Annotated in this window: 49 protein-coding genes (2 of these 49 cut by a window edge); 21 read left to right on the top strand and 28 right to left on the bottom strand. The window is 62.1% G+C overall.

The genetic code is table 11. The features are described from left to right. Nucleotides 1-47: the 3' portion of an NYN domain-containing protein gene (locus ACI3L3_RS10625; RefSeq protein WP_404845083.1), read on the top strand. 949 nt of this gene lie to the left of the window's left edge; 47 of the gene's 996 nt are visible here — the last part of the coding sequence; its start codon lies beyond the left edge, outside the window; the stop codon is at nt 45-47. A gap of 538 nt (nt 48-585) precedes the next feature. On the opposite strand, the gene ACI3L3_RS10630 is transcribed toward ACI3L3_RS10625, so the two are convergent. The 3 genes from ACI3L3_RS10630 to ACI3L3_RS10640 are packed head-to-tail and all read right to left on the bottom strand — an operon-like array spanning nt 586 to nt 1,965. After that, nucleotides 586-924, bottom strand: coding sequence for a phage holin family protein (locus ACI3L3_RS10630; protein WP_404845084.1), 339 nt, complete (start codon nt 922-924; stop codon nt 586-588). Nucleotides 925-928: 4 nt separating this feature from the next. Continuing rightward, the gene (locus tag ACI3L3_RS10635; RefSeq protein ID WP_404845085.1) at nt 929-1,273 is read right to left on the bottom strand and encodes a hypothetical protein; all 345 of its coding nucleotides are present in this window, start codon (nt 1,271-1,273) and stop codon (nt 929-931) included. Further along, a complete protein-coding gene (locus ACI3L3_RS10640; protein ID WP_404845086.1) occupies nt 1,273-1,965 on the bottom strand; it encodes a hypothetical protein in 693 nt (230 codons plus the stop codon). The genes ACI3L3_RS10635 and ACI3L3_RS10640 overlap by 1 nt, the downstream gene beginning before the upstream one ends. 241 nt (nt 1,966-2,206) lie before the next feature. On the opposite strand from ACI3L3_RS10640, the gene ACI3L3_RS10645 reads away from it, so the two are divergent. The 4 genes from ACI3L3_RS10645 to ACI3L3_RS10660 all read left to right on the top strand — a co-directional run bounded on the left by ACI3L3_RS10645 (nt 2,207) and on the right by ACI3L3_RS10660 (nt 5,920). After that, nucleotides 2,207-3,160 (top strand): metal ABC transporter solute-binding protein, Zn/Mn family, encoded by a 954-nt coding sequence (locus ACI3L3_RS10645; protein ID WP_404845087.1) that lies wholly within the window; start codon nt 2,207-2,209, stop codon nt 3,158-3,160. 212 nt (nt 3,161-3,372) lie between these two features. Continuing rightward, a complete protein-coding gene (locus ACI3L3_RS10650) occupies nt 3,373-3,873 on the top strand; it encodes a hypothetical protein (protein ID WP_404845088.1) in 501 nt (166 codons plus the stop codon). After that, the gene (locus ACI3L3_RS10655; protein WP_404845089.1) at nt 3,870-4,640 is read left to right on the top strand and encodes a metal ABC transporter ATP-binding protein; all 771 of its coding nucleotides are present in this window, start codon (nt 3,870-3,872) and stop codon (nt 4,638-4,640) included. Before ACI3L3_RS10650 ends, ACI3L3_RS10655 begins: the two co-directional genes overlap by 4 nt. Beyond that, complete coding sequence (locus ACI3L3_RS10660) at nt 4,637-5,920, top strand: iron chelate uptake ABC transporter family permease subunit (protein WP_404845090.1); 1,284 nt, start codon at nt 4,637-4,639, stop codon at nt 5,918-5,920. Before ACI3L3_RS10655 ends, ACI3L3_RS10660 begins: the two co-directional genes overlap by 4 nt. A gap of 760 nt (nt 5,921-6,680) precedes the next feature. Here ACI3L3_RS10660 and ACI3L3_RS10665 read toward each other — a convergent pair. The 5 genes from ACI3L3_RS10665 to ACI3L3_RS10685 form a co-directional block, all read right to left on the bottom strand. After that, nucleotides 6,681-8,498, bottom strand: coding sequence for a methyl-accepting chemotaxis protein (locus tag ACI3L3_RS10665; protein ID WP_404845091.1), 1,818 nt, complete (start codon nt 8,496-8,498; stop codon nt 6,681-6,683). A gap of 431 nt (nt 8,499-8,929) precedes the next feature. Beyond that, nucleotides 8,930-10,315 (bottom strand): rhodanese-like domain-containing protein, encoded by a 1,386-nt coding sequence (locus ACI3L3_RS10670; RefSeq protein WP_404845092.1) that lies wholly within the window; start codon nt 10,313-10,315, stop codon nt 8,930-8,932. Nucleotides 10,316-10,585: 270 nt separating this feature from the next. Continuing rightward, a complete protein-coding gene (locus ACI3L3_RS10675; protein WP_404845093.1) occupies nt 10,586-10,861 on the bottom strand; it encodes a hypothetical protein in 276 nt (91 codons plus the stop codon). A 152-nt stretch (nt 10,862-11,013) separates the two neighbouring features. Beyond that, nucleotides 11,014-11,217, bottom strand: a complete 204-nt coding sequence (locus tag ACI3L3_RS10680; protein WP_404845094.1) for a hypothetical protein — start codon at nt 11,215-11,217, stop codon at nt 11,014-11,016. 78 nt (nt 11,218-11,295) lie between these two features. Beyond that, entirely contained in the window at nt 11,296-12,708 is a 1,413-nt protein-coding gene (locus ACI3L3_RS10685; protein ID WP_404845095.1) for a GDSL-type esterase/lipase family protein, read from the bottom strand. A 732-nt stretch (nt 12,709-13,440) separates the two neighbouring features. On the opposite strand from ACI3L3_RS10685, the gene ACI3L3_RS10690 reads away from it, so the two are divergent. Further along, entirely contained in the window at nt 13,441-13,965 is a 525-nt protein-coding gene (locus ACI3L3_RS10690; protein ID WP_404845096.1) for a hypothetical protein, read from the top strand. A 27-nt stretch (nt 13,966-13,992) separates the two neighbouring features. Beyond that, entirely contained in the window at nt 13,993-14,877 is an 885-nt protein-coding gene (locus tag ACI3L3_RS10695; RefSeq protein ID WP_404845097.1) for a hypothetical protein, read from the top strand. Between the two features lie 193 nt (nt 14,878-15,070). Here ACI3L3_RS10695 and ACI3L3_RS10700 read toward each other — a convergent pair whose 3' ends face one another. Together ACI3L3_RS10700 and ACI3L3_RS10705 are read right to left on the bottom strand one after the other, a co-directional pair. Continuing rightward, the gene (locus ACI3L3_RS10700; protein WP_404845098.1) at nt 15,071-15,841 is read right to left on the bottom strand and encodes an alpha/beta hydrolase; all 771 of its coding nucleotides are present in this window, start codon (nt 15,839-15,841) and stop codon (nt 15,071-15,073) included. A gap of 360 nt (nt 15,842-16,201) precedes the next feature. Continuing rightward, nucleotides 16,202-17,773, bottom strand: coding sequence for a sigma-54 interaction domain-containing protein (locus ACI3L3_RS10705; protein WP_404845099.1), 1,572 nt, complete (start codon nt 17,771-17,773; stop codon nt 16,202-16,204). Nucleotides 17,774-18,116: 343 nt separating this feature from the next. Between ACI3L3_RS10705 and hpdB the strand changes: the two genes are divergently transcribed. The 5 genes from hpdB to ACI3L3_RS10730 all read left to right on the top strand — a co-directional run bounded on the left by hpdB (nt 18,117) and on the right by ACI3L3_RS10730 (nt 24,289). Further along, complete coding sequence (gene hpdB, locus ACI3L3_RS10710; RefSeq protein WP_404845100.1) at nt 18,117-20,831, top strand: 4-hydroxyphenylacetate decarboxylase large subunit; 2,715 nt, start codon at nt 18,117-18,119, stop codon at nt 20,829-20,831. A 2-nt stretch (nt 20,832-20,833) separates the two neighbouring features. Continuing rightward, nucleotides 20,834-21,094 (top strand): 4-hydroxyphenylacetate decarboxylase small subunit, encoded by a 261-nt coding sequence (hpdC, locus tag ACI3L3_RS10715; RefSeq protein ID WP_404845101.1) that lies wholly within the window; start codon nt 20,834-20,836, stop codon nt 21,092-21,094. Nucleotides 21,095-21,178: 84 nt separating this feature from the next. Further along, nucleotides 21,179-22,474: a nitrate/nitrite transporter gene (locus tag ACI3L3_RS10720; RefSeq protein ID WP_404845102.1), complete on the top strand. Its 1,296-nt coding sequence runs from the start codon at nt 21,179-21,181 to the stop codon at nt 22,472-22,474. An 80-nt stretch (nt 22,475-22,554) separates the two neighbouring features. After that, nucleotides 22,555-23,535 carry a glycyl-radical enzyme activating protein gene (locus ACI3L3_RS10725; protein WP_404845103.1) on the top strand — a complete coding sequence of 327 codons (981 nt, stop codon included), beginning with the start codon at nt 22,555-22,557 and terminating at the stop codon, nt 23,533-23,535. Between the two features lie 145 nt (nt 23,536-23,680). Continuing rightward, nucleotides 23,681-24,289: a DUF4125 family protein gene (locus ACI3L3_RS10730; RefSeq protein WP_404845104.1), complete on the top strand. Its 609-nt coding sequence runs from the start codon at nt 23,681-23,683 to the stop codon at nt 24,287-24,289. Nucleotides 24,290-24,625: 336 nt separating this feature from the next. Here ACI3L3_RS10730 and ACI3L3_RS10735 read toward each other — a convergent pair whose 3' ends face one another. The 3 genes from ACI3L3_RS10735 to ACI3L3_RS10745 all read right to left on the bottom strand — a co-directional run bounded on the left by ACI3L3_RS10735 (nt 24,626) and on the right by ACI3L3_RS10745 (nt 27,455). Beyond that, entirely contained in the window at nt 24,626-25,609 is a 984-nt protein-coding gene (locus tag ACI3L3_RS10735) for an L-lactate dehydrogenase (RefSeq protein WP_404845105.1), read from the bottom strand. Then, nucleotides 25,606-26,640 carry a type I glyceraldehyde-3-phosphate dehydrogenase gene (gap, locus tag ACI3L3_RS10740; protein WP_404845106.1) on the bottom strand — a complete coding sequence of 345 codons (1,035 nt, stop codon included), beginning with the start codon at nt 26,638-26,640 and terminating at the stop codon, nt 25,606-25,608. Before gap ends, ACI3L3_RS10735 begins: the two co-directional genes overlap by 4 nt. Nucleotides 26,641-26,894: 254 nt before the next feature. After that, nucleotides 26,895-27,455 (bottom strand): GAF domain-containing protein, encoded by a 561-nt coding sequence (locus tag ACI3L3_RS10745; protein WP_404845107.1) that lies wholly within the window; start codon nt 27,453-27,455, stop codon nt 26,895-26,897. A 345-nt stretch (nt 27,456-27,800) separates the two neighbouring features. On the opposite strand from ACI3L3_RS10745, the gene ACI3L3_RS10750 reads away from it, so the two are divergent. After that, on the top strand, nt 27,801-28,232 hold the full coding sequence (locus ACI3L3_RS10750) for a MarR family winged helix-turn-helix transcriptional regulator (RefSeq protein WP_404845108.1): 432 nt from the start codon (nt 27,801-27,803) through the stop codon (nt 28,230-28,232). Between the two features lie 31 nt (nt 28,233-28,263). Next, nucleotides 28,264-29,274, top strand: coding sequence for a methyltransferase dimerization domain-containing protein (locus tag ACI3L3_RS10755; RefSeq protein WP_404845109.1), 1,011 nt, complete (start codon nt 28,264-28,266; stop codon nt 29,272-29,274). Between the two features lie 73 nt (nt 29,275-29,347). Here the strand turns inward: ACI3L3_RS10755 and ACI3L3_RS10760 are convergent, their stop codons facing one another. The 3 genes from ACI3L3_RS10760 to ACI3L3_RS10770 form a co-directional block, all read right to left on the bottom strand. Next, nucleotides 29,348-30,034, bottom strand: a complete 687-nt coding sequence (locus tag ACI3L3_RS10760) for a serine protease (protein ID WP_404845110.1) — start codon at nt 30,032-30,034, stop codon at nt 29,348-29,350. A 19-nt stretch (nt 30,035-30,053) separates the two neighbouring features. Next, nucleotides 30,054-30,974 carry a glycine betaine ABC transporter substrate-binding protein gene (locus tag ACI3L3_RS10765; RefSeq protein ID WP_404845111.1) on the bottom strand — a complete coding sequence of 307 codons (921 nt, stop codon included), beginning with the start codon at nt 30,972-30,974 and terminating at the stop codon, nt 30,054-30,056. Between the two features lie 97 nt (nt 30,975-31,071). Next, nucleotides 31,072-32,700: a BCCT family transporter gene (locus ACI3L3_RS10770; RefSeq protein ID WP_404845112.1), complete on the bottom strand. Its 1,629-nt coding sequence runs from the start codon at nt 32,698-32,700 to the stop codon at nt 31,072-31,074. A 520-nt stretch (nt 32,701-33,220) separates the two neighbouring features. On the opposite strand from ACI3L3_RS10770, the gene ACI3L3_RS10775 reads away from it, so the two are divergent. The 5 genes from ACI3L3_RS10775 (at nt 33,221) to mnmG (ending at nt 39,775) form a co-directional block, all read left to right on the top strand. After that, the gene (locus ACI3L3_RS10775; protein ID WP_404845113.1) at nt 33,221-34,555 is read left to right on the top strand and encodes an amidohydrolase; all 1,335 of its coding nucleotides are present in this window, start codon (nt 33,221-33,223) and stop codon (nt 34,553-34,555) included. Further along, on the top strand, nt 34,552-35,955 hold the full coding sequence (locus ACI3L3_RS10780) for an amidohydrolase family protein (protein WP_404845114.1): 1,404 nt from the start codon (nt 34,552-34,554) through the stop codon (nt 35,953-35,955). The genes ACI3L3_RS10775 and ACI3L3_RS10780 overlap by 4 nt, the downstream gene beginning before the upstream one ends. Before the next feature lie 98 nt (nt 35,956-36,053). Further along, nucleotides 36,054-36,341 (top strand): PxxKW family cysteine-rich protein, encoded by a 288-nt coding sequence (locus ACI3L3_RS10785; RefSeq protein WP_404845115.1) that lies wholly within the window; start codon nt 36,054-36,056, stop codon nt 36,339-36,341. A gap of 240 nt (nt 36,342-36,581) precedes the next feature. Continuing rightward, nucleotides 36,582-37,808, top strand: a complete 1,227-nt coding sequence (locus ACI3L3_RS10790) for a M20 family metallo-hydrolase (protein ID WP_404845116.1) — start codon at nt 36,582-36,584, stop codon at nt 37,806-37,808. A 92-nt stretch (nt 37,809-37,900) separates the two neighbouring features. Next, nucleotides 37,901-39,775 (top strand): tRNA uridine-5-carboxymethylaminomethyl(34) synthesis enzyme MnmG, encoded by a 1,875-nt coding sequence (gene mnmG, locus ACI3L3_RS10795; protein WP_404845117.1) that lies wholly within the window; start codon nt 37,901-37,903, stop codon nt 39,773-39,775. A 308-nt stretch (nt 39,776-40,083) separates the two neighbouring features. Here mnmG and ACI3L3_RS10800 read toward each other — a convergent pair whose 3' ends face one another. The 12 genes from ACI3L3_RS10800 to ACI3L3_RS10855 all read right to left on the bottom strand — a co-directional run bounded on the left by ACI3L3_RS10800 (nt 40,084) and on the right by ACI3L3_RS10855 (nt 53,652). Next, nucleotides 40,084-42,090, bottom strand: coding sequence for a cation:proton antiporter (locus tag ACI3L3_RS10800; protein WP_404845118.1), 2,007 nt, complete (start codon nt 42,088-42,090; stop codon nt 40,084-40,086). A gap of 260 nt (nt 42,091-42,350) precedes the next feature. After that, the gene (locus ACI3L3_RS10805; RefSeq protein WP_404845119.1) at nt 42,351-43,613 is read right to left on the bottom strand and encodes a tetratricopeptide repeat protein; all 1,263 of its coding nucleotides are present in this window, start codon (nt 43,611-43,613) and stop codon (nt 42,351-42,353) included. Between the two features lie 9 nt (nt 43,614-43,622). Continuing rightward, nucleotides 43,623-44,309, bottom strand: coding sequence for an energy transducer TonB (locus ACI3L3_RS10810; protein WP_404845120.1), 687 nt, complete (start codon nt 44,307-44,309; stop codon nt 43,623-43,625). Then, complete coding sequence (locus ACI3L3_RS10815) at nt 44,306-44,719, bottom strand: ExbD/TolR family protein (protein ID WP_404845121.1); 414 nt, start codon at nt 44,717-44,719, stop codon at nt 44,306-44,308. Before ACI3L3_RS10815 ends, ACI3L3_RS10810 begins: the two co-directional genes overlap by 4 nt. Continuing rightward, on the bottom strand, nt 44,716-45,300 hold the full coding sequence (locus ACI3L3_RS10820; RefSeq protein WP_404845122.1) for a MotA/TolQ/ExbB proton channel family protein: 585 nt from the start codon (nt 45,298-45,300) through the stop codon (nt 44,716-44,718). Before ACI3L3_RS10820 ends, ACI3L3_RS10815 begins: the two co-directional genes overlap by 4 nt. Further along, entirely contained in the window at nt 45,297-46,787 is a 1,491-nt protein-coding gene (locus ACI3L3_RS10825) for a MotA/TolQ/ExbB proton channel family protein (RefSeq protein WP_404845123.1), read from the bottom strand. Before ACI3L3_RS10825 ends, ACI3L3_RS10820 begins: the two co-directional genes overlap by 4 nt. Then, entirely contained in the window at nt 46,788-47,552 is a 765-nt protein-coding gene (locus tag ACI3L3_RS10830; RefSeq protein ID WP_404845124.1) for a DUF3450 domain-containing protein, read from the bottom strand. 118 nt (nt 47,553-47,670) lie between these two features. Next, nucleotides 47,671-49,290 (bottom strand): ABC transporter ATP-binding protein, encoded by a 1,620-nt coding sequence (locus ACI3L3_RS10835; protein WP_404845125.1) that lies wholly within the window; start codon nt 49,288-49,290, stop codon nt 47,671-47,673. 1 nt (nt 49,291) lies between these two features. After that, a complete protein-coding gene (locus ACI3L3_RS10840; protein ID WP_404845126.1) occupies nt 49,292-50,320 on the bottom strand; it encodes an ABC transporter permease in 1,029 nt (342 codons plus the stop codon). Further along, on the bottom strand, nt 50,313-51,365 hold the full coding sequence (locus tag ACI3L3_RS10845) for a microcin C ABC transporter permease YejB (RefSeq protein WP_404845227.1): 1,053 nt from the start codon (nt 51,363-51,365) through the stop codon (nt 50,313-50,315). The genes ACI3L3_RS10840 and ACI3L3_RS10845 overlap by 8 nt, the downstream gene beginning before the upstream one ends. Before the next feature lie 53 nt (nt 51,366-51,418). Beyond that, nucleotides 51,419-53,251: an extracellular solute-binding protein gene (locus ACI3L3_RS10850; RefSeq protein WP_404845127.1), complete on the bottom strand. Its 1,833-nt coding sequence runs from the start codon at nt 53,249-53,251 to the stop codon at nt 51,419-51,421. Nucleotides 53,252-53,430: 179 nt separating this feature from the next. Further along, a complete protein-coding gene (locus tag ACI3L3_RS10855) occupies nt 53,431-53,652 on the bottom strand; it encodes a hypothetical protein (protein ID WP_404845128.1) in 222 nt (73 codons plus the stop codon). Nucleotides 53,653-53,703: 51 nt separating this feature from the next. On the opposite strand from ACI3L3_RS10855, the gene ACI3L3_RS10860 reads away from it, so the two are divergent. Both ACI3L3_RS10860 and ACI3L3_RS10865 read left to right on the top strand, forming a co-directional pair. Next, a complete protein-coding gene (locus tag ACI3L3_RS10860) occupies nt 53,704-56,643 on the top strand; it encodes a M16 family metallopeptidase (protein WP_404845129.1) in 2,940 nt (979 codons plus the stop codon). Between the two features lie 149 nt (nt 56,644-56,792). Beyond that, nucleotides 56,793-57,671, top strand: partial view of a TonB-dependent receptor plug domain-containing protein gene (locus ACI3L3_RS10865; protein ID WP_404845130.1) — the beginning only. Its footprint extends 1,614 nt past the window's final position; the window shows 879 of its 2,493 coding nt (coding positions 1-879); the start codon lies at nt 56,793-56,795; the stop codon falls past the right edge of the window.

The raw sequence follows: 57,671 nt of genomic DNA on the forward strand, positions 1-57,671 counted from the left end.
AGACGGACGACACGTGCGAGGCAAACGAAACAAACGAGACGACATAAACAGAACACCGTATCGCCCAACCTCCCCCCCACGCGGGGGAAGGGGAAGACGCCCTTCGCGCAAGGATGTGGTGCGTTCTGTATGCTGGCAAGCTCACGCGTTGCGTGCTCGGCTTGCTGACTCGCGTGGGCGCAGGAAGTCACGCCCTGTTGCGGAATGCCGCGAGGTTCAGACGTTCAGCCGCGGGGCCACTGCTCCTCTGGTCAAATGCGCCGCAGCCCCCGCACCATCTTCCCATTGGGGGGACCTCTGTCCGCTGTTTTCGGCACGGGAAGGGGACCCACTCCTGAGGGGATTGATGCGGTCGGTGTGACCATGCCGCATGTTATCCACACAAGGGTGCCAGCCTGTGGAAAAGAGCAGGCTGAATTTTCCACAGTTCGGCATGGTATTCACACCGAATTTCCAAACGCACAAAAGGAGTGAGGGAGAGCCCTCACTCCTTTTTTCAATGCTTTCCTGCGGGCCACCGGACGCTCATGCGCCTTGCGCAGAATCGCGGGGGAAATATCCGAAGGCCTTCAATCACAGGCCCCACTAGCCGCGCGGGTCAGACTTGTCCAACGGCGAAAAGGTCTTTGCCGCCGCGCACATCCGTGCGGAGATGATGTCCAGCAACTGCCCGCCCGCATAGCCCGCCACACCAACACAGGCCTGCCGCATGCCCTCGGGGACAAAGGTGGCGGGTTCCAGCAGCAGATGCACCAAGTACCCCGTAAACGCCGCCGTCACCACTGTGGCCAGCACCTGTCGCACGGAGCATGGCTCCGGACCACGCAAAACACGTACGGTTCCCCCAGCCAAAGCCAGCAAAACGGGCGGCACGAAGCCGCCCATAAGCTGAAGAAGCGACACGATGGTCTCTTTTTCATGCATCGCGTTACCGCTCCGTTGTCTCCGCGTGACGCCGCAGACCAAACAGGCCAACGCCCTCGGGCGTCTGCTCGCCGTCACCGGAGCCGCCTTCCGCGGGGGCCACGCCCTCGGCGTTCTGACCGGCCTTGGCGCGCTGCGCGCTCGCCGTGGAGGGCGTCTGCGGCGCATCCGCTCCGCTTTCCGCGCCCGGCGTCAGATCGGGCAAGGCCCGGAGCGCATCGGTCCGCGCCATAAAGGTCTCAAGCTCCGGTACGGCGTAGCCTTCCTTATTCAAACGCATGGCCGCTTCCAGCGCTTGCAGGCCAAGGCGAAGTCCCGAGGACACCAGCATCAAGGTCGTTTCGGTCATTATTCCCCTCCCGAGTCACTGTTCTTCGCTGTTGCCAGCTTCATGGCGCACTCCGCCAATACCTGCCGCACATCCTCTGCCTGCGCCGCGTGTTCCGCGCGGGTGGCCGCGTTCTCCCCGCTTTGCAGAGCCACTGCGCCGCTTCGGTACGCCACCAGCAGGCGCTTGGCCGCGTCCATACGCGGGGCGACCTCGCGCTCCAGATACGCCACATCCTCGGGCGGCAGGGAGGCGTGCAGCGCGCCGTATTCCTCATACAGCGCCACATAGGCAACGCGCAGTTCCTCGCCCACGGCCAGCGCCTTCTGCGCTGGCGTCAAATCGCGCATGGCGCAGGCTTGCAAGCACAGCGGCAACGCCACAGCCAGCAACACCAGCGGCAAACCGCGACGTGCACCGGACGCCTTGCCCGGCTTGTCCTGCCCCTCGCCCGGCGCGGCCTCTGCCCCTTCACTCCCCGTACTGGACGCGCGGCGCATGCGCCGCACGCGAACGGGCTTGCTGGCGTGGATGCGGCCATACACCGCCAGCACGCCGCCAAGGGCGGAGCCAATCAGCATGCCGCACTCAAGCATATCGGCGCGCGTGCCTTCATCAACGTCCACACCCGCAATGGCGAGCACGGCGCAGACAAGGGCAACCATACCGCCCCAAAATGTCCGCGACTGATACAACGCTTTCTCGTCCTTCACATTCGACCTCCTTTGGTCCTTGCGGTGAATCACAACGCGCGAACCATAGAAAAGCCGCATGTTTCCAGCGAGGGGCATATGCGCACACCTGCACTTCCGCGCGTTCGCCGGCCGCCACCACGCGCAATCCACCCTGCCAAAACACCACCACCTCTGGACAAGGGGTCTGTTATTTGTTCCATTTACGGATGGTTATTGATGCGCCCATGTCGTTCCACGCCAACACAGCACAAGAGGCATCATGAATTCCAACGTTCTCAAAACGGCCCGCATCTGGCTGGCAAGCATCATGACATGCCTTGCCCTCGTCGCCCCGGCCGGTGCTTCGGACGGCCTGAAGATCGTCACCTCCACCACCCAGATTGCCGACTTTGCCCGCAACATCGTCGGCGACCGGGGAGAAGTGCACTGCATTCTCGCCCCGGGCGCGGACCCGCACACCTACCAGCCCACACCGGACGACGTGCATATCGTCCTCGACGCGAACCTGTGCCTGCAAAACGGCCTGCATCTGGAGGGCAAGGACTGGATGGGCACCCTCGCACGTGATGCGGGCAAGCCCATTGTCACCTGCACCGACGGCGTCCAGCCGCTGGACATCAGTCAGGACGGCCAAACCATACCGGATCCTCACGCTTGGTTTTCACCGCGAAACGCCGCCGTCTACGTCAACAACATCACCCGCGCCGTCAACCGGCTGGACCCAGACGGCAAGCGCCAGTACGAAGCGCGGGCCCAGCTTTTCCTGCAGCAACTGCGCGTACTGGACGCATGGGTGCGCCAGCAGGTGGCGCGTATTCCGCCCCACCGCCGCATCCTCGTCACCACGCACGACGCGTTCAATTACTTCTGCCGGGAGTTCAAGTTCAATGAGAGAAACAACTATCTGAGCATCGCCCCAGTGGGCTGGTCCACAGGCAGCGAGGTCGGCGCGGGCATGACGCCCGAGCGGCGGCGGGTGGTGGTGGAATCCATCGCCAATTCCGGCGCGCCCGCCATCTTTGTGGAAACCACCATCAGCCCCAAGCTCATCCGCGAAATTGCCCGCGACACGGGCGTTGCCATTGGCGGCGAGCTGTACTCGGACTCCATGGGAGAGGCCGACACAGCAGGCGAAACCTACATCGGCATGATGCGGGAAAACGTCCTGCTCATCGTCAATTCCCTGCTGACCAACGGGGACGAACAGGGCTGACGTGCGCAGCAATGCGCCCTCAACGCCCCGCAAATGAGCCATGCCGGCGGGGAAACGAGGCGGCGATGTAGGGCGGAAAACCATTCAACGCCCGCGCAAAGGACCGGCGCATCAGGTGAGAGCTTCTCGCACGCGCTTCAGGGCGGCGACGTTCACCAGCTTCACACCGGCCCAGCGCACCATGTCATCAACGGAAAAAGGATACAGGCACCATGCTTCGATTCCTGCTTACCATTTTCATTTGGATTACCTTTGTCGGCGGGGTTGGGGTGTACATGCACCTGCGCGACTCCGGGCAGGCGTCCCCTGCCCTTGCCGAAGCCGCGCCCGAAGCGGCCCGCGCCGTGTACGACATTGAGCTGACCCCAACGTTCTCCGCGCAGGCCGACCCCTTTGCCCTACGCACCACGGACGACGACACGCCAGCCATAACCGTCACCCTTAACGGCGCATCCATTGGGGCCATCCCAAGCGACATCAGCCCCGGCCAGCCGTGGTTGCGGCGCGCGGTCCCCGGCGTGGTGCAGGGGGCAAACGAAATCTACGTACAGGCCGCGCCGCCCGTCTCCGCCGGGGGCACCCGTCATGCCGTGCGCGTCCGCATCCTGCGAAACGGCCAGCCCACAGCGGAAACCACTTTCTGGAACGACGGCGGCGCAAGCGTCAGCGGAACCCTGCGCTTTACCGCAGCCAGCGACGGAGACCATTCATGACCACCACAGAGCGCAAAACCGTCATTGAGGTCAAACACCTCACCGTCAGCTACGGACCAAAGCCCGCCCTGCTGGACATGACGCTCTCCATTGAAAACGGCCTGCTGGTCGGCGTCATCGGCCCAAACGGTGCGGGCAAGTCAACGTTTATCAAGGCCATTTTGGGCTTTGTGCACCGCGATGTCGGCCATGTGCGCATCGACGGCATCGACGCAGAAAAGGCCAAGGGACGCGTGGCCTACGTGCCCCAGCGCGGCGCTGTGGACTGGGACTTTCCCATCACCGTGCGCGAGGTTGCCATGATGGGGCGCTATAACCTCATTCCGTGGTACCGCAATCCCGGTCCTGAAGACCGCGACGCCGTGGACGAAGCCCTGGACATGGTGCGTATGGCGGAGTTTGCGGACCGGCAAATCGGCCAATTGTCCGGCGGCCAACAGCAGCGGGTGTTCATGGCCCGCGCCCTTGCCCAAGGCTCGGACATTCTGCTGCTGGACGAACCCTTCGCCGGGGTGGACGCCGCAACGGAGCGCGCCATTCTTGATGTGCTGGAGCGCGCCAAGTCCGCAGGCAAAACCCTTGTCGTGGTGCACCACGACCTCGCCACCGCCGCCGAATACTTTGACCGCCTCGCTCTTATCAAACAGCGCCTGTTTGCCTACGGCACGCCGCAAATGGTCCTGCGCGAGGACCTGCTGAGCGAGGTGTACGAAGGCAAGCTCCGCGTCTTTTCGGATGTTTTCCGCAAGGAGGAAACCACGCCGTGATAGATTTCCTCAGCCACGCGTTTCTTGACCCGCTCTCGCAGGCGTATTTTCAAAAGTCGCTCATCGGGGCCAGCATCGTTGCGGTGGTGGCCAGCGTTGTGGGGTGCCTTGTGGTACTGCGCCGCATGGCCTTCTTGGGCGATGCGCTCTCCCACGCCATGATTGCCGGTGTGGCCGGGGGCTATCTTGTCATGAAGATGCTCTTTGGGCTGGAGGCCAACGCTCCGGGCATGCTGATTGGCTCACTCATTGCGGCCATTCTCACCGTGGGGCTTATCGGCTTCGTCTCCCGCGTGTCCCGCGTGAAGGAGGACACAGCCATCGGCATCATGTACACGGGCGTCTTTGCCCTTGGCGTGGTGGTGGTGTCCATCTTCCGCCACTATATCCACATCGACCTCATGCACTTCATCATGGGCGATGTGCTGGGCATTTCGGATACGGACCTGTGGGTCAGCGCCCTTGTGGCCGCCACGGTGCTGTCCTGCATTATCTTGTTCTTCCGCCATTTTCAGATATCCGCGTTTGACCCGGTTATGGCCGCATCCATTGGCCTGCCCATTGTCTTTTTGGACTACCTGCTGACCACCTGCGTTTCCCTTGTGGTGGTGAGCGCGGTAAGCATGGTGGGCGTCATTCTTGTGGTGGGGCTACTCATCACTCCGGCGGCTACGGCCTATCTGCTGTCCGACAGGCTCTCGCGGATGATGGCGCTGGCGGCGCTCTTTGGCGTGACCAGCGTGGTGGGCGGACTGTACCTGTGCGTGTGGCTCGACACCGCCGGCGGAGGCGCAATTATGGTGTTCTCCACCCTGCAATTCATCGTCGTGCTCACGCTGGCCCCACGCTACGGACTTATCGCGCGCTGGCTCAGGCAGCGCCACGCCGTGCCCCAGCATGTGCTGGAAGACATCCTTGGCGCGCTCATCCGCCGCGCAGGCGACCCGGCCACAGCGGGCGACATCCGCCCCTACGTGGCTGACGGCAAACGCCTGCGCGCCTCGCTGGGAAACATGGTACACGATGCACTCATCACCGAAACCAACGCCCAGTACACCCTCACCCCCAAGGGCGCGCAGGAGGCCAGCCGCATTCTGCGCGCGCACCGGCTGTGGGAAAGCTATCTGGAGCACATCGGCACCCCCGCCGGAGAAGTGCACGAACGCGCTCACATTCTCGAACACATTCAGGACCAACGCGCCATAGACTATCTGGACAGCCTGCTGGGGCATCCCACCACAGACCCCCACGGCAAAAGCATCCCCCCCAAACCCGCCTAAAGAACAAAGGGCTGACGGCACCGCCGTCAGCCCTTTGTTTGACATTATACTCCCACCACCCCCGCGACATATGTGGCGGCAAAAACGCTCCCACGCCCCGGCAACCAAAGAAATCACCCCCCAGCCACGCCGCTGCTTCCCTGGAGCACGCCCCCCGCCCGCATTCACACCGCAAGCGCCCGGATGCGGACAGGGCAACGCACGGCGTCTTTACAGAGCACCATACTGGTTGAACACTCAATCTGCACAACAACAAGTAAGCATACATCACTGACTGTTCAATCAATGAATACCCATCAACGTCGACTGCACTACACAAACTTGCGCAAATCACAACCACACACCACATCACCACAACACCAAGACTCACACCAGCAGCCTTGCCCAATGCGCAAAAGCACCATCCAGCCGCACTTTCCCCTTGCGATAAACAACACCTGTTTGGTAGAAAATTGTCAGTCACAACAGTCTGTTTAAGGAGGAAATGCCATGGAAGCCAGTCCGTGTCCCAATTGCGCGTATGTTGTCTCCAACTACGCCAAGCAATGCCCGAACTGTGGCAGAGACCTCACCGCAAAGTCCAAGGGGGCGAGCGCGCCCCGGGATGATCACGACAAGTAAACCCTGCCACTTGTGACCTGCGGGGGGCGTCTGCGCCGCACTCGATAGGCGCTCCCCGCCGCCAGATACACCACAACGCAAAGCGCCCCCGGACCACATTGGTCCGGGGGCGCTTTCTTTTTCGCGTAAGCGGGTGAGGCTAGTTCTGGTTGGCGTCGTTCTTGAGTTCCTCAATAAGGCGATTCAATCCATCAGCCTGATCCGCAAGGTCGCGCACGGCCTGTGTGGATTCGGCAATGCCACGGGCGTTGTCCGTGGTGATGCGGTTAACCTCATCAACGGAGGTGCTGATTTCCTCACTGGCGGCGGACTGCTCTTCTGCGGCCGTCGCAATGCTCTGAATCTGCTCTGCGCTGGACTGCGAGCTTTGAACAATATCGCTCAGCACTTCACCGGACTGGTTGGTGTAGTCCACAGCCTTCATCAGCTCGGAAACGGCGTCCTCCATGGACTGCATGTTATCCTCGGCCACCTTCTGAATGCCGGAGATAGCTCCGCCAACTTCCTTGGTGGCCACCATGGTCTTTTCCGCCAGCTTGCGCACTTCGTCCGCAACAACGGCGAATCCGCGTCCGGCCTCGCCCGCGCGGGCGGCCTCGATGGCGGCATTGAGGGCCAGCAGATTGGTCTGGTCCGCAATGTCGGTAATAACGCCCATGATGTTGCCGATGGACTGCGCCTGATCCTGCAACTGGGTCATACTGGTCTTCAGGGCTTCGGTCTGCGTTTGCGTGGCGTTCATGGCCGTCATGGAATGCTGGACGACGTCCTGACCGTTGAGCGCGCGGTTCAGGGCTTCGCGGCTGGCATCCGCTGCCATGGAGGCGTTTCGGGCCACTTCCAGCACTGTGGCGTTCATCTCTTCCATGGCCGTGGCCGTGGTGCTGATGCGCTCCTGCTGCGTCATGGTGCCGTTGTTGATTTCCTCGGACATGGCGGAAATCTGCGCGGTGGCGGAAGCAAGGCGGCCCACGATGTCCTCCAGCTTGGTGGCGGCCATGAGCATGCCCTCGCTGCGGGCGCGTTTGGCGGTTTCCAGCGCGGCGTTGGCTTCTTCCGTTGCGGCCTCGGCCTGACGGGCCTTGTCTTCGGCGTCGCGGGTTTTGGCCTCAATGTCCGCCATGTTCTGCTTCAGCGTGCGGGACATGATGAGCAGCGCCTCTTCCAGCTTGGCGGCCTCGTCAGTGCCCTGCGGCTTAAGGGAAACATCCAACTGGCCATCGGCTATGGACTCCGCGGCCTCGGTCGCGCCGTTGATGGGGCGGACAATGCTGCGGATGATGGCAATACAGCCCACAACCACGATGAGCAGCAACACGCCAAGGGTGATGAGCATGCGCGTAAACTGCGTAATGGCTTCATCGTGCAGGGCGTTTGCCACCTGCTTTCCTTCGGCCTGCACGTTATCAACGTACACGCCCGTGCCCAGCCACAGGTTGGTCCCCGGAACCATCTCGGAGTACGCCAGCTTGGGCTGCAGGCCCATGCCCGGCTTCACAAAGTCATATTCCACAAACCCGCCACCGGCCTGCGCCTTTTTGGCAAGCTCGCGGACGTAGTAGATGCCGTTTTCATCTTTGGCGCCGGACAAGTCCTTCCCCTCAACTGAAGTCTTTGCCGGAACGGAAAACGGCACCGTGCCCTTGTAGGCGAAATAGTATCCGGATTCGTCATCTTCAAAGCGAATGTCGTTGGTCATCTCGCGGATGGCGTCCATCTTCTGCTGCTCCGTATCAAGTCCCCGGACGGCGTCAGCAAGCGTCAGTGCCATAGAGTGTGTTGAGATGCGAATCTTGTCCTTGTGCCCTTTGAGCATCTTTTCCTGAACCGTGGTGACAGAGATACTCTCGAGCTGGGCGGAGATAGCGTAAAAACTGACTATCGCCCCCGCAAAGAGCAGCACCATGACCCCCAGAACGAAAAAAATGCGGAAGCCAATGGATAACCTGCGAAGCATAAAGGATCCTCCTCATGTTACGGCCTTTAACCCGCGCCGCATGATGTCAGACGGACGACACGGCAAAAGCACCGTACGATTGAACGAATGCTCACATAAGTTGCACTGCGAGCATGGCTGAAATATCGGCCAGTTACAGAATTCCTTTACTCTCCCCCTGCGGAATCCTGTCAATTTCTTTAGCAGACAACCGCAAGGGAAAGCACGAACAAAATGCCGAAGTTCCTCGAAAAAGCGCAGGCCGCAGCGCAAAAAACGGGAAGAAAATCTCCCGGCAAAACATATCGTTATGGAATTATAGCATGCGCAACTGTGCTGGCACAAAATTATTTTGCGCAGTGCATTCCGCCACGCTCTCGTGGCAAAAAAAGGACCGCGCCAGCTGACTGGTGCGGTCCTCAAACGCTTCATGACGAAGCGTGGTGTGCTGATTACGCTGCGGGAGCCTTTGCGCGGGCCTTGGCCCAAGCCGTCATGCCGCCGGCAAGGGATTTGACGTTGGTGTAGCCATGCGCGCTCATATACGAGCCAGCAATGTTGGAGCGGTAGCCCGTGCCGCAGTAGACCACCACCTCTTCGGAGGTCGGCAGTGTGCAGCAGGCGTCCAGAATCTCGGTAAAGGGCATATGCGTTGCGCCTTCAAGGTGCCCGCCATCCCATTCCGCCTGAGTGCGTACGTCCAGCAGAACCGGCGGCGTGCCGGTTTCCAGACGCTGGGACAGTTGGTGCGCCGAAACCTGCTCCAGGCTCTCCACCGGCTTGCCCGCGTAAATCCACGTCTGCATGCCGCCGGACAGGTAGCCGATGATGTTGTCGTAGCCGATGCGGTGCAGTTCGGTGCGCATTGCGTCGTAGGCCTGTCTGTCCTGCACCACAAGGAGCAATTCTGACTCCGGCGCAATGACCATGCCCACCCAGTTGGCAAGCTGCTTCTCAAAGCCGATGTTCACCGCGCCGGGGATGTGGCACCCGCCGAAGGCCGCGCCGTCGCGCGTATCGATAATGGTTGCCCCGCGCTCCATGGCGGCCTCAAAGTCGGCCACGGTCAGGGCGCGCTCCATGGGGCACCGGTCCAGCAGCGGCGCGCCGGACGCGTTGGTGGAGATGATGTACTTAAAGCTCTTGGGCCGTGTGGGGAAATCCGCCCCCATCACCTCGGCAAAGGCATCAAAGGAACTGTACTGCAAGCGCGGGTTGTGCCCACGCTCAAAGCCAAGGGTGGAGTGCGGCTTGGCACTCATCCCCTTGCCACACAGCGAGCCTTCGCCATGCGCGGGGTACACTTCAAGATAATCCGGCAACTTACCCAACTTTTCATACAGCGAGGTATAGAGGTTGTGCACCTGCTCCTGCAGTTCTTCCTTGCCTGCAAGGTCCGGGCGCCCCACGTCGCCCACAAACAGCAGGTCGCCGGTGAGAATCATCATCGGCTCTTCTGCGCGGGCACGGTCCGTGACCACGAGAGAAATGGAATGCGGCGTGTGGCCGGGAGTGTGGAGCACTTCCAGCTTGGCGTTGCCCGCCGTGAGGGTGTGCCCTTCCGGCAGGGGGGTGAAGGTGAAGGTGGCGGGCGTTTCGGGATGCATGCAAATGGGCGCGCCAGTGCGCGACGCCAGCTCATGCGCGCCGGAAACGTGGTCCGCGTGGACGTGGGTGTCGATGATATGCGTAACCCGCATGCCTTCGTCGCGGGCGATGTCCAGATAGTCCTGAATATCACGCTTGGGGTCGACGACAATCATCTCACCGGCCTGTGGGCAACCAAGAACATAGGACAGGCACCCAAGGCCATTGACTTGAATCTGCTTAAAATACATGGGCTTTCCTCCATTTTTCCAATGCTTTTGGAGCGGCGCAAAGCGCGCCGCATGGTTGACCGCGCCGCGCCCAATCTTCTGCCAGAACCTTCCCAAGTTCCCGCATACTCACGATATTCTGCGCAACGCGTCGCGAAAGCCTCATTCGCTCCTCGGCATTCTTTGTCCTAAAATTTCGTACGGTTGTCTAGCCCTTGCCGCACATTCTTTTGCGGAGCGTCCAGCAATGGCGGCGCGCTCCGCATCCCGTGGCTCCTCCCGCAGGCGGCTTCACATGGCGCATGGCGCGCTGCGCTGCCTGTCGCGATAGGCGCGGCCCACGGCGTCGATGTAGTCCTGCGTCATGGACGAGGCGCCGCGCTTTTGCTCGTCCTTCACCTTTTGGGCATGAACCTCCACAAAGGACTGCATATCCACATTAATAATCTCCGTGGTGGTAAAGGCATACCCGCACCGCTTGCACCGGCGCAGGCGTGACACTGTGCGCACATCATCAAAGGACCGCAATACCGACGACTCTCCGGCGCACTTGGGACAATACAGCATAGCTTTCTCCATTTTCCTTGCATGATAAAAGACTGGCGCGGCCTCCGGCAGCTCCGCCGTCCGGGCTTCACTCCGGGATTCATTCCGGCCGCGTTCTGTCTGTCTATACGGGCACGCCACGGGAAAATGGCACATGTGCCATATGCCATAAATTACATATCTTTTTTCTCCGCGGCCTTGCGCCTACGCCGGGGCGCATCAAAAACGGCAAGAACCACGGGCAGCACCACAAGGGTCAAAAACGCGGCTTCGTACACAAGCTCCTGCATGGGCATGCCGTACCACCAATGCACCACATACGCGCACCCCGCATAGACAAGAGGCGCAAGCACCACCGTCTGCACAACCTTTCGCATAGCGCCCTCCTCTGCTCATTATGAAATATACGGCAAGCTCCGCGCCACCGTTACGCCTCCCACACCAGCCAACGCCACTTAGCGGGCCACACCCGCCGCGCCCTCTCTGGGCGCTCTTACGCTTTCTGCGCCGTCGCCACGCAGGGCGGACACAACCGTCCGCGCAATGGCGCGGGCCTTGGCCTGCTGCCCTGCGGCTGTCATATGAGCGAGGTCCGTATACAAATCATTTTGCCCGGTGAGGGTTTCGGCAAGGTCAAGAAGCGTCACCTCCGGCATGCTCGCCGCCACACGGCGAGCCACGGCATTGGCCGCGTCAATGGCCGGTGCCTCCTCGGCGTACCGGGCCTGCGCCGATGTGGAACGGGGCTGCGTCACCACCACCAGCCGCGCCCCGTTTGCCCGCACCAACGCGGCCAACGTGCGCACTGCCCGCTCATAGGGCCGCCAACGCTCCGGGCGGTCAATCAGGGTCAGGTCCCGCTCGCGCGGCTGATAGATGGCATGCCACAAGTTCATCCAATCCGGCGCGCCAACACGCCACACGCCAAGACGCGCCAGCACGCTTATCCGCAGCAGAGGCCGCAGGCTCGCCGGAGGACGCGCCGGGGCATAGGCCTTGTACGCATGGCTATAATCCGGGCGCATGGTGCGGGTATTGACCACGGCCTCAATCTCGTTCCAGCCATGGTGGAACACCACAACATCCGGCGCGAAGGCCTGCCCGTTCAGCATATAGTTCACGACGGAGTGCAGGCTGGTCCAATAGCCTGTGCCAAAGTTCAGCACCTCGTACCGCGTCTCTCCGGGCGCGGCGTTCAGGATGTCCTCCAGCGCGCGGGGGTAGCCCGTAGCCGTGGTGGAACCGCCAAGACACGCCACGCGCACGATGCCCTGCGGCTTCGCCAGCGACCATTGCGGCCCGATAAAACCGTACGCGTTAAACGGCACCCCGCGGCTGAGCACCTGTGCGTCGGGATAATACACCCGCCCGCTTCGCCCGCGAAAGTGCGTCAGCGCCTGCCCTTGAAAAAGCGCCCCCGATGCGTCAAGAGAGCGGGCGATGCGTTCACACGGCGCGGCAAGCTCGGGCGCGGAGCGCACCACCGTCCGCGCGCCAAGCTCCGCCCACAGCACAACCATCAGCCCCAAAAGCACCGCCACAGTCCGTGGCATCCGCGCCCCGCGCCACCAGAGCGCCGCGCCCACAACGATGAGCGCCGGGCCAAGGCCACCCGCCACGCCAAGCACCGCAAGCTCGGATTCGCCGGGGACCATAAACATCGCCGCAAAGACCGGCGGCAGACACGCCGCGCCACTCACCACGCACAGCGCCGCCACAAGCCGCGCCGCCGCCCGCGCCCCGCGCTCGTCACGGCGAGGCGCGCCCAGACGCGCGTCATGACGTGCATCCTGACGCGCGGCGTTGCCGCCACCGCCCGGCGCGGGCGATATTTCCTGTGACGCGCCCTTGTCCGCTTTGTGCGTCATTCTCCCTCCCACACACGGTTGCCGTTCTCCCGCCGCCTTAACCACTGCTCCAGAACTGAAAAACTCGCCACCGCTCCCGCGCCCCTTGCGACAAGGGCGAAACACGTGCCCCCCATACCGCCATAATCTGTTCCCGGACACAGGTGTTCCCCATGTTCCGAGTTATACAGAGACTCCACCCTCAACGGCCCGCCCTGCTTGTGCACATCGCCCTTGGCAACATGTGCACACATTGTGCAATCTTGTGCAACACAGCCCCTCACAAGTTGTGCAACGTGGTGCACAACACGCGCGCCGCACTTGGCACATCTTTTTTGAGCTTTTCTCTAACACCGCGCATTTATTTGACTTTCATTTTTGGCACGGGGATTGATAGAGAGAAGACAACGGCAATGGTTGACGGACCATAAGCCACCTCCACAGCTCTCTAAAAACACTAACCCGTCACGGCGCAAAAGACGACTCCCCCCTCGTCGCGCTGTGAACCTCTCCTCTTCACCTAACGACTGCATCCTCAACAGGCGGCCGGGACCGGCGACATCCCGGCCGCCACCCCCTCTCCAAAAAGCCGCGTCATCCCCACCCTCTGGATGGCGCGGCTTCTCTTTTGCCCTGCATCTGCCCCCCACACTGCTCCGTGGCCTCAAGAGCCTGAGGTCCGGGCAATTTCACACTGCCCGTTGTGCGCCGTGCCCACGGTGGTGTATGCTGGAGCCAAGGGAGGGCAAAGCAGTGAACGATGTGTATCCAGACCGTTTTCGCCTGCTGGGCATCATTGCCTTTCGCGGCGGCATCGTGGGACTGTTGTTCGGGGTGCTGTGGGCGCGCCTGACGCGCCCGGACTTTTACGAGCCATCGCCGGATGTCTGCGTGCTGGCGCTCCTGCCACTTATCGCCGGAGCCGCCGCCGCGTTGGTTCCGGCCCTGCAACGCTTTTTCCGCAACACACCAAGCCTTGCCATCTCCAATATGGAGGTCTTCATAGACTGCTCCATCCTTGGCCCCACCATCGTCCGGTGGGACGACGTAGAAAACGTCCGGCGCCGCCGCACACTGTTGACGGATTCCATTGAAATCGTCCTCACGGAGCGGGGCGTGGAGCGGCTGGACTTCTGGCGGCGCCTTGCCCTGACCTTCGGCCTCGGCGGGTCCGCCAATTCCCTGCGCATCCCCGCCAGCATGCTCCCAGGCGGGGTAGACGCCATCGGCAGTGAGCTTGGTCATATCTTCCGTCAACGCGGCACGCTTCTCGGCTAAGGCCCGCCGCACCCCGCAGGAACGCCCATGGACAGCTTTCACGCAAAACACAGCCTCACCGCCCACTCTGGGCAGCCCTCCCGCGCCGCTTCCTCCGACGACCCGGCGCGGGACAGCGTGGTGCGCATCATCCTCAACCTTGGCGACGCCGGGCACGCCGTAGGCAGCGGATTCGTGGTGGCAGGACCAGGCGGCCCCAGCGTCATTACGGCCTTCCACAGTCTCAGCGGCGGCGTCTGCCTGCGCGAACGGCTCCGCGCCAAAACCATGCCCCCGCCCATGCGGGGCAGCATCCGCCACGGGGCGGAAGTCATCGCGGAATTCCCCCTGTACCAACGCGGCATCAGCATCTTTCTGCGCCACCCCGCGCCGGAGCGCGCCAACTGGTGCGACGTGGCCTGCATCCCCTTCGACACGCTCACGCTGTATGCTGTGGGCGCCTCGCGCGCGGCGCGCTTTTGGTCGCTCCCCGGCATAGACCTGCCGCGGGTGGATGACGGAGCCACGCTGGTGGACGACATGGCCGTGCCCGTGGGCAAACCCGTTCTGCTGTATGGCTATCCCGGCGGGCGCGACTTTTGGGGCGCTCCCATAGGCGTCAGCGCCACCATTGCCGCGCACGCACCGGAGCGCAGTTTTCTGCTCATTTCAGGGGATATGGATATGGGGTGTTCTGGTGCTCCCGCCATGGCGCGAGAGTTTGGAGGGTATATGCGCAGCGCGCAGGATGGGCCGCAGCACGTCGCCTCGCGCACGCCCATCGTGGACCAGTGGCTGGGCATGTACAGCGGACGCCTCTACGCCGTGGACGCCGCCCGCCAAGTAACGCAGCACGAAACGTCCGTTGGCGTGGTGTGGACGCCGGAAACCATCCGGGACGTCATAACAGACGGCGTGCCCGACGTTCTGTAGCCCAGCGTCGCCGCCCGCGCCAAAAAGGCGCGCCACAGGACTCATGAATGAAGCGCGCAACCAAAAAACGCCGCCCAAAAGCTGGACGGCGTAAGACGTAACAAGAAGCCGGGTGCGCCCGGCAAGCCCAAGCCCACCACGCTGTGGGGGCCTGTTCCACAATCGCCAGCCAACACGAGCCAAGGCGACTCATCTACCGCTCAATGCGCCGCAGCACAAAATCACGCGCCAAGCGCTCCACAACAGACCGCGTTTCCCGGTGGGTGGTGAGCACGTGGCGGCTGGTCACCGTTTCCGAGATGGGCAACAACCGCACCTCCCGCTCGCAGGAGCGGACCTTGGTGATGATTTCCCACGCATTCTCCTGCGGGACAGTCCGGTCCCCTTCACCCTGAATCACCAGCAGCGGAGCGCGTACGTCCATCAGCCGTCGCCGGGTGGATCGCATCCCCATAAGCAGGCTGTGGAGCGGCCCAAGGGCCATCACGCCCTCATACCCGCGCCACGGCGCAATGGCCACGGACTCGGGACGGCGGCGGCTTGTGGGCCACATGGGCCGGACCTTTTTGAGAAGGGGGATAAAAGGCAGTCGCCAATCTGTGCAGACAAAGGGATACAGGCGGTACAGAAACAGCGGCGCGGCCATGGTGACGATGCCCGCCGGGTCAAAGCGCTGGGCGATATGCAGCGCCAGCGTCCCGCCCATGGACAGCCCCATCACAAACACGGCCTTGTACTGGCGCGCAAGGTCGGCGTAGGCGTCATGGGCCGCAACGGCCCAGTCGTGAAAATTCGTTGTGCACCAGTCGTCCACGCTGGTGCCATGGCCGGGAAGCAGCGGAACGGAGACCGGAAGCCCCTCCGCCTGAAAGACGCCCTCCAGCCCCTGCATCTCGTACGGCTCGCCGCCAAAGCCATGCAGAAGCAACACGGCGGCATCACGGTGTTTTGTCTGTGTAGGCATACCCCTACAGATAGCCCGTGACCGCCCACCGCGCAAGGGGCCGAAAGCCCCCCATCGCGTCCCCGGCGCTGTCCCCTCGGGGGACGCCGCCCCGAACGCGCAGAGGCAAGCGCTGCCAGCTCACAGGCAGAGCGGCCACCTCTCAGCCGCACTCTCGCCCGGCACTGTCCCCTGTCCTGCGCGCTCCCGCACGCGCCTCGTGCTTTGCCCCGGTCCCCTCCATCGTCCAAAAGGGCAAAGAAGGACCGGGGCGTACGGAAAATGCTACGATTTGCCATACAACGCGCGCAAAGCATGTCACGGGGCCGAGGAAGCCCGACGGACCGCAGCGGCTCCGGCTCGGTGCGCTCACACGTCCAGTTATGACACGGCGGGATCAGGCTCCCGCTCCGTACACTGTGGGCGCCCTTCCATGTCGCTGATTTCGTACTTGGCTATCTTCTTGTACAGAAGCGGGCGCGATATGCCGAGGAGCTTCGCGGCCTTGGAACGATTCCCTTCGGCGGTGGCCAGCGCAGAGCGAATGGCGCGGCGCTCGGTCTTCTCCACCATGGAACACAGACTGAAGGAATCATCGTCCAGCAGGTCTTCATCCGGACGGGGGGTGACAGAGTTCTGAATAAGCACGCGCTGAACATCACTTTTGCCGATGCGGTCATGCTTTACCATAACCAGCAGGCATTCCAGCACGTTTTTCAACTCTCGGATATTGCCCTGCCAACTGTGGTGCTGCAGGGCGAGGATGGATTCCGGGGTCAGGCGCTTATGAAAGATGCCATGCTCACGCGATATCTCGCGCCACAGTTGCTTGGCGAGGCGGGGTATCTCCTCCAGCACCTCACGTAGTGGCGGGATGGTGACCGGGATGACATTCAGGCGATAGAACAAATCCTCGCGGAAGGTGCCCTGCGCAACCATATCCTTGAGGTTGCGGTTGGTGGCGGCAATGATGCGTACGTCCACCTTCTGGCGCTTTTCACTACCAAGGCGCTCCACTTCCTTTTCCTGAATAACGCGCAGCAGCTTCACCTGCGCGGCAAGCGGCATGTCGCCAATCTCGTCGAGGAAGATGGTCCCCTTGTCCGCCAACTCGAACTTGCCTTTGCGTCCGCCCTTACGCGCGCCCGTAAATGCGCCCTCCTCGTAGCCGAACAGTTCGCTCTCGATAATGGTTTCCTGAATGGCGCTGCAGTTGAGGCGGATAAAGGGACCACAGGCGCGCAGGCTGTGGTTGTGGATGCTCTGAGCAAAGACCTCCTTGCCCACTCCGGACTCGCCCTGCAGGAGCATGGTCACGTCCGTTTGCGCGGCCTGCATGGCAACGCTCTTGGCGTGGCGCAGCTTCGGGGCCACGCCCACGATGCGGTCGAAGGTGTAGCGCGTATCCGTGTGCGCGGACCGCAACTGGCGCAGGTCCTTAATCTTGTTTTGCAGGGACTTGATCTTGTTGGTGAGGAGCTGCACCTCCTCCATGTACCGGAAGCGGATCATCCCCACCACGCCCACGCACTCCCCCTTCTCCACAATGGGAATGCGCGAGACCACGTACGGCTTGCCGCATATATCCTGAAAGTGATCGTGCTCCGCCTCGCTGGTCTGCGCGGCGATATGCATGCGAGTGTTCTCTATGACTTCGGTCACGTGCCGCCCCAGCACTTCGCATGTGCGGACGTTGTGGACCTCGCAAAAGCTGTCGTTGATGTAGATGATGTACCCTTCCGTATCAACGACCATGAGCGCGTCCGCACAGTAGTCGATAATCTTGCGCTGAAATTCGATGAGGTGCTTGATGTCCGCGAACCGTTCCACTCCACTCAGAACGTCCACCCCCTTGGGGAACGACTCCACATCCAACGTGTTGCCATCCAGCGCGTGAGAGACCAGCAGACCTGCCCGCTTGAGATTCCGGGAATCGACCTTCAGCCCTTGCATGAGTGTCCTCCAGATTTAGTCACGGTTCACATCAAGCGTGTCGCAATGGGTGTAACGCGGCGTGACACCCGTGTCACACACAGACACATATGTGAAGAGTTTGTCAATCCTCGATTTCCGGCATTTTGAGCGCACGGCCCACCGCGATGGCGTGTCACGCTGGGTTACACATTTCGCCATTCCATAGCACAGGAGTCCACTTTCCATAGTATTTTAAAACACTGAAATACTTGATAAATTTTGAAAACCCTTCCCCCGCAGAGGCCTTGGCACACTCCCTGTAATGCTCCGGGTGTCATGAAGCGACACACAGTTTCATTCACCACTCAAACGGAGGCCTCACATGGCTAAAACATTCAAGGAAGTTATGGCAGATGCTGGCATCTCCATGGATTTCCAGGCGTGCGGCACCGCACCCCAAGAAATCGTGGACCGCGAGATCGTCCTTGAGCCCCACGAGCGGGTTCAGAAACTCAAGAACATCTTCATGCAGACGCTCTCGTCCGCAAACAACGAGTTCCCCTACTGGTACACCCGCGAGTACGTGAAGCTGGACAACGAAATTCCCGTCGTCCGCCGGGCCAAGGCCCTGAAACGCGCGTTCAGCAACCTCACCCCGGTCATCTTCCCCGGTGAAAAGCTGGTCATGCACAAGGCGCACTACTTCCGTGGCTCCTTCCCCATGCCGTGGCTGTCCGAGGGCTTCTACGTGGCGCAGGAAGACGAGCTGTATCAGGAAGCCATGAAGCGCGGCTCCGCCTCCGCTGACGAGCACTCCAAGTTCGGTTCCGGCGGCGGCAACGTGGTCGCCAGCTTTGGCAAAGTCATCTCCATCGCGGGCAAGTTCGGCATGCGGCAGGAAGAAATCCCCGCACTGGTCAAGCTGTCCAAGATGTGGGTGGGCAAGTCCGTGGACGACCTCGGCAACAAGTACGAGAAGATGGTCCCGAACTACGAGACCAAGGAACAGATCATGCGCAGCATCGTGTGCATGTTCGACTCCGGCTACACTCTTCCGCAGGGCCGCGAGGTCATCAACTATTACTATCCGCTGGAATACGGCTTTGACGGCATCATCAAGATGGCGCGCGAGCTGAAGGACAAGGTGGCCGGACGCGCCGACGGCGACGGTCTGGTCGGCATGAACCGCCTCTACAACTACGAGGCCGTCATCAATGTTGTGGAAGGCGTGCAGAACTGGGTGCTGAACTACGCCAAGGAAGCCCGCCGCCTCGAATCCGTCGAGCAGGACGAAACCCAGCGCGCAGAATATGCTGAAATCGCCGAATGCCTCGAATGGATCGCCCACAACCCGCCGCGCACCTTCCGCGAGGCCTTCCAGATGATTGAAACGGTCCACCTTGCCGTGCTGAACGAGGACGCCATCTCCGGCATGTCCCCGGGCCGCATTGGTCAGGTGCTGTACCCCTACTTCGAGCAGGACATGGCCGCCGGCCGCCTGACCGAAGACGAAGCCCTTGAGCTGCTGGAACTGGACCGCATCGTCAAGACCTCCATCGACTGCTTCGCCTCCATGGGCGTTGTGGGCGGCGTGCTGTCCGGCAACACGTTCAACACGGTGTCCGTTGGCGGCTTGGACAAGTTTGGCCGCCCCGCCACCAACCGTCTGGAATACCTCATCCTCAAGGCCGCGGCGTCCAACGCCATGCCGCAGTCCACCATTGCCCTGCTCTACGACGAAAAGCTGCCCGAGGACTTCCTGGTTCTGGCGGCGGAAGTCATCAAGACGGGCGCTGGCTACCCGGCGTTCATGAACAACCAGATTGCTCTGGAGTTCCTGACCGCGCACTACGGCCCCGAAGGCATGACCAATGAGGAAGCCCGCGCATGGGCCATTGGCGGCTGCCTTGAAACCTCCGCAGGCTGCTGGAAGCCCCTGCACCTGAACGGCAAGGAATACTGGATTCCCGGCGGCTGCGGCCAGCCCACCAGCGTTGGCGTGCACTTCGTCTCCATGCCCAAGATTCTGGAACTGACCCTCTTTGACGGTCTGGACCAGCGCACGGGCGAGCGTGTGTTTGCCCCGCACGGCAAGAAGCTGGAGAGCTACGAGGAAATCTGGGAGCAGTTCAAGCTGTACTGGCAGGAGGCCGTGGACGTCCTCACCCTGACCAACAACATCCAGCACGACGTCTGGCGCAAGAACAACATGGGCGTCTTCCAGTCCATGCTCAAGCCCGACTGCCTGGACTCCGGCCACCTGATCAACGAGCTCGGCTACCGCTACAACGCCACCTACAACGTGGAGTCCACCGGTACCATCACGTTCGTGAACTCCATGGCCGCCCTGCGCAAGCTGGTGTTCGACGACAAGAAGGTGGACCTCGATACCTTCCGCACCGCCATGCTGGAGAACTTCGGCTTCCGCACCGCGCACGAGGTCAACTCCTTCTCCATCGCGGACCAGCAGAAGCGCGACGACGACAAGGGCCAGTGGAACAAGCTGCACTTTGAGTGCCTGCAGGCGCCCAAGTACGGCAACGACGACCCCTACGCGGACGAAATCCTCCTCGACTGGGAGAACTTCTTCTGCCCGGACTGCTACAACTACGAGTCCCTGTACGGTCACCCGCTCTACGCGTGCCAGATTTCCGTCTCCACGCACGGAGCCATGGGTTCGGCCACCATTGCCAGCCCGGACGGCCGCCTGTCCGGCACCACCTTCGCGGACGCATCCCTGTCCGCCTACCCCGGCACGGACCGCAACGGTCCCTTCGCCCTCATGAGCTCGGCCTCGGTATGGGACCACTCCATGTCGCAGAACTCGCAGCTCAACATCAAGATCCACCCCAGTGCCATTAAGGGCGTGGAAGGCTCCCGCAAGCTCGTAGACCTCACGCAGGCCTACATGCGCAAGGGCGGCTTCCACGTGCAGTACAACGTGGTGGACTCCAAGATGCTGCGCCGCGCGCAGGACAAGCCCGATGAATACCGCGACCTGATGGTCCGTGTGGCGGGCTTTACCCAGTACTGGGTGGAAATCGGCAAGTCCGTGCAGGACGAACTCATCGCAAGAACCGAATACGAGGGGATTTAGACATGAAACTGGAATACCGCGACACCCGTGAATTCGTGCCCGTTGACGTGGACAAAGGGCTGGACCGCCTCACCGGCGAAATGGTCAAGGGCGACGCCGAAGCGCCCGAAGGCTACACCATGCTGCCCAAGTGCAAGTTCTGCGCGAACTACGAGGGCACGGACACCTTCGACGGCGTCTGCCAAGCCAGCCAGCAGGAACCCAAGTTCATGGCGTACGGCGACATGACGGCAGTCACCTGCGAGATGTTCAAGGCCAAATAGCCCCACCACGAGCGGCCGGGAGGAACATCCTCCCGGCCTTTTTCCACCGGGCGGCCAGCCGCCCCCTCAAGAAGAAGGTTCACTATGCAAAGCAAGAACAAACTCTACGGATGGTCCGTGGTTGTCGCCTCGTGGCTGGCGCTCTTTTGCCTGTTCGGCTACCGCGCCACCTTCTCCATCCTCAAGGTGCCTATGAGCACGGACATGGGCTGGAGCCAGGCCGAGGTCACCCTTGGCTACTCCCTGATGATGATGTTCTACGCCATCTTCGCCTTCATGTGCGGGATGATTTTGGACAAGTGGGGCACCAAGCCCGTGTACTTCTGCGCGGCCATCTTTGGCGCGGCGGGTTTCTACGTCACCAGCTACGCCACCAGCCTGCCGTTCTATTACTTCTCCTACGGCGTCTTGGCGGGCATCGCCACGGGCATGCTGTGGGTGTCGTCCACCATTAGTGTGCGCAAATGGTACGTGGGTAAGGACTACGCCAAAATGTTCGGCCTCGCCTTCATGGGCGCGCCCATGTCGCAGGTCATCATGAGCCTGTTCGTCAAGGAGAGCCTTGCCGGGGCGCAGGGCGACGCGTGGCGCTCCGCCATGCAGCTGCTGGGCATCCTGACCCTTGGCTGCCTGCTGCTGGCCACCATCGTGGCCAAGCGCAACCCCGAAAACTACGGCATGGAGCCTTTTGGCGAGGTGCCCTCCTGCTCGCCGTCCGCAGCCGAATACGTGTGGAGCATCCGCGAGGCCTTCTCCACCTATCCCATCTGGTGCGTCATCCTCACCTTCCTGACCAGCATGCTGGCCGAGTTCCTCGTGTGGACGCAGATGGTCAGCTACTGGACCGCCGACCTGGGCATCTCCCTGCCCAAGGCCACCAACCTCTACGTCACCATTGGCGTGGTGGGCATCTTCTCCATGCCGCTTATGGGCATTGTGGCGGACAAGGTGGTGCAGGCGTCCAAGTGCGAATCGCAGGGACGCAAGCGCATGCTCATCTTCGGCCCCTTTACCGGCGCCATCGCCTGCGGCCTGCTCTTGATGCAGACCGCCACAACCACCCTGCTGGGCATTCTGGCCTGCTTCATCTTCGCCATCTACTGGGCCGTGGTTCCCGGCGGCGTGGTGGGTTACACGGGCGCGGTCTATGGCCGCAAGACCCTTGGCAAGATATGGGGCCTCGCCACGCTCATCGTGATGGGCATTGGACCGTTTATCGGTCCGCTCATCGGTGGCTACCTCAAGGACTCCACGGGCAGCTACACCTACTCCATCCTGTTTGCCCTTGGCTCCTTCATTGTCTCCATGCTGCTGGCCTCCACCCTGCCGCTGGCCACACAGCCCGCTGACGCTGGGGAGAAGGTCGCCAGTCAGGCGTAACCCCTTCTGAACCAGACTGACCACCGGGGCGCACGCGTGTGCGCCCCGGCCTGAACCATACCAAGCCCCAAGGAAGCGACATGTACAAGGTTATTCATCCCCAGACGTCACCAACACCAGCCGCAGGCCTGACGCCGCAGCCCACCGGACTGATTTTCGACGTACAGGGGCACTCCGTCCACGACGGTCCGGGCACGCGTACCACCGTCTTCCTCAGCGGCTGCCCCCTGCACTGCGTGTGGTGCAGCAACCCAGAAGGGCTGTTCCACTCGCCCGTGATGATGCACCGGTCCAGCCAGTGCCAGTGCTGCGGTAACTGCATTACAACCTGCCCGGTTGGCGCGCCCTCGGTGCAGGACGGCGTGCTCGTCTTCGACAGAACCAAGTGCGACGGCTGCACCACCCACGAGTGTTTGGACACCTGCTACCACGAGGGCCTCGTCGTCAGTGGCGAGCGCTTCACCGTGGACGAACTGATGCGCATCCTCCAACGCGACAGGCAATTCTGGGGAGCAAACGGCGGCGTCACCTTCAGCGGCGGCGAGCCGCTCATGCAGAAGGATTTCATCCTTGCCATGCTACGGGCATGCAAAGAGCACTACATGCACACCTGCATTGAAACCACCTCCTGCATAGAGACCGAATTCTACCTGAAGGCCACCCGCTCTGTGGACTGGATCTTCACGGACCTCAAGCACATGGACTCCGCCAGCCACAAACGCCTGACCGGCGTCGGCAATGAACTCATCCACAAAAACATCCGCCTGCTGGCCCAAAGCGACTGGAACGGCGCGCTCATCCCGCGCATGCCCGTCATCCCCGGTGCCAACGACTCGGACGAGAACATTGAAGCCACGGTGGCCTTCATCCGCGACATCGGCCTTGATGTGGTCAACTTCCTGCCCTTCCACCGCCTTGGGGAATCCAAGTACCGCCAGCTAGGGCGCACCTACGCCTACGCCGAGCAGACCGCCCCCACGGACGAGCAGATGAACCACTTTAAGGACATTGCCGAGAGTTACGGCCTGTTCTGCTTCCTTGGCTGGAACACACCGTTCTAGGCCGCATCGCCCGCCGCGCGCCCCTGTGGGGGGACGCAGGCGCTTCGACCACGGCGCGGGCGAAGCCCCCGCCACATACGCCGCACACGCGGCGCGCAGAATCCTTAAGCGGACGGCCTTTCCGCCGCCCACGGGAGCGACACCCATGAAGGATACGCAAAGACAGCGCACCATAGAACGCATCGTGGATTTGGAGCTGGAGATGTTCAAATCCGTCTATTCCAGCGTCCACACGCCCTGTCAGGACCACCTGCAAACCTTCCGCGCCATGCGCTGGATGACGCACTCCGTCATGCCGCAAAACGTGCTGGACGCCTACCTTGACGACCTGCAGGAGGCCAAAGGTTACGACCGCAACCTCATGGTGGAGAAATACGCGCGCATGGAAGGCCGCATGCCCCCCATCCGCGAGTCCCTGCTCATTGATGAAATAGTGGATACGGAAATGGCGTGGATGCGAGAGATGCACAGCCGCTATCCGGCCCTGTTCGAGTCCAAGGGCGAGACCTTTCGGACCTACATCTCCTGCGAACTGGAAACCCTGTCCCTCAATACGCTGGAGCGTCTGCACAGCTTTGTGGTGGACTCGCGCCGCGCTGGGCGCAACCTTGTGGAGGAGCGCTACGACAACCTCTTCCGCCATACAGGCTACGAGTCCACAGCCCACCGCAACCAGATAGAACAACAGCGTCAAAATGCCCAAAACACCGAAAGCGCCGCTAAGCCCACAGAAGCGGACACAGGCGCGGCATAATCCCTTCCGGCACTGAATCAACCAAGACTCACGCCCAAAAAATACGGCTCCCTGTGTGCAGCAGGGAGCCGTATTGCGAGGGGTCTTGTGACGAATCGCTGATAGTCACAATATGCAAAGATCCCTTGGGGCGCGAAGCCACATGGAATCAGTGTGCCTGAAACCGGCGAACCTTCCCGGACGGTACGCGTCCGGCGGGTTCTCAACTGGGAAGATTGTATGCCTCGAAAGGTCGGCAAGACCTATGGTCATCGTCCGAACTTTCTCCTTTGTCAAGGCTTTCTCCAAAGATGCCGCCGTGGCGCGGACTTCCGCCCGTCATGGGCAGGACGGGGATTACGCGCCCTTCAGGGACGTCATGGCCTCGTGAATCACCGCGCCGGACTTTTGAAGCGCCGCAAGCTCTGCCTCCGCAAGGGGTGTCTCCAGCGCCTGCTCCACGCCACTGGCCCCAATGACGCACGGCAGGGAAATGCACACATCGTCATCAAGACCATGCAGACCCTTTGCCGGTGCGGACACCGTGAGGATGGTCTTGGAGTCGCGAATTATCCCCTCTAGAATGCGGCACAGGGACGCGCCAATGCCATAGGCCGTGGCGCCCTTGCGGTCGATGATTTCATACGCGGCGCGGCGCACGTCGGTATCAATGCGTTGGCGGGTGGCGTCGTCAATGACTATGCCCCGCTGCTGGCAGAAGTGCTCCAAGGGCACATTGGAGACATTGGCGCGGCTCCACACGCACACCTCACTGTCGCCATGCTCACCAAGGACATGCGCGTGCACGCTCTTCACGTCCACCGCGCAGAGGTTGGCCAACTGGCGCCGAAAGCGCCCGGTATCCAGCACCGTTCCGGAGCCGAACACATGTCCGGGCGCAAGGGTGGAGGCCTGCACGGCCACAGCGGTCATCACGTCCACCGGATTGGTGACGATGATGATAATGGGCGTTGGCGACACGTTTTGTATGTCCTTGACAATGCTGGTGATAATGCCCGCATTCTCCTGCAAAAGCTCCATGCGGCTTTGGCCGGGCTTCTGCGCTTTGCCCGCCGTTACAATAACGATATCCGCGCCGCGGCACGCCGTGTCGTAATCCTCGGGCGTGACGCCAGCGGAGGTGATGGTGACGGACCGGGAATAGGCCGTGGCATGGGAGAGGTCCATGGCCTCGCCCGCCGCGCGCTCCTTATCAATGTCCATCAGCACGATTTCGCGGGCAAGGCCGCGCATGGCCGCGCCATAGGCAAAGGCCATACCCACAGCCCCAACGCCAACAACTGCCACTTTGGGCAAACTCAGACGCGGTGTTGCTGTCATGCCTTATCCTTCATGAGTTTGGCGAGGTCCGCCACGCGGCAGGAATAGCCCCACTCGTTGTCGTACCATGTCACCAGCTTGGCAAGGCGCTTGCCCTTCACAAGGGTGTGCTGCTCCTCGACAATGGACGAATTGGGATTGCCCTTAAAGTCCATGGAGACGAGGGCCTCGCCGCTGTAGTCCAAAATCCCCTTCAGCTCACCCTGTGCGGCTTCCTTCAGCACCTTGCGCAGGTCTTCGGTGGTGGCGTCGTTATTCAGGACAAGGGCGCAGTCCACGATGGAGACCGTCGGCGTCGGCACACGCAGGGAGTAGCCGTCAATGCGGTCCTTGAGTTCGGGGATAACAAGGGCCACGGCTTTGGCCGCGCCTGTGGACGTGGGGATGATATTCTGCGCCGCAGCGCGCGCCCGCCGGAGGTCCTTGTGCGGCAGGTCAAGAATGCGCTGGTCATTGGTAAAGGAGTGGATGGTGCACATCAGGCCGGAGTCGATGCCGAACGCGTCATGGATAACCTTGGCCGCAGGGGCAAGGCAGTTGGTGGTGCACGAGGCGTTGGACACAATGTGGTGCTTGTCCGGGTCGTAGTCCTGATGGTTCACGCCAAGGACGACGGTGAGGTCCTCTTCCTTGGCCGGGGCGGAGATGATGACCTTTTTGGCACCGGCGTTCATGTGCGCGCTGGCCTGCGGGCCGGTGCGGAAGATGCCGGTGGACTCCACCACAATGTCCACGCCAAGGTCGCCCCACGGGATATCCCGCGGGTCGCGCAGGGCAAAGCTGGTGACGTCCCAGTCGCCGTACTGGATGCTGCCGGTGGACAGGCCGCCGTCGCTTTCCTTGAAGCCGACATCCACAGGCGCGCGGCCGTAGTTGGTGTCGTACTTCAGCAGGTGGGCGTTGGTGCCGACGTCAAACAGGTCATTAATGGCGACAACTTCCAGCTGGTCGCTCCATCGCTCGTGCACCGCCTTGAGGACCTGCCGACCGATTCGGCCAAAGCCGTTGATGCCGATTTTCCATGTACTCATTACGTCAATCTCCTCTGCCGGATGGGGGCGCGCTGGGGCCTCTGTGGTACGCCGATTGCCCTGAGTGGGCCGGGGCGCCCTTGGCCACTGCGCATGAGGCGCCGCCCTCAGTCGCCGCGCGGACCATGCCGCGCGGGTCTGCCGCCCCTCGCATCCGGATTAGTGGGATGTTGCATCTCTTTTTTACGCGCGTGCCGCCCATGCCCAGCCCCGCCATACGTTGCGGCACGGACACGGCTGGACGCCATGGGGCGCTAGTCCTCAAAAATTCTGTACTCAAAGGACGTCTGCGTCTCGTAGTCGCGCTTGAGCGTCTGGTAGAGACGGGCATTGTCCAGAGCCACCGCGGACAGGGCGGCAACGCTGCGCGCAAATTCCTGCTCGTCCGCGTCAAACTCGCGCGGGCGCTCGGAGTAGAAGCGCAGCACGCCAATGTTGTGCTTTTGCGCCTTGAGCGGAAGAACCAGCAGGGACACAATGCCCTCCTCGCGGGCCTGCTCCTTGTACTGGAAGCGTTCGTCGGTGGTGACGTCCGCGATATAGACGGAATTGCCGGCAAGGGCCTCGCGGTCCACGCCGCTCTTTTCCACCTCCACCGAGCCTTTGCGCATGTATTTCTGCGACAGGCCGTAGCTGGCGCTGGGCAGGAGCTGCTTTTCCGTGCGGTCCAAAAGCCGCAGGGAGCACCCCTTGACCTCCAGGGCTTCCGTTGCCTTCAGCGTGACCGTGAGCAGGACTTCCTTGAAATCCAGACTGGAGTTGATGGCCAGCGCCACGGCGAAGAGCGATCTGTAGTACCGCTCGTAACGTTGCATGGGAGACTCCTTTGGTTTGGGATATCTGCCGGTACTCGGCTTTTTTCGCTGCGTCAGGGTTCCCCGCCAACCAAAACGGGTGCAAACAGACCAGGAACCACACCTGACAAACACTTTTTCGATACCAAGTATCGCATCCGGTGTATAGGACGGAAACACTTTTTGACGCATCACCACGGCGACAGCCGCCGCCGATGCGCCACAGTCCACCCCCACCAATTTCCCACTATGCCACAGCCTGCGCCCTCCCGCCAAATGCATCCGCAAAAAGTCACTTCGTGCTTGCCAAAAGGTGTATAGCCCCTATACACTTCACCCATGCCAAACTACCCCAAAGACCTACACATGCAGCACCTGCAACGCTTCCTGCACAAATTCAGCCGGGTGGCCAAGCGCGCCTACGACTTTGGCGGCTACGCCCTGCACCCGGTGGAAATCCATACCCTCGCCTTCATCACCGGCAAAGGACGCTCCTACGTCAGCGAAATTGCGCGGGAGACCGCCGTCACACGCGGCGCAGTGTCGCAGGTGGTGGCGCGCCTGACGGACAAAGGGCTGGTGGACAAGGCGCCGGCCCCGGCCAATACCTCGCGCATGCTCATCCACCCCACCGAGGAGGGCCAGCGCGTCGCCGCCGCGCACGACACCTTCCACGACCAGCGCGACCAGCGTTTCTTGGCTTTCCTTGAAGGGCTGGATGCCGACCAGCGCCGCATCGTCAAGCAGCTGTTCTTCGAGATGGACTGTTGGATGGACAACTATCTCGACGACACCTGACCTCCCCGCACTGCGGGGGAAGGAGCGAACCATGTTCGTACCCGAAGTTACCGCGGACTTTCGTCCCATTGAGCGCCTGATTATCCAGTCCCAGTTCAGCAATCTGCTGACCGCTGCCCTTGAGATGCGCGTTTTTGACCATTTGCCCGCCACAGCGGATGGCGTTACGGCACACCTTGGATGCCGCGCGGATGTCTGCGCGCGCTTTTTGGATGTGCTGGCCGCCATCGGTCTTCTTGAACGCAGGGGCGACACCTACCACAATACGCCAACGGCGCAGGAGTTTTTGGCCTCCACCTCCCCGGCCTACCGCGGCGCGGAGCTGGACCTGCAACAGAGGCATTACGAAACCTTTTCCCAAAGCATCACCGAGCGGATGATGCACCCGGACCACAAGGAACGCGACCGCACCGACACAGGCTGGGCCAGCCGCGACGCCCTTGAAAGCCTTGGCAACTACGCCCTTTGCGGCATGCTGCAGGAATCCACGGCCTTCATCACCGCACTGCCCGGATTCTCCGGATTCAGGACCATGTGCGACGTGGGCGGCAACCACGGCTACTACAGCATGGCCCTGCTGGACCAAAATCCCGGCCTGACGGCAACGGTGTGCGACCTGCCAAGCGTCGCGGACACCATCCGCGCCTTCCACGCCGAAAAGGGCTACGCGGACCGCATGACCACCCGCTCCATGGACCTGCGCACAGATGATTCCCTTGGCGCAGACTACGACCTCGTCTTTGCCTCGCACGTGCTCTACGGCATGCACGACGCCATGGACGCCATCCTTGGCAAAGTGACCGCCGCCCTGACTCCGGGCGGATGGTTTGTGGCCTGCCATTGCGCCCGCCCAGAAGATGAGGCGTGGCACCCGGCGCAGGCGTTTACGGAGTTTCTCACCGTCCTCAGCGGCTACCCCACCCATCACCTTGACCGGGAAGTCATGCTCGGGCACCTGCACGCCGCAGGGCTGACCAACCTCCACGCACAGGTTTCCCCGACCACGGGCATCCTGCTCCTTGCCGGACAAAAGCCCGCCTAACGGCCACAGCGCATAAAAAAGGGACGGAAGGCCAAAGCCTTCCGTCCCGTCATTTTCACTCAGTTGTGCAGGGCTAGAAGATTTCCAGTCCCTGTTCCTCCATGAGGTTCACGCCGTACTCGATGGGCACAACGGCCGAGATATTGGTGTCCATTGAGCCTTCGCACATGGCGCCGCGGATGTCCGAGCCGTCGCGCATGGGGCAGAAGCGTCCCCACACAAGGCCGACGATGCGCTCGTCCTCAACGGAAATAACCGGACCGCCCCTGTCGCCCATATGGACGCGGGAGTCGATGAGGATTTCCTGATAGCCCATGGGCATGATGACCTTGCTGGACACAATGGACGACACAGCGGCGAGGCTGTGCAGGCGCTGGTTGCCGAAAGGAAAGCCAAGGCTCAGCACACTAGCGCCAATGGCCAACGTCTCGCTGTTGCCAATCAGATGGTCCGGCGTCTGGAAGGTCAACGCAGGCTCAAAACGCAGCAGCGCCACGTCACTGCCCGGGTCCTCAGCCACCACTTGCACGGAAAGCGGGGTCACCTCTTCGCGCACGATGGTCTGGTATTCGTCCGTGGAACGGGCGGGGACAACAACGAGGTCGTCGGGATTATCACCATACAGGTGCTTGACGGTCAGCAGAAAGCCTTCGCTGTGGCAGATAAAAGCGGTACCAAGAAAAATGGCACCACCCTCGCCGTGCTGGCGCATGAGCATCATCGTCGCGTGCTGGTACTTATGAGAAGCGGAAACGAACATAGTGAACAAATCCTATCTGTTAGGGACGGCGGCCAATCCACGAATTCACCTGCGCGGGATGGGTCTCCACCCAGCGCAGCGCCTTACCGTAGGGGTCAAGGCCATCGTCCAGTTCAATCCATGTCATGAGCAGACCCATTTCTTTGGGCGTCCAATGGAAATGATCCAAAAACTCGTACACGTCTGGCATATCCCGCTCTAAGCCCTTACGGGCAATGGTGTGGATGGACTCCGCCGTGCCAAAGACTCCCTTGGGGTCCTCCAGCATGCGCAGCTTCCACACGCCAAACATCCAATGCGGCGTCCACCCCGTAACGACAACCCACCCCTGCCGCTGGATAGCCCGTGACAGCTCCTCCAGCATGGTGTCCTCGTCGCCTTCAACCAGACGCATATTGTCCAGCCCGTAGACCTTCAGCGCCTCGCGGGTTCTGTGCATCACGCCCGCACCGGGGTCGATGCCGATGATGCGCCCGTTAAAGCGCTTCGCGTAATCCTTCAGTTCGGGGATGCTGGTCACCGGGATGTAGGGGGCGTTGCGCTGGCCGGTCTCGTTGGGCAGACGGCCAACATTCACATCGGGCACAACCAGCCCCAACTGCGCTCCGGCAAGGTTTGCGCCAAGGTCATCAACCTTGGTGCCAAACTCGCGGTAGTAGTCGGCCTGTGTACGGGGGAGCCATGCACCCACCAAAACGTCCTGCCGCCCTTCGGCAACGGACGCCCACATCTCGCGCGGGGACATTTCCGTCAGCACGCAGGGGCGGTCATACCGGGTTTCCACAACGGCCTTGATAAGATTGGCGCTGGCGACCTCGGTCTTCCAGTTCACATACGCGAGCCGAAGGGGTGCCTCGCCATCCGCATGCGCGGCATGGATGGGGACACAGAGAAAGCTGAGGAGAATGGCAAGCAGGGCTATGGGGCGTAAGAGTTTCATGGCTGTCCTCCGGTTACACTGGTTGGTCACGGAACGCCGATAGTCTCTTTCGGGATAGCAAAGCGTGGGCCGGGCGTGCAACCCGGCCCACGACGCGTTAGCGCATTTTTTTCTTATTGAGTCGTGCGATGGTTTTGGGGCTGGGCTTGGTCTTGAGCTTCACCTTAATCTTGGGCCGCTTTTCCACGCGGAAGCGCTGCGGTCCAACATATTCATCAAGCCCCTTATACAAACTCCAGCACATCAGGAGGATGACCACCGCAAAAGGCAGGCCTGTTGTAATGGCCGCCGTTTGCAGCGCCACAAGGCCACCGCCAAGCAGCAGCGCTCCTGCGACCACACCTTCGGAAATGGCCCAGAACAAACGCTGGAACACCGGCGGGTCGGGGTTGCCATCGGCGGTGATGATATCAATAACCATGGAGCCGGAGTCCGACGACGTCACAAAGAAGGTGATGACGACGATGACGGCCAGCAGGCACGTAAAGCCGGACAGCGGGAACTTCTCCAGCAGCACAAACAGCGAAACAGGGATGTTTTCCTGCACCGCCTGCGCAATCTGGCCGGAGCCGAACATTTCAATGTTCAGGGCGCTGTTGCCGAAGACGGTAATCCACAGGAAGGTCACAAAGGACGGCACCAGCATAACGCCCAGCACAAACTGGCGGATGGTGCGGCCCTTGGACACGCGGGCGATAAACATGCCCACAAAGGGAGACCAGGCAATCCACCAGCCCCAGTAGAACACGGTCCAGCCATTCTGCCACGACGTGTTCTCATAGGTTTCACTCCACGTGGAGAGCTGGGGCAGATTCTGCAGGTAGAAGCCAATATTCTCGATAAGCGCGTTCATGATGAACAGCGTGGGGCCAACGGCCAGCACAAAGAACATCAACGCGGCGGCGACCATAATATTCAGCTCGGACAGGCGCTTAATACCCGCGTCCAGTCCCTTCACCACGGAGACAGTGGCAATGGCCGTAATACAGGCGATAAGCACAATCTGCACAACGGGGGTCTGCGGCAAACCGAACAGGTGGTGCAGACCGGCATTCACCTGCCGCACACCAAGGCCAAGGGAGGTCGCAACGCCAAACAGCGTGGCCACAGTGGCCATAATGTCCACGGTGTAGCCCCACGGGCCGTTGACCTTATCACCCAGAAGCGGCGCAAGCACGGAACGGATGGTCAGCGGGTAGCCCTTGTTGAACGAGAAGAAAGCAAGGGAAAGACCGACGATGGTGTACAGCGCCCAAGGGTGGAAGCCCCAGTGCAGAAAGGACAGGTCCATCGCCAGACGTGCGGCCTCGGGAGTGCCAGGCTCCGCAAAGGGCGAGGCCACAAAATGGAACATCGGTTCCGCAACGCCGTAGAAGAGAAGACCGATACCCATGCCCGCACTAAACAGCATGGCAAACCACGCCGTTGTGCTGAACTCTGGTTCGGCGTCGTCGCCGCCAAGGCGGACATCGCCAAATCGGCCAAGGAGGAGCGTGATGGCAAAGACGAGGGCAATGTTCATGGTCCAGATGAAGAACCAGCCCCCGTAGTTCGCAATGTTGGACTGCAGCGTCTCAAACCAGTTGCCGATGGCCTGATGGAACGAGATGGCCAAGACAACAAACGAGACGATTAGCCCTGCGGAAATGTAGAAAACATAGGGGTTGACATCAAGCTCTAGCCAATTCCTTTTCTGTGACTGCGTATGAGGTTCCTTATCAATCAAAGTGCCTCCAACTGTTGTGTCGCCAATGGGAAGAAGAGCGCTTCCCGAATACAGGATGTGTGTGTGATGCGTGCGACGGTTCGTAGATATGAAGAAGGTGGGGAGGCTAGCGACATTTTTGTCATTTTTCAAGTACCCGATCGGGCTTTAGCCAGCCTGAATCCTCGCGATACTCCATATCACGCCGCTTCCGCCTACCCTAATTCACCCCGACCGGACTGTTTTAGTCGGGTATACCTTCTCACCATTCTCTACCCGGTCGCTTGGGCAAAGGTGACATAAACGGCCTTCCCGCTGCGCGTATTTCCCTCTTTGGGGCGGTGCCGCCCCGGCAAAGGCGCCGGGAGGGAACACCAAGGCAGTATGCCATATCTTGCCCCGCTTTGCCGCAATTTTTCGCCGCGCCCACGGCCCCCGCCAGCGCCAAACATGCAGCGCCGCCTTGCAGGGACCACGGGCTTGCCGTACAACTTCTCCTTTGAACACAACGCCTCATCGCTCATGCGAAAGGAGTAGGCCTATGCATACATGCGATACCCTCGTCCGCGCCGACTGGATTGTGACGCAAAACGACACCCGCGACGTCATCCAGGACGGCGCGGTGGCCATACAGGGCGGCGTCATTGCCGCCGTCGGCCCGTTCGCGGATATTTCCGCCAACTGGTCCGCCCCGGAGACCATCGACCTTGGCCCCAGCCTGCTGCTGCCCGGCCTTGTCAATGCCCACACCCACGCGCCCATGACGCTGATGCGCGGCCTTGCCGACGACCTGCCGCTCATGCAGTGGCTGACGGACCACATCTTCCCCGTGGAGCAAAAGCTGACGCCCGAGCTTGTCCGCCTAAGCGCCCTGCTCGGCTGCTGCGAGATGCTGCGCACCGGCACCACCTGCTTTTATGATATGTACCTCATGGAGGAGGCCGTTGCTGACGCCGTGCGCGAAACAGGCATGCGGGCGCGCATTGGCGAGGTGATTTTCTCCTTCCCCACTCCGGCCTACGCTGATGAAAACGCCGCCTTTGACGTGGTCCGCCGCATGCACGCCGCCAGCGCGGACACGCCGCGCATCCGCACCGCCGTCATGCCGCATGCGCTGTATACCACCTCGCCGCAGCTCCTCACCCGCGCCCACGAACTGGCGCAGGAACTGGACATCCCGCTGCATATCCACCTCGCGGAGACGGAAACGGAAACCGCCCAGAGTCTGGAAAAATTCGGCAAGCGCCCCGTGGCCTACCTCGACAGCCTCGGCCTGCTGACCCCAACCACCCTCGCCGCGCACTGCGTGGACCTCACCGATGACGAGGTCGCCACCCTCGCGCGCACCGGCGCCCACGTGGCGCACAATCCCGAAAGCAACATGAAGCTGGCCAGCGGCATCGCCCGCGTGCGCGACATGCAGGCGGCGGGCGTCAGCCTCGGCCTCGGCACGGACGGCGCGTGCAGCAACAACAATCTGGACATGTTCGCGGAGATGGCCTCCTGCGCCATGCTGCAAAAGGTCGCCACCCTCGACCCCACAGCCGCCCCGGCCCAGCAAGTGCTGGACATGGCAACGCGCGGCGGCGCGGCCTGCCTGCAGTGGGAGGAAATCGGCAGCATTGCTCCGGGCAAGGCCGCGGACCTCACCGCCCTCGACCTTGACCAGCCCGGCTTGATGCCCATCTACAACCCCATTTCTCACGCGGTGTACGCCGCCGGCGGCGGCGACGTGCGCTTCACCATGGTGGACGGGCACGTCCTGTACCGCGACGGCGCGTTCCTCACGGTGGATTACCCCGCCCTGTGCGCGGAAGTCCGCGACGCCGCCGAGTGGATCCGCAAGCAGACCGGAGCGGAGGCCGCCAACAAATGAGCACGCTCCCCCACGCAGACACCATCATCCGCGCCGGCATCCTCGTCACGCAGGACGCTGACCGCCGCGTCATAGAGGACGCGGGCATCGCCATTTCCGGCGGCGACATCGTTGCCGTGGACCACTGGTCCGCCATCAGCGACGCCTTTGCCCCCAACATTGACGCCGCGCTCACCCCGCGCGAGGCCCTCCAGCCGCAGCAGGCAGGTGCACCACGCGTTATCGACCTGTCGCGGCACCTGGTGCTCCCCGGCCTCATCAACTGCCACACCCACGCGGCCATGACGGCCTTTCGCGGCCTCGCCGACGACCAGCCCCTTATGGTCTGGCTGCAGGAACACATTTGGCCTATGGAAAAGGGCCTGACGCCGCAGCTCGTGCATGCCGGGTCCATCGTGGCCTGCGCCGAGATGCTGCGCACCGGCACCACCTGCTTTGCGGATATGTATATGCTGGAGAGCGAAACAGCCCGCGCCGCCCGGCAGATGGGCATCCGCGCCATGCTTGGCGAGGGGATTCTTGGCTTTCCCACCCGCTCGTACGACACGCCGCAACAGGCCATTGAGCTGACCGCCGCCCTGCGCGACGCCGTGGCGGATACGGACACCATCCGCGTCTGCATGCCGCCCCACGGCGTCTACACCACCAGCGAGGACATCCTGAAGGACACCTTCCGCGCCGCCGAGGACATGGACATGCCGTGGATGATTCACCTCAGCGAAAGCGCCGCCGAATGCGCGCAATCCCTTGAGATGTATGGCAAGCGCCCCGTGGCGGTTGTGGGTGATGCGGGGTGCCTGTCGCCGCGCAGCGTGCTCGTGCACTGTGTGGACCTGACCGACGGCGAGATTGAGCGCATCGCCGCATCCGGGGCCAGCGTGGCGCACAATCCGCGCAGCAACATGAAGCTGGCCAGCGGCATTGCCCGTGTGCGCGACCTGCTTGCCGCCGGGGTCAATGTGTGCCTTGGCACTGACGGCGCGGCCAGCAACAACAGCCTGAACCTCTTTCGCGAAATGACGGCCTGCGCCATGCTGGGCAAGGTTTCCAGCGGCGACCCAACTGCCGTTCCAGCCGCGGCAGTGCTGGACGCCGCCACCGTCAACGGGGCGCGCGCCCTGCGCTGGGACGGCCTCGGCAGCATCCGCGAAGGAAATATCGCAGATATTGTTGCACTTTCCCTCGACGAACCAGCCCTTTGTCCTGTATACAACCCAATCTCACACGCCGTGTACGCGGCAGGAGGGCACGACGTCGCCCTAACCATGGTTGGCGGCCGCGTCCTCTATGCGGACGGCACATTCGCCAACATCACCACCGAGGAACTCCGCGCCAACGCGCGAAGGTTGTCGGAGTGGGTGGATACGGCCCGTAGTGGAAAACCCCATTCTGGGGCTTGACAAATACGCCCATATCAATAAATACTCACCCGCTTTCGAGAGACAGCCAAGGAAACACTTCCCGTTTCCGGGTCGTATTTAGAGAGGAGAAATATTTCATGGCCAAAAAACATCGCAAGACCATCATCGACGACGCCGTCATGACTGACGAAGGCCTCACCTACAACGGTGTTGCCCTGCAGCAGGTTGTCGAAAAGTGTGAAGGGTGCGACCGTGTCGTGGCTCACGAGTCCGGCAACTACTGCACCACCTACGCCCAGCCCGAACTCAAGTGGCACAGCGGCGTCTGTAACTTTGCTACCCATGTCCGCGCTGAGAAGGACAAGGCCGGCAAGGTCAAAGTCAACCCCCTCAAGGCCTCCAAGCGCGCCGCCAAAGGTCGCTAGTCGGCATTTGACGAGGAATCAAAAGGGCGGGCCGAAAGGTCCGCCCTTTTCCGTTGAGGCCTACGCCACACCAGCGCGCGCCGCATCCACACTGCGCCCTTCTCGCCACCACGTGGCCCCACCCCTTTTTACTGGCGGCCCACGGCGATTCGCGGTACCCACATTCCGTAGACGCGGCGCACAGCTTGGGGCACGCCCCTGCCAGCGCTCTTTCGCCTCCTCTCACCCAACGGAGCACTCATGAAGAATCAAATTTTTACATACATCGACTCCCAGCGCGACGCCCTGCTTGACCTGCAGCGCAAGCTGGTCGCCATCCCCGCCCTTGGCCCGGACAACGACGGCCCCGGCGAAAAGGCCAAGGCCGACTTCCTCATGGAATACATGCGCGAAATCGGGCTGGAGAACATCACCGAACTCAGCGCCCCGGACGAGCGCGCCGAAGCGGGCTACCGCCCCAACATCGCCGCCATCATCCCCGGCGCGAACCCGGACCGCACGCTGTGGATTATCGGCCACACGGACATCGTGCCCCCCGGCGACGAAAGCCTGTGGGACGGCGATCCCTACACCCTGCGCGTTGAGGACGACCTGATGTACGGCCGCGGCGTGGAGGACGACCACGCAGGCATCGTCCCCAGCCTCATTCTTGCCAAGGCCATCCTCGAAACCGGCGCCACGCCGGACGTCAACCTCGGCATCATGCTGGTGGCGGACGAGGAAACCGGCAGCAGGTACGGCCTCGGCTACATTGCCGAGCACCACGCGGACATCTTCGGCAAGGACGACCTTATCGTTGTGCCCGACATGGGCGCCCCGGACTCCACGCAGATTGAGGTGGCCGAAAAGTCCTCCATGTGGGTGAAGGTTTCCGTCATCGGCAAGCAGTGCCACGCGTCCACCCCGCTGGAAGGCGTCAACTCCCTCATCGCCGCGTCGGACTTCATCACCCGCGTGCATGAGCTGTACGACATGTTCCCCGACAACGACGACCTGTTCGAGCCGTCGGTCTCCACCTTCGAGCCGACTAAGAAGGACGCCAACGTCCCCAATATCAACACCATCCCCGGCAAGGACGTCTTCTACATCGACGCACGCATCCTGCCGCACTACGACCTTGACGACGTCATGGGCGCCATCAAGGACATGGGCGCGGATATCGAAATGGAGCACGGCGTACGCTGCGAATACGACATCCTGCAGGGTGAGCAGGCCGCTCCCGCCACAAGCGAAAACGCCTTCGTGGTCAAGAAGCTGGCCGAAGCCGTCAAGGCCGTCTACGGCGTGGAAGCCCGCCCCGTGGGCGTTGGCGGCGGCACCGTGGCCGCATTCCTGCGCCGCGCCGGTCTGGACGCCGTAGTGTGGTCCACGCAGGAATCCAACGCGCACCAGCCCAACGAACGCGCCCGCGTCTCCCACCAACTGGGCGATGCCAAAGTCTACGCGGAGATGCTGTTCTCCGAATAACCCATGACTTCACGCGGCGCACGCACGCCACATCAGTCAACAATCCATCGCCGCCGCGCGCCCAGACGGGCGCGCGGCGGCTGGTTCAAAGCATGAAAGCACCTTTCCCCGATCTTTTCGACATCATCATCGTCGGCGCAGGACACGCCGGTTGCGAGGCCGCGTACGCCAGTGCCCGCCTTGGCATGAAGACCCTCCTGCTCACCATCAATGTGGACCGCATCGGCCATCTGTCCTGCAATCCCGCCATCGGCGGCCTTGCCAAGGGACACATGGTCCGCGAAATAGACGCCCTTGGCGGACGCATGGGCGTTTGGGCCGACAAAGCGGGCATTCAGTTCCGCGTGCTCAACACCAGAAAAGGCCCCGCCGTCCGCGCCTCCCGCGCGCAAATTGACCGCGACCGCTACATCAAGGCCGTGCAGGAAGACCTGTTCAATCTGGACAACCTGTGGATTTTTCAGGACATGGCCGCCGAGGTTCTCACACAGGACGGCCGCGCCACAGGCGTACGTACCGGCCTTGGCGAGTGCTTCCACGCCCGCAGCGTACTGCTGACTACCGGCACCTTCCTCCACGGGCTTATCCACATCGGGGAACGCAATTTCAGCGGTGGCCGCCTTGGCGACCCCGCATCCTCCGGCCTGTCCGAAAATCTCCGCCATCTCGGCTTTGAGCTCGGACGCCTCAAAACAGGCACCACTCCGCGCCTGCTGGCCGACAGCTGCGACTTTTCCAAGATGGACATTCAGCCCGGCGACAATCCACCGCGTCCGTTCAGCTTTCACGAGCCGTTCACGCCGCTCAAGCAGCTCCCCTGCCACGTCACGTGGACCAACGACGCCACGCACGAGGCCATCCGCGGCGGCTTTGACCGCTCGCCCATGTTCACCGGCGTCATTAAGGGCACCGGCGCGCGCTACTGCCCGTCCATCGAGGACAAAGTCGCCCGCTTCCCCGAAAAGAACCGGCATCAGATTTTTGTGGAGCCAGAAGGACTGGACAGCCCCGAGGTCTACCCCAACGGCATACCCACCTCCCTGCCGCTGGACATCCAAAAGGCCATGATTGCCACCATTCCCGGCCTGGAGAACGCGCAAATCGTCCGCCCCGGCTACGCCATCGAGTACGATTTTTGCCCGCCCACGCAGCTGGACCCAACCCTCCAGGCCAAGGTTCTGCCCGGTCTGTGGCTGGCAGGCCAAATCAACGGCACCTCCGGCTACGAGGAAGCCGCCGCGCAGGGACTGTGGGCCGCGCTCAACATTTTCAGCGCGCAAAACGGCCTGCCGCCCTTCCTCCCCGGTCGCGACAAGGCCTACATGGCCGTGCTCGTTGACGACCTTGTCACCAAGGGCACCAACGAGCCGTACCGCATGTTTACCTCCCGCGCCGAGCATCGTCTGCTGCTGCGCGAGGATAACGCCGACGCCCGCCTCACCGAGATGGGCCGCGCCCTCGGCCTCGTCCGCGACGACCATTGGCAGATTTACGCCGCCAAGCAGACCGCCATCACCGAGACGCTCAGCGCCCTGCGGACCATCCGCATCCGGCCCGACGCCGCCACGCGCGACGCCCTTGCCGCCATTGGCGCCGCCGCCCCCGGAAAGTCCGTCATGCTTGCCGATGTGCTCCGCCAGCCCGCCGTCAGCATCGACGCCCTCGCCGTCTTCCACGAGGCCATCGCGGACACGCCCGCCGACGCCCTCAAGGAAGCCGAGACCATCATCAAGTACGAAGGCTACCTCAAGCGCCAAGAACAACTCGTGGAGCGCTTCCACCACCTCGAAGACGTCTCCCTGCCCGCCGACCTCGACTACACCACCGTCGCCGGGCTTACCCGAGAAGTCGTGGAAAAACTCACCGAAATCAGACCGCTCACCCTCGGGCAGGCCAGCCGCATCTCCGGCATCACCCCCGCCGCCATCGCCTGCCTTGAAGTGCACCTGAAAAAACTGGGGCTGTAAGCCCACAGTGGCGGCTTGGCATAACGCCATCACAAAGGCCCCCCTGATTGCTCAGGGGGGCCTTTTTTTTGCCTCCGGCGGCTTAAGGAAATAACTTCCTTAAGAATCCTTACAACTTAGGAAACCGGAAGCCGGTTTCCTAAGAAAGGGTTTATGAGGTTAGGGCGTAAGGTTACCTCGCTTACATACGTCACTCAACCCTTTTTGGGGCTGGCTTCCAGGCCCAAAAACCTTGGGATTCTTAAGGGCTCATGGCCCTTAAGCCTGCGGAGCACCTCTTCACTCTTCCTCTTTGCCTTCCTCTGCCCCTAGGCCGTCGCCACAGGCGTATCCTGCATGTCCTCGTGTGTTGTGCCGGGCATGCAGTAGTGATCGCGGAAGGCGGCGAGTTGCGGGCCGCTTCCGATGACGGCGACAACGTCTCCGGGGGCAAAGTGCAGGGTCGGTTCGGGGTTGACGTGCAGGGTGTCGTCCCGAATATAGGCGAGGATGGAGGCCCCGGTCTGCGCGCGGATGTCGGCCTCGGCGAGGGACGTCTTAAGCAGCGGCGAGCCGTCCTCGACCTGCACCCACGAGAGATCAAACAGCCTGTTGGAAAGGCGCAAACTGCCGGGGACGATGGCTTCGGCGTCGTCATCGGTAAAGGGCGCGTAAACGTCCTTGTGGATGGCGTCGGTCAGCCGGATGATTTCGTCGGCGGGAATGCGTAGCTGCATAAAGGCCTGCCGGATGAATTCAAGACTGGCCTCAAGGCTTGGCTCAACGACCATATCGACGTCGCAGCGCGAAAGCTCCTTGATTTGGTCGCGCCCATCGGAGCGGCCAATGATGACGATGTCTTCCTTCAGGCTGCGGGCGAGGCGCACCACCTCGCGCGCGACGGACGGCGCAGGGGTGGTGACGAGGATGATGCTGGCACTCTCCACGCGTGCGGCCTCCAGGACCACCTCATGCGCGGCGTCGCCGTAGATGACGGGATGCCCGGCGCGGCTGAGGTTCTCCATATTGTGATAGTCGGCCTCGACCACAACGTACTTGTGCCCGAAGCGCGCCAAAATGTCGGCCACAAAGCCGCCGATGTTGTCGCCGCCCACCACCACAACGTGCCCGCGCAGGGCGTTGTCCGGAATGTTGACGGTCTGCAGGGTCGGCATGCGGAAGAGACGCTGCTTCAAGCGATACAGCGGCGCGGTAAGCTTGGAAAGCACGGGGGTGAGCATCATGCTGAGCACTGCGGTGGGTAGGATGATGGAATACTGCTCGCGGCTAAGCGCCCCGGCGGCAACGCCCGCGTTGGCGATAAGGAAGGACAGCTCACCAATCTGCGACATGCCAAGGCTGGTGGCCAACGGAATAATGTTGCCGTAGCGGAAAACGCGCGCCAGTACTGCGAAGATAAGCCCCTTGCCCACGATGACGCAGCCAAGCAGCAGCAGGATAGCGCCGTATTCCTCTACAAGGGCATTGGGGTCGAGCAGCATGCCGATGGAGGCGAAAAAGAGCAGGCCGAAGATATCACGCAGGGGGAGCACGTTGCTCAGGGTCTGCTCGGCGTATTCCGACTCACTAAGCATCAGGCCCGCCACAAACGCGCCAAAGGCGAAGGACAGCCCGGTCAGATACGTCACATACCCGATGCCGAGACCAAGGGCGCACACCGTCAGCAAAAACAACTCACGCGAGCCGCACTTGGCAACGCGGCGCATCAGCGGGGGAATAACGTAGCGCCCGATGATGACCATACCCGCAAGGAACACCACGGCCTTGCCGATGGCGAAGCCAAGGGTGCCAAGCTCCTGCCCCAGATTGCCAAGCTTGGGCAAAATGATGAGCAGCGGCACAAGGGCGAGGTCCTGCACGATGAGCATGCCAATCATCACGCGGCTGGACAGCGTCCCCAGCAGGTCCTGACTTTCAAGGGTCTTGAGCACCACCATGGTGCTGGACAACGAAAGAACGCCGCCAAGCCACAGCGAGGGCGTCACCTCCCAGCCCAGCATCTGCCCGACGCCAAGGCCAAGAAACACGCAAATGATGATCTGAATGGGCGTCCCCAAAAGCGCAACCATGCGCACGGGGCGCAACTCCTTGAACGAAAACTCAATGCCAAGGACAAAGAGGAGCAGCGCCACGCCGATTTCGGCCAGCAATTCAATCTCGTGCGCGGTGGATACGGTCCAGCCCCCGGTAAAGGGCCCCAGAATAATACCCGCCGCAATATAGCCGAGAATGAGGGGAAGCCCGATGCGCCGCGCAACGATAGCGCACAGCAGCGATGTAACAACGATGACGATAAGGTCAGAGGCAATGCCCATGGCCGCAACACTCCACATCCAATATCACCACACGCACGCGGGGAATCCCCGCGCAACATGCGGCTTTGGACTGCTTGAAATTACAGGAAAAAGGACCCAGCGAATCACCCGAAGAGTACCGTTTTTTCACCCCTCACTCAAGGGAAGAACGCTTTTTGCGCCGTGCAATGACAAAAAGCCCACCGGCTGAAACAACCGGCGGGCCAGATATGTGTGATGATACCGCGCGAAGGCGCGGACGGACGAAGACGGGAGTGACGTTAGCTGGGGCTGGCCCCTGCCTTGGCTTTTGTCGCGTTGCTGGAAACAGGGCGGTCCTGCTGTGCGGTCTGCGTGGCCTTGGTGGCCGCGGCTTCGGCCTCGCGCTCCGCTTCGACCAAGGCGTCAAGGGACGCAATGGCGTTCTGCGCATGACGCTTGAACTTCCGGCACTTGCCCGCCGCGCAGAAATGGCGGCGCGCGGCGTTCCAATTGCGGCGGTCCCACTCCAACAGGCCAAGGAGATAGCTGGCCTGCCCCGTCTCTTCCCCAAGGGCCACGGCCCTGCCAAGGGCGCTCTGTGCGGCGTCCATATTACGCTCCTTGTACAGAATGCGGCCCAGCCACAGCCAGCGCTGGGCTGTTGGCTCCTGCGCAATGGCGCGCTCCAGCGCCTTGGCGGCCTCGGCGCGGCGGCCGGCCATCATATAGGTCCGGGCCATACGCTCGCACACCTTGGCGGACGGCGCTTCGGCAAAGGACTTCTCAAGGGCCTTGGTGGCCAGCAGCGGCGCGCCAACGTACGCATACAGTTGCGAGAGTGTCTCGCGCTCCGAATGCGAAGGCGCTTTAAGACGATAGGCGATTTCCAGCGCGGCGGCGGCGTCCTTGTAATGCGAACGCTCGGAGCGGACGGACGCGAGCAAACGCCAGTATTCGGCCTGCTCCGGACGCACCCGCAAAAAGCGCAGCAGCGTGGCTTCCGCCTCGGCCCAGCGCTCTTGGGAGACGAGGCAATGCGCGTACAGCTTCACCCATCCGGCCTTGACCTTGGGCTGGGCCAGCAGACCCTCCAGCACGGTGGCCGCACGGCCAAACTCCTCCCCACTGTAGTAGCATGCCGCGGCGTGATATTTCCAGCCGTGACGGGGCTTCTCGCTGGCATCGGCCGCGCGGAGGAAAAGGTCCCCCGCATCGACGAAGCGCTCCTGATGGTAGCGCACCACGCCAAGGTTCAGCGCAATGTCCGGACTGTCCGGTTCGCGCTGCAGGGCGTCCTCGTAGACGCGGGCGGCCTCGACCATTTTGTCATGGCGCATAAGCCAATTGCCATAGAGCAGGCACCCGTAGGGGTGCGGGTTCTTGGACGAGGCAACGTACTCCGCCAAAACCTCACCGGCGCGGGCGTCCTCGCCGCGCTCCTCAAGCTGCCGGGCCTGATGCAACACGCGCCCCGCCGCCGGCGAAAGCGGCCGGGACCACTCCGCCAGCGCCGGGCACGCCGCCACCACGGTGAGTATAAGTGCCAAAAGACAACTTCGCATGACGTGTCCCTACCTGCTGAAGGTCAGCTTCTGATTGACGTGCCAGCGTACCGGCCTGCCGTTTTTTGTTCCGGGCTTAAAGCGCCAGCGCAACAGCGTTTTACGGACGCTCTCTGCAAAGACCTCCACATTCTTGCCGCCAAGGATTTTCACCTTGGTCACATGGCCCTTTTCGTCCACGAACATCTTTGCCAGCACATGTCCGGTCACGCCGCGGCGCTCCGCCTGGAATGGATACGGCGGCTGCACTTTGAAGAGCACGCGTGGCGTATCGTCCAGCTCGCCAATGGTCAGCGACCCGCCAGCCGAAGACGGGGCCGGAGCCGCCGCCACAGCGGGCTGGGACGGAGCGGGAACCGCCATGCCGTCAACAAGGTTCGGATTGATGTCCAGCTCCGCAAGGGGGATATCAATATCCAGCTGCGGCTGGGGCATATCCGGCGTATCCATTTCCGGCTGGGGCATGGTTTCCGTGAACTCCTGCGGGGTGATTTCGTCCTCGGGGCTGATCTTCTCCTGCGAGTCGCGCTGCTCATGCTCCGGCAGGCTGGACAGGCGCACCGCGCCCATCATCTCCGGCAGCGGCTCCGGCATTTCCGGAGCCGCCACCAAAAGCGGCAAAACGAACAGGACAAGGTTCACGCCAAGGGTAAACACCCCGCCCAGCGCCCACCAGAGGTACCGTCTGCGTGTCACTGCGGCCTCCGGGCGGCCACGCTCACGTTCTTCACGCCCGCCTCACGGCAGGCGTCCAGCACCTGAATGAGTATGCCGCTCTCCGCGTGGGTATCCGCGGCAACCATCACCGCGCCCTCCGGGGTTTCGGCCAGAAACTGCTCCATCCATGGGCGTACGGAGCGGATGTCAATGCTGCGGCCATCCAGCCACACCACACCGGTGGCATCCACACCAACCATCACGCTCACATTTTCCTTTTTCTGCGCGGTGTTGGCCACCGGACGCTCCACGTCCACCCCGGACTCCTTCACGAAACTGGTCGTCACGATGAAGAAGATGAGCAGGATGAACACCATGTCGATAAGCGGCGTCATATTGATTTCAGACGACTTGCGCCGCTGTTTGCGATACGGCGAATATGCACTCATGCCGTGCTTCCTCCCGAAACGATGCGCTCCACTCTGCCAAGGAACAATTCCATCCGCCGCCGGAGCTTAATGGCCAGGCGATACAGTAGGCCGCCTGCCACCATGCCCGGCACAGCCACCATCAGCCCACTCTGCGTGGTGATAAGCGCCTGCGAGATGCCTCCGGCAAGGCCCTTGGCGTTTCCGGTGCCAAACTCGGCAATGACGTCAAAGGTATCAATCATGCCGGACACCGTGCCCAAAAGCCCCAGCAGCGGGGCAACGGCGGCCAGCACGATGATGGTGGGTATGCCCTTTTCCGCGCGTCCGGCGTGGCGGTCCACCAGCACCTTGGCAAGCTCGGTGTCCAGTTCCTCGCGCCCGGAGCGGCTGCGCATGTAGTCGTGGGCGATGGCCTTGTGCCAGCCATTGCCCTTGCGCTCCACAACATCCGCCGCCGCGTGGTTCTGCCGCAGCAGAACGTACAGCTCCCGCGCCTTGAGGAAGATGAGCCACCACATCACGCACGACAGCGCCACAATGGGCAGCATCACGAACCCACCATCCATCAGATGGTTCCACAGTCCGCTGCCTGAGATCATTTGTCGCTCCCGGAGGAGACAAGACGCGCCACAAGGGTCGTGCCCTTCTCTTCCATGTCCGCCACAATGCGGTCCACTTTGCGTTCAAGGAAGTGTTGGATAAGCGTCAGCGGGACGGCCACAGCCAGACCAAGCTGCGTGGTGATAAGCGCCTCGGAGATACCGCCGGACATCATGCGCGGGTCGCCCGCGCCAAACACGGTGATAACGCGGAAGGTATCAATCATACCCGTCACAGTACCAAGCAGACCAAGCAGCGGCGCAACTGCGGCCAGTATGCTCATGGTGGGAAGGAAACGCTCCAGCTTGGGCAGTTCCTGCAGGATGGCTTCCTGCAGGCCCTTTTCCATGCTCACCAGCGTGCCGCCGGAGTGCAGAATAACGTGGCTGAGCACGCGGCATGTGGGCGTGCTGCCCTTGGTGCCAAGGCACGAGGCGCATTTTTCCAGGTCGCCGCGCCCGGCCCAGACAAAGGCCTTGTTCATGCGGCATTCCGGGCACACGCGGATGCGCCACAGCGTCCAGAAGCGTTCCCCCGCCAGCAGCAGACCAATGACGCCGGCCAGCAGGATGGGCCATACCAACAGGCCGCCATTGCGCAGACTGGTCACAAGGCCGTTGTCCTTCTGGAAACGCCGGAACACTTCGCCGCCGCTGAAATCAAGGGGCGCATCGGCGCGCTCGCCATCAGCGAATTCCTCAACGGCGTTAACAGCGCCATTCAGGTCGCCGACCACGGCCTCCAGCACGCCGCCCGGAGCGGGACGCAAATACCCGGCGCCGTCCTCGCCCACATACCCGGCGCACAGCGCGCCAAAGCGGACGATGGTGCCGGACTGTTCACTGCCGTCGGCGCTGACCCAGGTTCCGGGGTGCTTCACCACCTCGCCGGAGGCCTTCATTTCGTCCATGGCAACGCCAGCCAGCGAGCGGATACCGTCCAGACCGGGGAAGCGGTCCGTATCCAACAGCGCATTCAGCGTGGCAAGGCGTTCGGGATACTCGGGCGTCACGGGGCTGTTGAGGGCGCGCTCGCGCATTTGGCGCGCCGCGCCGCGAACCGTGCCCTCAAGGAGCTTCATCTCCTCGCGGCGGTCGGCAAGAACGCGGCGGGCCTCGGCCTCGGTCTTTACAGAGGTTTTAAACTGGCTGACGCGCTCTTCGTACTCGCGCTTCATGCGCTGTCGTTCGGCGCGTTTGGCCTTCAGCTCCTGCAGAAGTGCGGCGCGTTCCTCACGGATGGAGCGCTTGGTACGGCGTGCTTCCGTGCGCGCATCGTCACGAAGGCCCTCCACGCCCTGCACGGTCTCTTTCCATGCGGTGGACGGCGCGCCTTCCTCCGGCGCGGCCTGCTGGGCCATGGTGGAAGCCGGAAGGGCCAGCACCACGCACAGCGCCGCGCACACGGCAAGACTGGCTATGCGGGACAAGCCAAAGCATGCGCGGCCGGTGCGGCGCGCCTGCGCGGTGGAATATACAGCGGACATCTACTCCACCTCCTTCACAGGCAGGGCGACCAACTCGGTAAAGCGCTTCTGCTTCACCATGTCGCGCAGGTGCGCCACGGAGCGCACGTAAGCACCGGGCAAAGTCACATAGCGTCCCTGCTCCTCATTATAGCGGCCGGCGGTTTCGCCGTCGGGCGTCAGGCAATACAGGCCGAGGCGTCCGGCCCGGACCACAGTCACATGCGAGGGCGTGCCGTCAAGGTCCACCGTCTCGGTCGTGACCTCGGCGCTTTGGCCGTAAGCGGCCTCCACTTCCAGCGCCTCAAGGATACGGCGGAGCTTTTCGCCAAGGGGCAGTTCATGGTCGTCCAGCGAGGACTGCAAAAACGCCACGCGGCGGGAGCGCTCCTCCTGCAAAAACGGCAGGTCCTCCTTCACGAAGGCCGTGACCGTTTCCACCAGTTCGTACAGGTAGGGCTCCAGTTCCTTTTCCATGCGGTCCAGCTCACGCCGGGTGCGCTCCAGACGGTCAATCTTTGTCTGCAACTCATCAACGTAGCCGGAATATTTCTTTTCTTGAAAGGTGTACCACAGTGTCTCATTGTCGAGGTGGCGCATCTCCTCCAGCATGGCAGAGCGCTCGGCCTGCCAGCGCTCGTTCTCCTTTTGCGCCGCCACCTCGGTGCCGATGGCGTCCTTGACCAACCCCTCGGCGTCCTGCTGCGCCATGGCCGGGGCGCCGCCCCAAACCAGCGCGGCGCAGCACATAACCGCCAACCACAAGCCTCTTCCGTGTTGTTTCATACTGTATTCCTTCATTCTCTACTGGATGCCGTACAAATTCATACCCTCACTCCCGTCCCCGCGCAATGTGGCTTTCGCAATGATTTCACAGCATTTGTGCGCGGAGTGCGTCGCCGGGCTAGGCGCAGCGCTCCAGCCCTGTTCCGGACAAGCACCCGGACAGCGCCGCCGCCGAGACAAGGGTTCTGGTGTATTCTTCCTGTGGCGACGAGAAGACTTCACGCGTAGGCCCGGCCTCCACAATGCGCCCCTGCCGCATCACAAGAACGCGGTGGCAGAAGGCGTGGGTCAAATGCAAGTCGTGCGTGATGAACAGATAGGACAAGCCGCGCCGCTGCTGCAGGTCGCGCAGCAGGTCAATGACCTGAAACTGCACGCTCCGGTCCAGCGAGGACGTAGGCTCGTCAAGGAGCACAAGCTCCGGACGCAACACCAACGCCCGCGCAATGGCAATGCGCTGGCGCTGGCCGCCGGAGAACTCATGCGGATAACGGTGACGGACTGCGGGGTCCAGCCCCACTTCGGACAGGGCCTCGCACACCCGCGCGGATGCGTCCTCACGGGCCAGCTTTTCATGGGCGTACAGCCCCTCCGCCACAATATCCTCCACGCTCATGCGAGGGCTGAGGGAGCCGAAGGGGTCCTGAAACACCACTTGCAGGCGCTGGCGCATGGGGCGCATGTCACTCTCGCTCAGGCCGCTGATGTCCTCGCCGCAAAAGACGACGCGTCCCCGCCCCCGCAACAGGCGCAGCACCGCCAGCCCGAGGGTGCTCTTGCCCGAGCCGGACTCGCCGACCAGCCCAAGGCACTCCCCCCGGCGCAGACGCAGGGACACGCCGTCAACGGCCTTCACATGTCCAGCCGTGCGGCGCAGAAAACCTTTTTTGATGGGGAACCACACTTTCAGGTCGTCCACGCTCAATATCTCCGGCGCATCCTCTGCAACGCACGCGGGCTTGCCCGTCGCGCCCGCGCCGATGAGCATCCTTGTGTACTCATGCCGGGGCGCGGTGAACAGCTGCTCCACGTCGCCCTCCTCCATCACACGTCCGCCGCGCATAACGCAGGCGCGGTCCGCATAGTGGCGCACAAGGCCAAGGTCGTGGCTGATGAACAAAACGCTCATGTGCAGCTTGCGCGACAGCTCGGCCATCAGGTCCAGAATCTGCCGCTGCACGGTAACGTCCAGCGCGGTGGTCGGCTCATCGGCAATGAGCAGACGCGGCTCGCCAGCCAGCGCCCCGGCAATCATCACGCGCTGGCACTGCCCGCCCGAGAGTTCATGCGGGTAGGCGCTTAGGCGCTCCTCCGGCCGGTCAAGGCCCACCATGTCCAAAAGCTCCAGCGTTCGCTGCCGCGCCGCCGCGCCGGAGAGTCCGGCATGCCAGCGCAGCGTCTCGCCAATGCTCTTTTCCACAGTGTGCAAGGGATTCAGGCTTGGGCGCGGCTCCTGAAACACCATGGCGGCCACACCGCCGCGCAGGCGGCGCACCGTCTCGTCCGGCGCGCCAAGAACCTCGGTCCCGCTGAGGGTTACTGCTCCGGACGTGATGCGCGCCTCCGGCGGCAACAGCCCAAGCACGGCCCGCGCCGTTACGGACTTGCCGGAACCGGACTCGCCCACAAGGGCCATGGTCTCGCCGGGACGTATATCAAAGGACACGCCGTCCACTGCGGCGTTGTCGCCAAAACGCACGCCAAGGTCGCGCACGGTCAGTACGGGGGAAGTCTGCATATCAGGTGACACTCCGGTTGGGGTCAAGGGCGTCGCGCGCGGCTTCGCCAATAAAGACAAGAATGGTCAAAAGCAGCGACAGCACCACAAAGGCGGAGAGGCCAATCCACGGCGCATGCAGATTCGCCTTGCCCTGCGCCAGCAGTTCGCCAAGGGACGGCGAGCCCGGCGGCATGCCAAAGCCCAGAAAGTCCAGCGAAGTCAAGGTGCCGATGGCGCCGTTGAGCACAAAGGGCAAAAAGGTCAGCCCCGCCACCATGGCGTTGGGCAGGATGTGGCGGAACATGATGCGCGCATCGCTCACGCCCATGGCCCGGGCGGCGCGCACATAATCAAGATTTCGCCCGCGCAGAAACTCCGCGCGCACCACGCCCACAAGCGCCATCCAGCTAAACAGCAACATGATGCCAAGCAGCCACCAAAAGCCGGGCCGAATCATGTCCGACAAAATGATGAGCAAGTACAAAACGGGCATGCCGGACCAAATTTCCATGAACCGCTGCCCCGCCATGTCCACGCGGCCGCCGTAGTATCCCTGCACGGCCCCTGCGCCAATGCCAATGATGCTGCTCAGCACAGTCAGCAGCAGGCCAAACAGGACGGATACGCGAAAGCCGTACAGCAGACGCGCCACAAGGTCGCGCCCTTGGTCATCCGTGCCCAACCAATGCGCGCGTGAAGGCGGCGCAGGCGCGGGCACGTCCAGCGTGTAGTCAATGGTGTCGTCCGCAAAGCGGATGGGCGGCCACAGCATCCAGCCCTCGGCATTGATATTCTGCGCAATGTAGGGATCGCGGTAGTCGGCGGGCGCGTCAAAGTCGCCGCCAAAGCGCGTTTCCGGATACTCCACAAACACCGGCGCAAAAACCTCGCCCTTGTAGACGGCAAGGATGGGCCTGTCGTTGGCGATAAACTCCGAACACAGCGACAGCACAAGCAGGGTCACAAACAGTATCAGGGACCAATAGCCCCGGCGGCTGGCGCGAAACGTGCGCCACCTGCGCCGCATAAGAGGCGAAATCCTAGGCATGGCCGCCTCCTCGTGTTTCAAAGTCGATGCGGGGGTCAATGAGCATATAGGTCAGGTCGCTGGCCAGCTTGGTCAGCAGGCCGATGAGGGTAAAAATGTACAGCGTGGCGAACATCACCGGGTAGTCGCGCTGCATGGCGGCCTCGAACCCCAGCAGGCCAAGCCCGTTCAGGGAGAAAATGACCTCGATGAGCAGTGACCCGGTGAAGAACATATGCACAAACGCGGCAGGAAAGCCGGACACCACAATGAGCATGGCATTACGGAAAATATGGCCGTACAGCACGCGGGACTCGGTCAGCCCCTTGGCGCGCGCCGCCACCACGTACAGCTTGCCGATTTCATCCAGAAAGGAGTTCTTGGTCAGCATGGTCAGGGTGGCAAAGCCGCCAATCACCATGGCCGTGATGGGCAGGGCCAAATGCCGCACATAGTCCGCAATTTGCTGAAGCAGCGTCATCTGGTCGAATCCCGGCGACGTTAAGCCGCGCAGGGGGAACCACTTCAGGTAACTGCCGCCCGCAAACAGCACCACCAGCAGGATGGCGAACAAAAACACCGGGACGGCGTTGCCCACCACCACGGCGACTCCCGTTGCCGCGTCAAAGCGGCTGCCGTGGGTCACGGCCTTGCGGATGCCAAGGGGAATGGACACCAAATAGATAATAAGCGTGCTCCACACCCCAAGGGAGATGGACACGGGCAGGCTGTCGCGCAGCAGTTCAAGCACGCTGCGGCCCTTGAAAAAGCTGTCGCCAAAATCAAAGCAGATATAGTCCCACAGCATAGTGACAAAACGCTCATGCAGGGGCCTGTCAAAGCCGTAGAGCTTCTCCACCTCGCGCACCAGCTCCGGGGAGAAGCCCCGCGTGGCGGACAATTGTTCGTCGCCGCCTGCGGGGTCGTCCATCTGGGCGCTGACGCCGTCGCCGGCCGAACCGCCAATGCGCTCGATAACCGCGCCGCTCTCCCCGGAGAGGCGGGCCAGAAACTGGTCCACCGGGCCTCCGGGGGCGGTCTGAATGATGAAGAAGTTCAGCGCCATGATGCCAAGCAGCGTCGGCACCACCAGCGCAAGCCGTCGAAGGATGTAGGCGCTCAACTGTTTTCGCCTCCGCTCCGGAATCCGGCCTGCGCAACGCGCTTCGCGCCGTCCGCGTCGTACCACCACGAAAAGATATCCAGCCCGCGCGACGGACGCGTCTGCGGCATGCCAAAGACGTCCCAATACGCAAAGCGGTCCACGGGGGAATACCAACCGGGGATGGCGTACCACTCGCTGCGCAGCACACGGTCAAGGGCGCGCACGCAGGTGGTCAGAGTGTCGCGGTCCTTTGCCGCGATAAGCGTTTCCACCAGTTTATCCACGGCGGGGCTGCTTACCCCGGCGAGGTTGCGGGTGCCGGGCGTTTTTGCGGCGTCGGAGGTCCAGAAGAACCGCTGCTCGTTCCCCGGAGAATCCGACTGGCGGATGACGGTGGAAATCATGTCGAAATCGTAGGCGCGGACACGGCGCACATAGCGCGACGCATCGGCCATGGCGACATTCATGGTGATGCCCAGCTTGGCGAGGTTCTTTCCAAGGGGGAGCGCCACGCGCTCCATGGTGGGCGAACGCAGCAGCATTTCAAAGACGAACGGCTGGCCCGCTTTGTTGCGCAGGGTGCCGTCCTTCAGGGTCCATCCGGCCTCGCGCAGCAGCGCAAGGGCCTTACGGAGCTGGCCGCGCAATCTCCCCGATCCATCGGTGCGCGGCGCCATGACGGCGGGACCAAAAGCTTCGGCAGGGATGCTGCCCCGCAGCGGCTCAAGGATGGCTAATTCCGCCGCGCTGGGGCGGCCCTGCGCGGCAAAGACGGAATTGGTAAAGTAGCTGTCGCAGCGCTTGTACTGGCCGTAGAACAGGGCCTTGTTCGTCCACTGAAAATCAAAGGCCAGCGCGAGGGCCTTGCGGACCCGCCGGTCCGAAAACAGACCGTTTCGGGTGTTGAACACAAAGCCCATCATACCCGCCGGGCGGGAATGCGTGAACTCGGCGCGCTTGATAAGCCCCTGCCGGATGGCGGGACCGGTGTAGTCCTGCGCCCACGCCTTGGCGCTGCTTTCCGCGCGGAAGTCAAACTCGCCGCTGCGGAAGGCCTCCGCCGTGACGGTCCTGTCGCGGTAGACATCGTAGCGGACGATGTCGAAATTATAGCGGCCCTTGTTCACGGGCAAATCCTTGCCCCACCAGTCGCGCACGCGCTCGTACACAATACTGTAGCCGGGGCGGAAGCTCTTGACCTTGTAGGGACCGCATCCGGGCGGCACGTCCAGCGTAGGCTCGGCAAAGTCGCGTCCCTCCCACCAGTGTTTTGGCAAAACAGGCACCTGCCCCACGAGGTACGGCAACTCCGGGTTATTCGCCTCCACAAAGTCAAAGCGCACGGTGTGCGCATCCAGCGCCTTCACGGACTCCACATCGCTGTAGTAGCGCAGGTAGGTCGGGCTGCCCTTGGTGGTCAGCGCCGTGAAGGTGAACACCACATCGGCGGAGGTAACGGGCACACCGTCGGAAAAGCGCGCGGCGGGGTTCAGGTGCACAATGACGGAGGAGCGGTCCGGCGCAACCTCAAAGGAGCGGGCGACAGACGCGTACTGCGTAAACGGTTCATCGCGGGAGGAATCCCCAAGCCGCGCCGTGGTCAGCCCGCTACCCGGTGCGGGGATGCCGCGGGCGATAAAGGAATGGAAACTGTCAAAGGCCGCAACCGTCGCAAGGCGCAGGGTGCCGCCCTTTGGCGCGTCGGGGTTGGCATAGGGATAATGCGTAAAGCCCGGCGGCAGCGCAGGGTCCACGCCTATGCTCAGCGCATGCTGCTCCGCCGCCGTCACAGCCGCGGGAAAGGCAAGGAGAACCGTCAAAAGGAGAGTCCAGAGTCGTGAGGTCATACATCAGGTCCAATGGGTTACAATGCTGGCACAAAACGGCCCCGGCCAGGGCACACACCACCGGGCGCATGCAGGCCAACAGGCCTTCGTCCACAGAACGTGCCGTGCGGTCAATTCAGCCAAAAGTGCCGACTCCTCATGGCAAGGCCGCAGGAGCCACAGCAAAATTTTATGAACGTCTAGGGGGCGGTGTAGGCGATGTTGAAAATCAAAGTCAAGTGATTCAGCATTTTTTCACCCAACTTCTCAATGCCAATCATACGCGTATTAGAGCATAACAGCCCACCAATTGGGAATTTTTCACCCCACACCTTGAGGCAATTATTGCGTGCGCCACGTTGCAAATGAAAGTGAATTTCATTCTTGACTCGGGGTGTTTTCTGCTCTAACCGTGCTTCCATACGACTGACAATCCTCAAAAAACCGCTTAAGCGACAGGTATGAAGAACACTATGACACATCAGCACACACAGGCCGGGAGTTTCGCCCCGCTCACGCGGCGTTTTCGCGCTGGCATGCTGCTGGCTTGCCTTGCGGCCCTTATGGTCACAGGCACCGGCGCTGCGCACGCGGCCAAGGCCCAGGGCGAAGCCTACTGGCTGGACGGCAAGTGGCCCCATGAAAAAAGCGACCTCGCTCAGCACGAAGACGCCGTTTATGGCCGCCTTGAAAGCGGCTTTCGGTATTTTCTCCTGCACCACGACCAGCCGGAAGGCCGCACTGCCATGCAGCTAGACGTGCAGGCAGGCTCCCTCATGGAGCGCGACAACGAGGCAGGCATCGCACACTACCTTGAGCACATGGTGTTCAACGGCACCGAAAATTTTGCCCCGGGCGAACTCATCAAGTTTTTCCAGCGCCACGGCATGAGCTTTGGCGGCGACACCAACGCCCATACTTCCCTTACGGAAACGGTGTTCAAGCTGGACCTGCCCACCTCCACGCCGGAGTCCATCTCCAGCGGCCTCACCGTACTGGCGGACTTTGCGCACGGCGCGCTCATCCTGCCCAAAGAGGTGGACAAAGAGCGCGGCATCATTCTGGAAGAAAAAACCGCGCGTGATACCGTCGGCTCCCGCGCCCGTCAGCGTAGTCTGGACGTCATCTACGACGGCACCCGCTTTGTGAACCCCACCATCGGCACCGAAAAGGTCATCAAAGGCGCGGACGCAGCGCTGCTGCGCGGCTTCTACGACGCATGGTACCGCCCCGAAAACACCATCCTCGTCATGGTAGGCGACTTTAACCCCAAGGCCATTGAGCCGATGGTACGCTGGGCCTTTGCCGACTTCGGCCCCCGCGCCCCCAAGCGCGAGGTCCCCAGCTGGGGCGACATCACCCCGAAGCAGGACCTCACCGTGCACTACGACCCCGTCTCCGGCTTTTCGCCCATGGTCATGGTGCAGAACCTGAAGCAGCGCCAGTGGACCGTGGATACCAAGGCCCGCCAGCGCCAGCAGTTGGCAGAGCAGTTGGCCTCTCAGGCCCTGCGCCTTCGCCTGATGCGCCTCACCACGCAGAAGGATGCTCCCATCCTGCGCGGCATGGCTGGCATGGGCAAAGCCTTTGACCTGTTCGACAACGCCCGCGTGATGGGCATGTGCCGCCCCGGCCAGTGGAAAAACGCCTTGACCACCGTGGAGCACGAACTGCGCCGCGCCCTTGAGCACGGCTTCCACGATGCGGAAATCGCCAAAGCCAAAGAGGTGTACAGCACCATCATCACACAGGGCGTTGAGGAAGAGGCCAGCACGGACTCCAAGTCCCTTGCCGCCAACATCATCACCACCCTAAACGCCGGGTACGTGGTGCAGTCCGCCGAGCAGACACAGGCGCTCTACGCCCCCATGATTCAGGACATCACCACCGAGGAAATCGAACAAGCCTTCCGCAATGCGTGGAAGGACGGCAACCGCATCCTCACCGTCACGGGCATGGATATTGACGCCAAGGACCCCGAGGCCCTCATCAAAGCGCAGTGGGACAAGAGCGCCAAGGACGACGTTGCCCCCTACGAACCGCCCGTTGATGTGGAATTCCCCTACCTCGCCACCCCCAAGACGCCTGCCAAGGTTGTCTCCAACGTACAGCACACCGAGCTTGGCGAGCCGTATACCTACAGCGAAGTGAAGCTGGACAACGGCATCACCCTGCTCATGAAACCCCGCAAGACGCAGAAAAACACCATCATGATCGGCCTTGGCTTTGGCACTGGCACCGCTCTTATGTCCGAGCGTGAGCAAGCCTTGGCGCGGCTGGCCGCCCGTGTGGTCTCCAACTCCGCTCCCGGACGTTTGACCCGGAGCGAGATGGCGCAGATCCTGCCCGGCAAAGCCATTCGCATCGGCTGGCAGTCCCGCGCGGACACCATGGGCATTAGCGCAGCCTGCCTGCCCGAAGACCTTGAAACCTCCCTGCACCTTGTCCGCGCCATGCTCCGCGACCAGCACATCCGCCCGCAGGCCATGCAGGCCGCGATGTCCACGCTGAAAGTGGAAACCAAACGCAGCACGGATACGGCCCAGCAGGCCATGATGACCAAAGTGCCCCGCTTCCTGTCCGGCCGCCCCAATGCCATTGCTCCCATCACGCTGGACGACGTCAAAGGTTTCACGCTGGACGACGTACGCCGCTTTGTGAAGGAGCAGACCGCCATTGGCCCGCTGGTCATCACCGCCTCCGGCGACTTTGATCCGGACACGCTGGTCAGCCTTGTGGCACGCACCTTTGAGGGCATCGCCCCGAAGGACAATGACGCGAAGCCCATGGAGCTGCACTTCCCCGAAGGACAGCGCGGCAGCTACCGCCTTAAGGGCGATCTTGACCAGTCCGCCGTCATGATCGGCTACCCCGTCCCCGGCGCCGTTGGCGCAGCGGGCGCACCCATCAAAGAGGGCGACGTCCTGCGCAACACGCAGATTGCCGTGCTGAGCAGCGTCATCTCTGACCGCCTGCGCATCCACATCCGCGAGGATCTTGGCGCCACCTACTCTACCTTCTGCGCGTACCGGCAAATGACGGCCTTCCCGGACTTCGGGATGCTGTACACCATTGTCACCACGAACGGAGCCAAGGTGCAGTTTGTGGAACGGGAGCTAAAAAAGGTGTTCGCCACCCTGATTGAGGACGGCATCACCGAAGAGGAAGTCTCCCGCGCCAAACGCCAGATGCAGACCTCGCGCAAGAGATTCATGTCCCTCGCGTTCTTCTGGCGCATGCTTCTGGATCAGGAAGCCTACACCGCCCCCGGCGCGTTCGAGCGCACCAAGGCGTACGACGGCTTCCTCAAACAGACCACGGCAGAGGACCTCAACGCTCTGGCACAGACCTACGTTCAGCCTGAAAAGGCGGCAGTCTTCACCGTCCTGCCCCCCAAGGCGGCGACCAACTAGGCACAACAGCCCCGCTCCTGGCCGGGCGGCACTGCCGCCCGGTTTCGGGCCGGGGCTTTTTTACACCCTTTTGATTGATAACGATTCTCAAATTCACATTCAAAACCTTGCCGGAAGCGTATCCGGCACCTTCTGAGGAGAGAGCACCCGTGAAGAAACCGTTTCGTAAAAGCACAAGGATGCGCCGCATTATCGCCACGCTGGCGCTGGTCCTGACCCTGTCCGCCCCCGCGGCATACGCGGGCGACGCCGCGCCCGCACAAAACGCCACCAAAGACGCCGCACCCACCGAAACCGCGACAAACGCCACCGAGCAGGACGAGCGCGTCCTGACCATGGAAGAGATGAAAATCACGGCAGAAGAGCATGAGCAAGGCAAAGCCGTCATTGACCGCACAATGCTGGACCGCCTGCCCTCCACCTCATCCAGCATCACCGAAACCCTGCGCACCCAGCCAAACGTCCAGTTCGACGACGGCTTCGGCTCCTCCACGCAGGGCGGAGAGTTGACGCCGCCCAAGATTTCCATCGGCGGCGGCAAATACTATCAGAACGCCTTCACTGTGGACGGCCTGAGCATCAATAACCGCATTGATCCGTCGGGCTTTGACCACAGCAACCCTTCGGCCTTCCCAGGAAGCCCCGCGCAAGGGATGTTCCTGGACACCGACCTGCTGGAAAAAGTCGAAGTCTACACCTCCAACATTTCCGCAAAGCACGGCGGCTTCCTCGGCGGTGTGGTCAATGCGGAAATCCGCGATCCATCAGGCGAGTTCGGCGGCAAGGTGAAAGTCCGCCACACCCGCGACAAATGGACCAACCAGCGCGTTGCCGACGGCGAGGCCTTTGAAAAGTCCTCCTCCCCGGACAACCAGCCCCGGTTCAGCAAATACGAAGGCTCTTTCTCCATGGATGTGCCCATCTCGGAGCAGACCAGCGCCCTGTTTGCCTACGACGTCAAGCACGCCACCATTCCGCTGTATTACATGGACGGCGAAAAGGACCAGACGCGCGTCAGCCAGAACTTC

This window comes from Desulfobaculum sp. SPO524, assembly GCF_044987625.1.
Lineage (GTDB): Bacteria > Desulfobacterota > Desulfovibrionia > Desulfovibrionales > Desulfovibrionaceae > Desulfobaculum.

What these genes read in the sequence shown, in the direction of transcription:
- gap (WP_404845106.1), bottom strand. Translation starts at nt 26,640, where the DNA reads ATGAGTACATGGAAAATCGGCATCAACGGCTTTGGCCGAATCGGTCGG.
- ACI3L3_RS10705 (WP_404845099.1), bottom strand. Translation starts at nt 17,773, where the DNA reads ATGCAAGGGCTGAAGGTCGATTCCCGGAATCTCAAGCGGGCAGGTCTG.
- ACI3L3_RS10840 (WP_404845126.1), bottom strand. Translation starts at nt 50,320, where the DNA reads ATGCCTAGGATTTCGCCTCTTATGCGGCGCAGGTGGCGCACGTTTCGC.
- ACI3L3_RS10735 (WP_404845105.1), bottom strand. Translation starts at nt 25,609, where the DNA reads ATGACAGCAACACCGCGTCTGAGTTTGCCCAAAGTGGCAGTTGTTGGC.
- ACI3L3_RS10785 (WP_404845115.1), top strand. Translation starts at nt 36,054, where the DNA reads ATGGCCAAAAAACATCGCAAGACCATCATCGACGACGCCGTCATGACT.
- ACI3L3_RS10645 (WP_404845087.1), top strand. Translation starts at nt 2,207, where the DNA reads ATGAATTCCAACGTTCTCAAAACGGCCCGCATCTGGCTGGCAAGCATC.
- ACI3L3_RS10720 (WP_404845102.1), top strand. Translation starts at nt 21,179, where the DNA reads ATGCAAAGCAAGAACAAACTCTACGGATGGTCCGTGGTTGTCGCCTCG.
- ACI3L3_RS10765 (WP_404845111.1), bottom strand. Translation starts at nt 30,974, where the DNA reads ATGAAACTCTTACGCCCCATAGCCCTGCTTGCCATTCTCCTCAGCTTT.
- ACI3L3_RS10835 (WP_404845125.1), bottom strand. Translation starts at nt 49,290, where the DNA reads ATGCAGACTTCCCCCGTACTGACCGTGCGCGACCTTGGCGTGCGTTTT.
- ACI3L3_RS10760 (WP_404845110.1), bottom strand. Translation starts at nt 30,034, where the DNA reads ATGTTCGTTTCCGCTTCTCATAAGTACCAGCACGCGACGATGATGCTC.
- ACI3L3_RS10780 (WP_404845114.1), top strand. Translation starts at nt 34,552, where the DNA reads ATGAGCACGCTCCCCCACGCAGACACCATCATCCGCGCCGGCATCCTC.
- ACI3L3_RS10670 (WP_404845092.1), bottom strand. Translation starts at nt 10,315, where the DNA reads ATGTATTTTAAGCAGATTCAAGTCAATGGCCTTGGGTGCCTGTCCTAT.
- ACI3L3_RS10855 (WP_404845128.1), bottom strand. Translation starts at nt 53,652, where the DNA reads ATGGAAGCACGGTTAGAGCAGAAAACACCCCGAGTCAAGAATGAAATT.
- ACI3L3_RS10750 (WP_404845108.1), top strand. Translation starts at nt 27,801, where the DNA reads ATGCAGCACCTGCAACGCTTCCTGCACAAATTCAGCCGGGTGGCCAAG.
- mnmG (WP_404845117.1), top strand. Translation starts at nt 37,901, where the DNA reads ATGAAAGCACCTTTCCCCGATCTTTTCGACATCATCATCGTCGGCGCA.
- hpdB (WP_404845100.1), top strand. Translation starts at nt 18,117, where the DNA reads ATGGCTAAAACATTCAAGGAAGTTATGGCAGATGCTGGCATCTCCATG.
- ACI3L3_RS10745 (WP_404845107.1), bottom strand. Translation starts at nt 27,455, where the DNA reads ATGCAACGTTACGAGCGGTACTACAGATCGCTCTTCGCCGTGGCGCTG.
- ACI3L3_RS10730 (WP_404845104.1), top strand. Translation starts at nt 23,681, where the DNA reads ATGAAGGATACGCAAAGACAGCGCACCATAGAACGCATCGTGGATTTG.
- ACI3L3_RS10830 (WP_404845124.1), bottom strand. Translation starts at nt 47,552, where the DNA reads ATGAAACAACACGGAAGAGGCTTGTGGTTGGCGGTTATGTGCTGCGCC.
- ACI3L3_RS10675 (WP_404845093.1), bottom strand. Translation starts at nt 10,861, where the DNA reads ATGCTGTATTGTCCCAAGTGCGCCGGAGAGTCGTCGGTATTGCGGTCC.
- ACI3L3_RS10635 (WP_404845085.1), bottom strand. Translation starts at nt 1,273, where the DNA reads ATGACCGAAACGACCTTGATGCTGGTGTCCTCGGGACTTCGCCTTGGC.
- ACI3L3_RS10665 (WP_404845091.1), bottom strand. Translation starts at nt 8,498, where the DNA reads ATGCTTCGCAGGTTATCCATTGGCTTCCGCATTTTTTTCGTTCTGGGG.
- ACI3L3_RS10815 (WP_404845121.1), bottom strand. Translation starts at nt 44,719, where the DNA reads ATGAGTGCATATTCGCCGTATCGCAAACAGCGGCGCAAGTCGTCTGAA.
- ACI3L3_RS10800 (WP_404845118.1), bottom strand. Translation starts at nt 42,090, where the DNA reads ATGGGCATTGCCTCTGACCTTATCGTCATCGTTGTTACATCGCTGCTG.
- ACI3L3_RS10680 (WP_404845094.1), bottom strand. Translation starts at nt 11,217, where the DNA reads ATGCGAAAGGTTGTGCAGACGGTGGTGCTTGCGCCTCTTGTCTATGCG.
- ACI3L3_RS10790 (WP_404845116.1), top strand. Translation starts at nt 36,582, where the DNA reads ATGAAGAATCAAATTTTTACATACATCGACTCCCAGCGCGACGCCCTG.
- ACI3L3_RS10755 (WP_404845109.1), top strand. Translation starts at nt 28,264, where the DNA reads ATGTTCGTACCCGAAGTTACCGCGGACTTTCGTCCCATTGAGCGCCTG.
- ACI3L3_RS10805 (WP_404845119.1), bottom strand. Translation starts at nt 43,613, where the DNA reads ATGCGAAGTTGTCTTTTGGCACTTATACTCACCGTGGTGGCGGCGTGC.
- hpdC (WP_404845101.1), top strand. Translation starts at nt 20,834, where the DNA reads ATGAAACTGGAATACCGCGACACCCGTGAATTCGTGCCCGTTGACGTG.
- ACI3L3_RS10775 (WP_404845113.1), top strand. Translation starts at nt 33,221, where the DNA reads ATGCATACATGCGATACCCTCGTCCGCGCCGACTGGATTGTGACGCAA.
- ACI3L3_RS10850 (WP_404845127.1), bottom strand. Translation starts at nt 53,251, where the DNA reads ATGACCTCACGACTCTGGACTCTCCTTTTGACGGTTCTCCTTGCCTTT.
- ACI3L3_RS10650 (WP_404845088.1), top strand. Translation starts at nt 3,373, where the DNA reads ATGCTTCGATTCCTGCTTACCATTTTCATTTGGATTACCTTTGTCGGC.
- ACI3L3_RS10845 (WP_404845227.1), bottom strand. Translation starts at nt 51,365, where the DNA reads ATGGCGCTGAACTTCTTCATCATTCAGACCGCCCCCGGAGGCCCGGTG.
- ACI3L3_RS10820 (WP_404845122.1), bottom strand. Translation starts at nt 45,300, where the DNA reads ATGATCTCAGGCAGCGGACTGTGGAACCATCTGATGGATGGTGGGTTC.
- ACI3L3_RS10725 (WP_404845103.1), top strand. Translation starts at nt 22,555, where the DNA reads ATGTACAAGGTTATTCATCCCCAGACGTCACCAACACCAGCCGCAGGC.
- ACI3L3_RS10860 (WP_404845129.1), top strand. Translation starts at nt 53,704, where the DNA reads ATGACACATCAGCACACACAGGCCGGGAGTTTCGCCCCGCTCACGCGG.
- ACI3L3_RS10695 (WP_404845097.1), top strand. Translation starts at nt 13,993, where the DNA reads ATGGACAGCTTTCACGCAAAACACAGCCTCACCGCCCACTCTGGGCAG.
- ACI3L3_RS10825 (WP_404845123.1), bottom strand. Translation starts at nt 46,787, where the DNA reads ATGTCCGCTGTATATTCCACCGCGCAGGCGCGCCGCACCGGCCGCGCA.
- ACI3L3_RS10700 (WP_404845098.1), bottom strand. Translation starts at nt 15,841, where the DNA reads ATGCCTACACAGACAAAACACCGTGATGCCGCCGTGTTGCTTCTGCAT.
- ACI3L3_RS10685 (WP_404845095.1), bottom strand. Translation starts at nt 12,708, where the DNA reads ATGACGCACAAAGCGGACAAGGGCGCGTCACAGGAAATATCGCCCGCG.
- ACI3L3_RS10655 (WP_404845089.1), top strand. Translation starts at nt 3,870, where the DNA reads ATGACCACCACAGAGCGCAAAACCGTCATTGAGGTCAAACACCTCACC.
- ACI3L3_RS10630 (WP_404845084.1), bottom strand. Translation starts at nt 924, where the DNA reads ATGCATGAAAAAGAGACCATCGTGTCGCTTCTTCAGCTTATGGGCGGC.